We start from the raw sequence: 56922 nt of genomic DNA, 5'->3' as shown, positions 1-56922 counted from the left end.
GTTCGCGGGCTCCCGCTGCCTCTCGGTGGACGTCACCCACGCCGCCCACCCGAACTACCTGGGCCACCACGACCCGACCCACCGCTCGCTGCCCAACGGCGGCCCGGCGCTGAAGGTCAACGCCAACCAGCGCTACGCCACCGACGCCCCCGGGGCCGCGGCCTGGCAGCGGGCGTGCCGGGAGGCGGGCGTGCCCACGCAGCTGTTCGTCGGGAAGAACACGGTGCCCTGCGGCACCACGGTCGGCCCGATCATCGCCACGCGCCTGGGCATCCGGACCGTCGACGTCGGCATCCCGGTGCTGTCGATGCACTCGGCGCGCGAGCTCTGCGGCGTCCGGGATCCCGGGCACCTGGCCGCGGCAGCGACGGCGTTCCTGACCGACCCCGTCTGACGGACGGCGTCGGCTCGTACTGCGGCGGTGGATCGGGCTGGGCGCTACGTGATCGGTCCGAGTCGCACGTCTGGGTCGTCGCGGCCGCGCTCACGTACTTCTCGCGCCCCGGCTCCCCGGGGTGATCGCCAGGAGTGGTGTGAGGGCGGCAGATCTGCGGCTCTGACACCACTTCTGCTGATCATGGCCGGTCGGGTTCCAATGAACGCGCCCGTTGCATGATCAGGTCGGCCTCAGCGCTGTTCGGGCGGTCCGGCAGCGCTGGTGTCGATGTGAGCATGGAAACCTCCTGTGGGCGCGCCGTTCCCGGCTCGCGACGGCCTGCCTCGCGCCCCGGGCCGGGGTCTTCGACGCGATCCCGCCGGTCCCCTCCACCTCTTCCGTCGGCGGGTGGTCGGGTTGGGGTAACTACCGGGTGACCTGGCCGGGTGGACGGCCGTCCCCGACCTCCGGGCACGCCCGTTCGCGACGAGACCGTCCCTGCCGGGTGCCCGCGCACCTTGCGGTGGTCCCGTCCCAACCCCTGACCTGTGATCACCCGGCCGGTCCGAGGCCGCATCCGGCCCTTGATCAGCGGGAACGGGACATGCGCTGCACCGGTGCAGGTCATGCCCCCGGTTCGCCGATCATGGCCGTCGCAGAGGTCCCGGAACGGCACCACAGCAAGGTGCGTGGCACCCGGCAGAGACGTTCTCGTCGTGGACGGGCGTGCCCGGAAGTCGGGGACGGCTGTCAGCGCGACCACGTCACCCGGTAGTTGCGCCAACGCGGCCACCCCGGGCACGCAGGTCGGGCAGGGGACGCAGCCAACTGCGGGGAAGGCCCCAGATGCGGGTGGGGCCGCTCGCCTCGAGCCGGGTACGGCGCGCCCACGGCAACCGGCTCCACGTGCGCGCACGGAGGTCGGGCAGGGACCGGCCCTATGGGGCAGTTCACCTCGAACCGGGAATGACTCGGGGAAGCGGAGGCGCGACCCAGAGGTCACGGGCGGGCCCGCTGGGCGACCTCCTCGCGCGAGAGCCGAGGACGTCCGCCCGTGTGGCCCACCGTCAGCGCCGCCGCCGCGGAGCCGCGGCGGGCGGCGGTCTCCGGGCCCTCGTGCAGGGCCGCGACGATGCCGGCCGTGAAGGCGTCGCCGCCGCCCGTCGTGTCGACCACGTCGGCGTCGCCGAGCGGGATGACGGCCTCGCCGTCCGGCCACACCACCACGTTGCCCTCGGAACCGGCGCCCAGCACGACCATCCACGGGCCGCGGACCAGCAGCGCGCGGGCGACGCGCAGGGCGTCGGAGGCGGCGCCGATCTCCGCGCCGACCTCCGCGCCGGCCCACAGCGCGGCCTCCGAGTCGTCGGCGCGCAGGACGTCGCACCGGGCGAGCAGGTCCGACCGGGCGCCGGGATCGGGCGGGGCGCCGTCCAGCACGACCGTCGCCCCCGCGCGGCGGCCCCGGTCGGCGGCTTCGCAGACGGCGGGCAGCGGTTGCTGCAGCTGCACGACCACCGCGTCCGCGGCGTCGAACGCGGGTGCGGCCGCCTCGACGTCGGCGATCGTGAGCAGGACCCCGTCGGGAAGGTCCTGCAGGTAGCGCCACCGCCCGTCGCCGTCGACGACATCGATGATCAGCCCGGTGCGGGTGCCCGATCGGCGCACGACCGGCGTCGTGTCGATCCCGTCCTCGACGGCGCGGGCGAGCACCTCGTCGGCGTGCCGGTCGTCGCCCACCACGCCGACGAGCGCGGGACGGCACCCCAGCTGGGCCAGCGCGACGGCCTGGTTGGCGCCCTTCCCGCCGAGCACCTCGATCCGCTCCCGGACCGGCGCCGCCGACCCCGGCCCGGGCACCTCGTCCACCCGCACCGCGAGGTCCCGCACGATCTGGCCGATCACCACGACGTCCACGATCCCCCGTTCCCCGGTCGGTCCCGGCGAACACACCCGCGCGCCCTTACCGTGGTCGCGTGCACCCGGAGCCACCCCCGCACCCGAACGGGCCGGACGCCGAGACGCTGCCGGCCCGGAGCGCCGGGGCCGCTCCCGCGCAGGGCGACCAGTCGACGCCGGCCACAGCCGAGTTCCTCGGCCTGCCCGACGTGCTCGAACTGCTGCGGGCCGACCGTGGATGACGAGGAGACGCTCGCGCGCGGCCGCGATGTCTACTGGTTCGTCGGCGGCCCGCTCGACGGTCGCGTCGACACCCGGGAGCCGTCCGACCCCGCCCCCGACACCGTGCGCTACGTCCACCTGCACGGTGGGCCGAAGATCGTGCACCACTACGACCTCCACGAGGTGGCCGGTCACGGCGGCGAGTACCGGCTGCGCGCACCGGGCCCGTGCGAACCGGGCCCGTGCGAACCGGGTTGACCGCGTCGATCTCCGGGTAGAACGGTCGGACCCGACGCCCCGGAGGGTCCGTTGCCACCGACCACGACCGCCGCGCAGTCGCTCTGGCTCGCCGCGATGCCGTCCCGGACCTATCCCCCGCCCGCGCAGGCGCGCACGTTCGACGTCCTCGTGCTGGGCGGCGGCATCACCGGCCTCACCACCGCGCTGCTGCTGAAGCGCCGCGGCGCGCGCGTGGCCGTCGTCGAGGCCGGGCGCGTCGGTGCGGGGGTGAGCGGCAACAACACGGCCAAGGTCACCGCGCTGCAGTCCACGGTGCTGACCTCGATCGCGTCCGTGCGCGGGCCGGCGGTGGCCGACGAGTACGCCGCGCGCAGCCTGGCCGCCGTGGAGCTGGTGGCCGAGCTCGCCGCGGGCGAGGGCATCGAGTGCGACCTGCAGCGCCGCGACGCGTGCACCGTCGCCGTGCAGGACGGGGACCTGGGCGGCGTCGAGCAGGAGTTCGAGGCGGCCCGGCGTGCGGGGCTCCCGGTGGAGATGACGGCCACCACCGACCTGCCCTACCCCGTCGCCGGTGCCGTCCGGCTGTCCGACCAGGTGGAGTTCCACCCCGTGAAGTACGTGGCGGGACTCGCGGCGGCGGTCGACGGCGACGGCTGCCACGTCTTCGAGGACACGCGCGCGCTCGGCGTCACCGACGGCTCCCCGCTGCGGGTCGAGACGACCCGCGGGACCCTCAGCGGAGACCGGGTCGTCGTCGCCACGCACTACCCGGTGTGGGACCGGGGCCTGTACTTCGCGCGGATGCAGGCAGGCCGCTCCTACTGCGTTGCGGGCCGCGTGCGCGGCGAGCCCGCCCGCGCGATGTCGATCACGACCGGCTCGCAGACCTGGTCCTACCGCTCCGCGGGCGAGTTGATGATCGTTCTCGGGCAGAGCCACCCGGCGGGCGCGCGCGGCGTCGACGAGTCGTGCTACCGGGCCGTCGAACGGCACCTGCGCGAGCACTGGGAGGTCGAGGAGGTCACGCACCGCTGGTCCGCCCAGGACCCGATCCCCTACGACCACACGCCCGTCATCGGCACGTACACACCGGGCTCGTCGCGCATGTACGTGGCATCGGGGTTCGCGAAGTGGGGGCTGTCCGGCGGCACGATGGCCGCCGCGCTCCTCGCCGAGCAGCTCGCGGGCGGCCCGGGCTCCGACACGTTCAGCCCGCACCGCTTCTCCCCGCGCGGCCTGCCGCAGCTGGCCCGGATGAACGCGAAGGTCGGCGTGGACATGGTCGGCGACCGGCTGCTGCCCGGCGGGATCTCCTCGGCGGCCGAGCTCGCCCCCGGCTCGGCAGGCGTGGTGCGGTCGGGCACCGACCGCACCGGCGTCTACCGCGACGAGGACGGGGGTCTGCACGCCGTGTCGATGCGCTGCACGCACCTGGGCTGCCTCGTCCGGTTCAACGCCGCCGAGACCAGCTGGGACTGCCCCTGCCACGGCTCGCGCTTCGACGTCGACGGCGCGGTGCTGGAGGGCCCCGCCGTCCACCCGCTGCCCCGTCGGGAGCCGCCTGGTACGTGACCGGCGTCACGCATCCCCGACGGCGCGGGCGCTCTCCTCGCCGTGCGGGTAGCGGCCACCGGGGGCGCCGCTACCCGCACCCGGGCGGGTGCGCAGCAGCACCGGCAGGACCCCGGCGACGAGCAGCCCGCACGCGGCCAGGAACGGCGCCCCGCCACCGGCCCACGCCGCGTACAGGCCGAACGTCGCGAGCTCGGTGCCGAGCGAGGCCACCGACGTCACCGTCGCCCGGGAGCGGCCCTCGATCCGCTCCTGCAACCGTGCGTCGACGACCACGAGCACCGCCCGGTAGCCGCCGTAGAACAGGGCCACCGCCGCGATGCCCGCCGGGTGCGCGGCCAGGCCGGCCCCGCCGAGCAGGAGCATCGCCACGGTGAGCACGGCGCCGAGCGCCCAGGGCGGCAGGCGGGCGGCCGCTCCCCCGAGCGCGGCGCCCGCGACGCCGGCCAGGACGGCCGGCAGGTCCGCGAGCGGGACGAGCGCGGTCGGGACGCCCCAGCCGGCGAGCAGCAGCGGGAAGTACTCCTCGACGGTGTCGAACGCGCCGAGGACCGCCGCGGCCACGAGCACGGCGCGCACGGCCGGGGCGCGAGCGGCCTCCGCGACGCCGGCACGCAGCGTCTCGAGGTAGCCGGGCTCCGCGGCGTCGGTGTCGGTGCCGGTGTCGGTGCCGGTGTCGGTGCCGGTGCGCGCCGGCTCGGGCAGCCGCGCCGCCAGCACCGCCGCGAGCAGGCAGGTGCCGACACTCACCCAGCCCGCCAGCGGGAAGCCGCCCGCGGCGAACAGCAGCGTGGCGGCGGCCGCCGCCGGGAACTGCGCCACCAGCTCCATGGCCGTGACCCACCCGTAGACCCGCGCGTACTGGTCCTGCGCTCCTGCCGCGACCAGCCCGTCGTAGAGCAGGGCCTCGAGCGCACCGGTGACCAGTGATCCGCCGCAGCCCCACAGCACGAAGCCCAGCGCGAAGCCGGGGAAGCCCGGCAGCAGCACCCACGCGACGTAGCCGGCGGCCTGCAGCACGCCGGCGGCGACGAGGCAGCCGCGCCGCGAGAACCGGTCGGCCAGCGCCCCGGAGGGCACCTCGGCCAGCACGGCCACCGCCGACCAGATCGCGAACAACGCGGAGACCTGCGCGACGGACAGGCCGGTGGAGGTGAACAGCAGCGCGTAGAGCGGGTAGAGCGGCACGACGTCCGCGACCAGCGCCCACGCGACGGTGCGGCGGGCCAGCGGGCGTGCACGGGGCGGCAACGGGCGTCAACCGGGCATGGCGGGACGGTAGCCCGGGCGCGTCGTCGGGCACAGCGATTTCCCGCCGACCTGTGTGCCAGTGACTGTCCTACATCGGCCGTAGCGTCCTCCCGGCGACGAACGAGGAGGACGGATGATCCACGAAGCCACGGTGTTCCGGCTGGCGGACGAGGCGGCGCAGCAGGCGTTCGGGCTGATCGGGGCCCAGGACATGGACAGCGTGCTCCCGCCCCTGTTCGACATGCCCGGCGCGGACGAGGCCGTGCCCCTTCGCGGGGTGCTCGCCCACGCCGCCTACGACGAGGCGTGGATCCCGGACATGCTCGCCGGCCGGGCCATGGACGAGGTCGGGCGCGACGCCTACGACGGCGACCTGCTCGGCGACGACCCGCACGCCGGCTACGCCCGCATCGCCGAGCGGGCCCGCGCCGCCGCGGCACGGGTGACCGACCGCGACGCCGTCGTCCACTGCGGGTACGGCGACGTCCCGATGTGGGACTACTTCTGGCAGCTCAACGTGGCGCGCAGCCTCGCGGCGCACGACGTCGCACGCCACCTCGGCGCCGAGTCGCCGCTCACCGAGGAACTGGCGCAGGCGATGTGGGAGGGCACCGCGCCGTCGGCCGACATGTGGCGGTCCTTCGGGATCTTCCGCGCGGAGGTCCGGGTCGCCGACGACGCTCCGTGGCGCGCGCGCTACCTCGGACTGACCGGCCGGCGGTACTGACGCGCCGACGCAGACCCCATCGGGATCACCCTCCCGGCGTCCGCGCCGCCCCCGTCGCTGCTCAGCGGCACCAGGCGCCCCGGAAAGCACCTGATGCGCGGACCGCCGATCCGGTGGACGTCCCCGGCGGGCGCAGCGCACCTCCCGATCGCCACGCAGAGTGGCGGCCGTGACCGGACCTGCGACCGCCGCGGAGCGCGCCTCGGTGCGCGACCGCGTCGTCGTGCTGGGCCTGGGCACGGCCGTCGCCTACGGCGCGCTCACGCGGGGCGCGTTCTACGGGGCCGGGACCGTGCTGCTGCTCCTGGGGGCCGCGGCGGCGGCGCGGGCGACCGTGCGCGGACGCCGACCCCCGCCGGGGATCACCACCGCGTGCGCGTGCCTGGGCGGGTTCGGGCTCTGGGCGCTGGTCAGCGGCCATCTCGCCGGGGACGTCGCCGCCGCGGCACCCACTGCCGTGCTGGCCGTGGCGGCCGCCGCCGTGGCGGTGTCCGCATCGGGCCTTCCGGAACGACCGCGACGCGTGCTCGTCGGCATCGTCGTCGCGGTGGCCGTCGTCGTCGCGGTCTCGGGCTGGCTGGGTGTGGCGCTGCACCTCGACCCGCTCGCGCTCCCGTCGTCCGGCATCTGGCGTGCCGCCTCCACGCTCACCTACGCCAACGCCACGGCCGCACTGCTCGTGGTGGGGCTGGTCCTCGTCGCGGCCCGGCCGCGGACCGCTCGGCCGCTGCCCGACCCGGTCACCGCGGTGCTGCTCGTCGGGCTCGTCGCCACGATGAGCCGGGCCGGCCTCCTGGCGCTGCTCGTCGCGTGCGGCGTCCACGTGGCGGTCACCCGGCGCGCCGACCTGCCGCTCCGGATCGCCGTGGTGCTGCCGGCAGCCGCGCCCGCGCTCGCCGGGCTGCTGCCGTCCCTGCCCGCCGGCGCCCCGCCGCACCCGCTCGCCGCGCTCGCCGGTGCCGCCGCCGGGCTCGGCGTCCTCGTGCTGTCGCGCCGCGGCACGGCGACCGGCATCGTCGCCGCCACCGCCGTCACGACGGCGTTCGTCGCGGTGGCGCTGCTCGCCGCGACCCCCGTCGCCGACGCCGGGCGCGCCGTCCGGGCCGACCGGATCTCCGCGAGCTCCGCCGAGCGTGCCGACCTCGCGCGCGCCACCGCGGCGGAGTTCGGCACCGCGCCGCTCACCGGGGTCGGCCCCGGACAGCTGGACCTGCACTACGTCGACCACGCCGGGGTGCCCGTGCGGGCCCGCTACACCCACGACGAGTTCCTGCAGACCGCCGCCGAGACCGGCATCGTCGGCCTCGCGGCCGTGTTGGCCGCACTGCTCGCGCTCGCCCTCGCCGCGCTGCGGGGCCGGAGCCGGGACGGCGCGGCCGCCGCCGCGCTGCTCGCCGCCTTCGCCGTGCACAGCGCCTTCGACTTCCTCTGGCACGTCCCGGTGCTGCCGCTGCTGGTGGTGCTGGTCGTCGCCGTCCTCATCCCGCAACACCCGTCCGGAAGGAGCATCCGTGAACACCCAACGCAAGATCACCCTCGAGGCCGGTCTCGTGGTCGTGCTGAGCGCGGCACTGGCGTGGTCGGGCGGCGCCGCGAGCGCGGCGCCGGACCTCGGCCGGCAGAGCCCGCCCGTGGGTGAGCAGAGCGCGCCCGCCGGAACCTCCGACGACCCGCCCGACGACAGCAGCTCCGGCGGCGAGGAGCCGGACGACTCCGGGGACTCGGGATCCGGCGACTCCGGGGACTCCGGCGACTCCGGGGACTCCGGCGACTCCGGCGGGGACTCCGGTTCCGGGGACTCCGGCGGCTCCGACGAGGCCATCGGGCTCTGACCCCGAACCCGCTCGACGCGGACCCGCCGAGGCGGGCTTCACCGTGGTCGCCCAGGACGTCGTGCTCGGCGAGGAGCTCACCGGCCTCGTCGCGGCGATCCGCAGCCGGCCGCTGCACGTGGTCGTCCTCGCGCCGACCCCCGACGCGGTCGCGGCGCGCGAGGAGGCGCGGGGCAAGCAGGCCTACGACCGGTGGACCGTCGACGCGCTCGACCACGCATTGCGCGAGGAGACACCGCGGCTGGGGCTGTGGCTGGACAGCTCGCGCCTGTCGGTCGAGGAGACCGTCGAGGAGATCCTGCGCCGCGGGGACGAGGCCCGGATCGGCTGAACGCGTGTCGCGTTCGTCCAATGCGGTCCGGTCGCCGGCCGCGAGGATGGCGGCATGTACGGCTACATCGGCAGCATGCGCGCCCGACCCGGCATGCGCGACGACGTCATCGCCCTGTTGCTCGACGGGGTCGACGGGCTGCGCGCGGCGGGCTGCCACTCCTACGTCGTGAGCGCCTGCGCCACCGACGACGACCGCATCTGGGTCACCGAGGTGTGGGAGAGCGCCACGCACCACGCCGCGTCCCTCCAGCTCCCCGCGACCCGCGCCGCGATCGCCGCGGCCATGCCGATGCTCACCGGGGAGTTCACGAGCCAGGAGTCGCAGGTGGTCGGCGGGCTGGGCCTCGGTCGGGCGGCGAGCCCCGGCGGCAGGGAGGACGCCGCCGGCGGGAGGTAGGCACCCGGGAACGCCCGCGCCCGGACGTGCTGCGGGCCCGGCGCACGCGCCCTCAGACCCATCCCCCCGCGCTGTGCAGCGGCCCCACCACGCGCCCGATCCGGTCCGCGACCTGGCGCAGCGCCTCGACGACCTCGAGCTGGCGCTGCTCGTCCAGCCGCGCGATCGGGATGGACGCGCTGATCGCGTCCGTGGGCACGTCCGCGTAGTACAGCGCGACGGCGAAGCAGCGCAGGCCGAGGCTGTTCTCCTCGTTGTCCACGGCGTAGCCGCGTTCGCGGGTGGCGGCCAGGTCGGCGTCGAGCAGGGCGCGGTCGGTGAGCGTGTGCGGCGTGAGCCGGGCGAGCTCGGCGGGGATGTGCGCGTCCCGCTCGGCGCCGTCCCGGGCCGCCAGCAGCACCTTGCCCAGCGACGTGCTGTACGCGGGCAACCGGCGGCCGACGCGGCTGTAGGGCCGCAGGTACTTGCTGGACTCCTTGGTGGCCAGGTAGACGACGTCCGTGCCGTCGAGCCGGCCGAAGTGGAAGGTCTCGTCCAGCTGCTCGCGCAGCTCGTCGAGGTGCGGCGCGATCAGCGGCAGGTACGGGTCCGAGTCCAGGTAGCTGGTGCCGGCGAGCAGTGCGCGGATCCCGATGCCGTACAGCGTGCCGGTGGTGTCCGCGCGCACCCAGCCGTACTTGGCGAGCGTGCGCAGGAGTGCGTGCAGGCTGCTGCGCGGCACGCCGAGGGCCTCGCTGAGCTCCCGCAGCCGCACCGGCCGGTTCTGCCGCGCGGCCAGGAACTCCAGGACCTCGACGGTGCGCGCCGCGGACTTGACCTCGCGCACCCCGGTCGTGGAGCCCTCGAGCGCGGATGCCGGTCGTGGCGTCATGGCTCGCCCCCTCTCTCGCGCTCAGGTTAGCCAGCGCGGGGGACGGCAGTCCGCACAGGCATGCGGCCTACCGAAGTGCTGGCCGGTCGTCTGCATATGAGGACGCCGCCGTGCGGCCCGCGGTCACACCAGCTGCTGGGCGATGAGGACGACCGCCCCGAGCGCCGACACCGCGATGGCGGTGAGCCGCAGCCTGCGCCGGTCCAACACCCGGTTGACCAGCCGGGAGAGCACGTAGCCCGCCACCACGGCCGGGGCGAGCCACGCCGTGCGGGTGAGGACGTGCGCGTCGATCGCGCCGGCCAGCGTCAGGCCCACGACCGACAGCCCGGAGCCGACCAGGAAGAACCCGCCCATGGTCCCGCGCAGCCGCGCGCCGGAGGACCGTTGCCAGACCAGGGCCATCGGCGGTCCGCCGATCGCGGTCGCGGTGCCGAACACACCGGAGGCCGCGCCGGCCACGACGAGCGCCGGCCTGCGTGGCTCGGGTGCCCAGCCGAGCGAGGTCAGCACCACCCCGAGCAGCACCACCCCGGCGAGCATGAGCGCCAGCCCCCGCTCGGGCAGGAACGCCACGAGCACGCTCCCGACCACCGTGCCCGGGACCCGCCCGGCCAGCGCCCAGCCGGTGCCGCGCAGGTCGATGCTCGCGCGCTCGCGCACCGTCACCAGGAGCGTGACGAGCGTGCCCAGCAGGACGATGACGCCCGGTACGAGCGTCGGGTCCACCAGGGCGACGACCGGGGCGGCGAGCATGCCCATCCCGAACCCGATCGAGGCCTGCAGGCAGGCGGCGAGCAGCACCGCCACCACGACGAGTGTGAACGCGGGGATGCTCACCGGGCTTCGGCCAGCGCCTCCGGTTCGGCCACGAGCGGGTGGTGGCACTCCGCGCCGTGCCCGCTCCCGTCGCGGTGAAGCGGCGGCGCCTCCACGGCGCAGACGTCCGTCGCCTTCCAGCAGCGCGACCGGAACCGGCAGCCCGACGGCGGTTCGAGCGGCGAGGGGATCTCCCCCTCGAGCACGACCCGGTTCGCTCGGGCCGACCGGTCCAGGGACGGCGCGGCCGACAGCAGGGCCGCCGTGTAGGGGTGCCGGGGCCGGTCGAAGACCTGCTCCGTGGTCCCGGACTCCACGATCCGCCCCAGGTACATGACCGCGACCCGGTCGGCGACGTGCCGGACCACGGACAGGTCGTGGGAGATGAAGACGTAGGAGACGCCGAGCTCGCGCTGCAGCTCGGCGAGCAGGTTGAGCACCTGGGCCTGCACGGACAGGTCCAGCGCGGACACCGGCTCGTCGCACACCACGACGTCCGGGGCCAGTGCCAGCGCACGGGCGATGCCGATCCGCTGCCGCTGACCGCCGGAGAACTCCTGCGGGTGCCGCTCGGCGTCGGAGGGGCGCAGGCCGACCAGGTGCAGCAGCTCGCGCACGCGGGCGGCGCGGTCGCGGGAGGTGGCGTACATGCCCCGGTGCGTGCGCCACGGCTCGGCGATGATCTCGCCTGCGGTCATGCGGGCGTTCAGGGAGTCGTAGGGGTCCTGGAACACCATCTGCACGCGGCGCCGGAAGTCCAGCAGCTCCTTGCCGCGCAGCGCGAACGGGTCGGTGCCGTCGAAGCGGACGGTGCCGCCGTCGGGGCGTTCCAGCATCAGCAGGGTGCGCGCGAGCGTCGACTTGCCGCAGCCGGACTCGCCGACCAGGCCGAGCGTCTCGCCGCGGCGCAGCGCGAAGCCGACGCCGTCCAGGGCGCGCAGCTGCCTGGTCCGCCGCCCGGAGCGGACGGTGAACCGCTTGGTGAGGCCCTCGACCTGCACCAGCGGCGCGGACGCGTCAGGCATTCTCGACCTCCGACGAGTGGAAGCAGGCGGCCGCCCGGTCGGCGGTGGGCGCGCCGACGGGGACGAGCGGCGGGCGCGCGGCCCGGCAGTCGTCGCGCACGAGCGGGCACCGGTCCTGGTAGACGCAGCCGGCCGGGACGGCGGCGAGCTCGGGCGGGGCGCCGCCGATCGAGCGCAGCTCCTCCCCGGGGGCGACGTGCTCGGGGACCGAGTCGAGCAGGCCCTTCGTGTACGGGTGCCGGGGTGCGGCGAACACGTCCTGGACCGGCCCGGTCTCCACCACCACACCCGCGTACATGATCGCGACCCGGTCCGCCTCCTCGGCGACGAGCGCGAGGTCGTGCGTGATGAGCACGACGGCCATGCGGTGCTCGGTGCGCAGGTCGCGCAGCAACGCCATGATCTGCGCCTGCACGGTGACGTCGAGCGCGGTCGTCGGCTCGTCGGCCAGCAGGACGCTGGGCGACAGGGCCACCGCCATCGCGATGAGCAGTCGCTGGCGCATGCCGCCGGAGAACTGGTGCGGGTAGGAGTCCACGCGGGTCTGGGGCTCCGGGATGCCGACGCGCCTCATCAGGTCGACCGCCATGGAGCGCGCCTGCTTGCGGTTCATGCCGCGGTGGATCCGGAACGGCTCCGCGAGCTGCGTCCCCACCGGGTAGACGGGGTTGAGCGCGGTCAGGGCGTCCTGGAAGACGATCGCGATCTCCGGACCCGCCATCGCCCTGCGGGTCCGCTCGTCCGCGGTGACGAGGTCGACGCGGCCGGCGTCGGCGTCGACGCGCACGGCCCCCGCGGTGACCTCGGCGACGGGGTCGAGCAGGCCGACGACCGCGCGGGCGGTCATCGACTTGCCGCACCCGGACTCGCCGAGCAGCGCCAGCGTCTCGCCGCGGCGCGCCGTGAAGCCCACGTCGTCGACGGCGCGGACCGTGCCCTCGGGGGTGCGGATGTCGACGGTCAGGCCCTCGACCTCGAGGACGACCCCGGAGCCGCGCCCGGTCGCGTTCTCGGCGACGGCGGTCATGCCACCCCTCCCTCGATCGTCGGCGTGTGCTTCGTCGCGCCGGCCGTCGTGAGCCGCCAGCGCTGCGCCGGGTCGGTCGCCAGGCGCACCCAGGCCGACAGGACGGTGGCCGACACCGTCGTCAGCACGATGGCGAGGCCGGGGAAGAACGACAGCCACCACGCCGTGCGCAGGTACGTGCGCCCCTCCGCGACCATGAGACCCCAGCTGACCTGCGGCGGCTGGATGCCGATGCCCAGGAACGACAGCGACGACTCGGCCAGCGTGACGTAGCAGAAGTCGAGCGTGGCGACCGTCAGCAGGGTCGGCAGGATGACCGGGAGGACGTGGCGGCGGATGATCTGGCTGCTCGGGGTGCCGAAGGTGCGCGCGGCGTCGACGAACCCGCGCCGCTGCAGCTCGGCCGACTCGGCGCGGGCGGTGCGCAGGAAGACCGGGATGCGCGTGATCGTCAGCACCGCGACGATCGTCGCGACGCCCGGGTCGAACACGTACAGCACGACCACGGCGAGCAGCAGCGACGGGAAGCTCATGATGACGTCGGCGACGCGCATCGCGACCGTCTCGCGGCGCCCGCGGTGGAAGCCCGCCCACATCCCGACCGCGGCCCCGATCAGCATCGCGAGCAGCACCGTCGGCAGTGCGACGGAGAACGTGGTGGCGCTGGCGACGACCAGCCGCGCCAGCACGCTGCGGCCCAGCGGGTCGGTGCCCAGCAGGCCGAGGAGGCCCAGCTGGTCGAACGACAACGGGGGCAGCCGGGACAGGCCGAGGTCCTGGCGCTGTGCGGCATCACCCAGCAGCAGCGGCCCGACGGCGGCGCACAGCGCGGCGAGGACCAGCACGACGGCCGCGACGACGGCGACCCGGTCGGCCAGCAGCAGCCGCGACAGCGTGGGCGTGCGGCGCCTCGGCGCTGCGGCGACCACCTCGGGCGGGTTCTCGGTGCTCGTGGACATGAGCGGCTCCTAGACGGTCGCGGCGTCGCGGACGCGGGCGTCGAGCAGGGCGTAGCCGACGTCGATCAGGATGTTCATCACGAAGATCGTCACGGCGGTGAGCAGGACGGCGGCCTGCAGGACGGCGAAGTCGCGCTGCAGGATCGAGTCGATCATCAACTTGCCGATGCCGGGCCACCCGAAGATCGTCTCGACGATGACGGCACCGTTGACCAGCGACACCGCCAGGTCCCCGGCCACCGTCAGCGCGGGCGCGGCGGCGTTGCGCAGGGCGTGGTGGGTGACGACTCGGCGGCTGTCGGCGCCCTTGCTGCGGGCCAGGCGGACGTAGGGGGCGGACAGCGCCGAGACCATCGCGCCGCGGACCACCTGGGTGAGCACGCCCAGCGGCCGGACCATCAGCACGACGATCGGCAGGACCCAGGACAGGACCCCGTTGTCGGTGCCGGAGGTCGGCAGGATGCCGAGCACGACGGCGAACAGCCACACGCCGGTGACCGCGAGCCAGAAGTCCGGCACGCTCGCGCCCGTCATGGACAGGAACGAGGACACGCGGTCGGCGACCGAGTTGGGGCGGTAGGCCGCCCAGCTGCCGACGACGACCGCGCCGACCACGGCGAGCAGCATCGTGACGGCCGCCAGCTGCAGCGTGTACGGGTAGGCCCGCAGCACCATCTCCGCGGCCGGCTCCTCGGTGCGCAGCGACGTGCCGAAGTCCAGCTGCGCGACTCCGGCGAGGTAGTCGAGCAGCTGCTGCCACACCGGCAGGTCGAGCCCGTTGGCCTGTGCGAACGCTTCGCGCTGGGCGGGCGTGGCGGCCTCGGGCAGGTAGAGCGAGGTGGGGTCGCCCGTCAGCCGGGCGAGCAGGAACACACCCAGGAGCACGACCAGCAGCGGCAGCGCGCTGCTGAGCGCCCGCTTGCGCAGGAACGTCGTCACGGCCGGCCTCCGGGGATCGGCGCCATCTCCGCCAGCCGCATCTCGTCGCCGGTGGCGGAGTTCGGCTCGTAGTCCAGCCGCGGCGAGCGGGCGAGGATGCCGCGCATGTGTGCGATGTAGGCGTACTGGTGGATGGACTCGGGCTCCTGCGCGAACAGCTGCCCGAGCGCCTCCTGGCGGGCGTCCCCGGCCTGCGCCTCGGCCCGGTCGATCAGCGCGTCGAACTCGGGCGTGCCCCAGCTGCTCTGGTAGCCCTCGCTGCGCAGGTACTGGTCGACGCTGTTGGAGGCGTCGCCCGACTGGTTGCCGTGCTGGATCATCAGCAGGTACGGGCCCGCGCCCTCGGGGAAGGGCCGCTGCTGGTAGCTGTTCTGCTCGGCGGTGTCCATCATCTCGATGCCGGTCGTGAGCCCGGCCTCCCCGAGCTGGTAGGCGATGGCCTGCACGACCTGCTCGATGCGCGGGAACATCCCGGTGCGCGCGATGAACCGGAGCGGGGTGTCGACGGGCACGCCGTCGGCGCGGGCCTCGTCGACGAGCCGGCGCGCCTGGTCGACGTCGAACGGCAGCGGGTCGAGCGCGGGGTTGAAGCCGACGACGCCGTCGGGCACGAGCTGCGCGGCGGGCTGGGCGTCGCCGTTGAACAGCGCCCGGATGATCCCGTTGCGGTCGATGCACAGCGAGATCGCCCGCCGGATGCGCATGTCGTCCAGCGGGGGCTGGTCGGCCTGGATGCGCAGCGCCGTGGTCTCGTTGTTCGGGAACGAGACGCCCAGCTCGTCGGCGCCGTCCTCGGGACCGAGGCCGGTGGCGAGATCGGCCTCGCCGTTGACGACCATGGCCGCGCGCACCGTGGGGTCGTCGCGCCACTGGTAGTCGGCGCGGGCGAACGCGGGCGCCTCGCCCCAGTAGGTGGGGTTGCGCTCCAGCACCAGCCGCGTGCCCGCGTCCCAGGTGCCGACGGTGTAGGGCCCGGTGCCGACCGGTTCGCGGACCTTCTCCGTCGGGCTGGTCGAGGGCGCCACCATCTCCACGAAGGACAGCTTCAGCGGCAGGATCGGGTCCGGTTCCGGCGTGCTGACCTGCAGCGTCAGCGGGCCGGGCGTGGCGAGCTGCAGGTCCGTGTCGCCGAAGACGTAGCCCTCGACGTCGCAGCCGATCGTGCCGTTCACGGCCCGGTCCACGGCGAACGCGGCGGCGGCCGCGTCGAACGGCGTGCCGTCGGAGAAGGTCACCCCGGGTCGCAGCTCGAAGGTCCAGGTGGTGGGCGCGGTCTGCGCCCATGAGGTGGCGAGAAGGGGCTCGAGGTCACCCGTCTCCGGGTCGCGCTCGGCCAGCGGCTCGGTGATGTTGGAGCGCACCACGACGCCGGTCGAGGTCAGCGAGGCGTCGCACGGTTCCAGGGTGGGCGGCTCGTCGGTGATCACGAGCCGGACGGTGTCCGGCGCGGCGCTCGCGGCCGCGCCGCCGCAGGCGGCAGTGGCGAGAGCAAGCAGCGCGGCCAGGGCCACGACGGCGAGCGGGCGCCGACGCGTGGACCGGGTTCTCGGGCGGGAGGGCACCGCTCTCCCTTCGGCAGAAGTCATCGTTGGTCCTCCGCGTACGGGGGCGGGGCATCCCAGAGCGTTCACGTATGCAGACAGCGTTTCGATCCGTGGATAACCTAGGAGCGAGCACGGGAGGCGTCAACCCGTTCCGCGTCCTCATATGAAGACGACGTTCACCATTCTGGCTGACCGCTGCTAGCCTGACATCGTCCCCGGCGGGCCCGTGGCCGCGGACGCCGACGTCCACCGACCAGGAGACGCCCGTCATGACCAGCGCGAAGTCCCGTTTCTCCCCCGCAGATCTCCGCGCGGCGCTCGGCGCCGGGCTGCTGTCGTTCCCCGTCACGCACGCGACGGCCGACCTGCAGTTCGACGAGGCCGCCTACCGCGAGCACGTCGCGTGGCAGAGCGGGTTCGGGGCCTCCGGCCTGTTCGCCGCCGGTGGCACGGGCGAGTTCTTCAGCCTCACCACCGACGAGGTCGCCCGCGTCGTCTCGGCCGCGCGCGCCGCCGCCCCCGCCGAGCTGCCGATCGTCGCCCCCGCGGGCTACGGCACCGCCACCGCCGTCGCCATGGCCCGCAGCGCCGAGGAGCGGGGCGCCGACGGGGTGTTCCTGCTGCCGCCGTACCTGACCGAGGTCGACCAGGAGGGTCTCCACCGGCACGTCGCCGCCGTGTGCCGGGCCACCTCGCTGGGCGTGGTCGTCTACCACCGGGCCAATGCCCGGTTCACCGCAGCCACCGTCGACCGGCTCGTCGCCGACCACGCGAACCTCATCGGGTTCAAGGACGGCGTCTGCGACATCGACCTGCTCACCCGGCTGCACGCCACGCACGGCGAGCGGCTCGTGTACGTCGGGGGCCTGCCCACCGCCGAGACCTACGCGCTCCCCTACCTGGAACTGGGCGTCACGACCTACTCCTCGGCGATCCACAACTTCGCCCCCGCGTGGGCGGCGCAGTTCTACCGGTCGGTGCGGGAGCGCGACCGGGCCGACGTCCACGCCCGCCTGGCCGAGTTCGTGCTGCCCTACCTGGAGATCCGCAACCGGCGCGCGGGCTACGCGGTCTCGATCGTCAAAGCCGGGCTCACCGCGGTCGGCCGTCCCGCGGGCCCCGTCCGCCCGCCGTTGACCGACCTGACCGAGGCCGAGCAGGCCGACCTGGCCGACCTCGTCAAGAAGGTGGCGTGAGCAGGGGGCCGGCACCTCACCAGCGCGGCTTCACCAGCTCGTAGCCCGGGTCGATGCGTTTCATGTAGCCGGTGTCGTCGCGGCGGCGGATGCCGCTGCGCAGGTACTGCTCGTGCAGCGCGCCCAGCTTGTCCCGGTCCAGCTCGACGCCGAGCCCGGGCGTCGTCGGAACGGCGACCGCCCCCTCGGCGAACGTCAGCACCCCGGGCCGCACGACGTCCTCCTCCGGGTCCTTCCACGGCCAGTGCGTGTCGCAGGCGTAGGTGAGGTCGGGCGTGGCCGCGGCCAGGTGCGTCATCGCCGCCAGGCTGACGCCGAGGTGGCTGTTGGAGTGCATCGACAGGCTCATCCCGAAGGTCTCGCAGATGCCGGCGAGCAGCCTCGAGCGGTGCAGCCCGCCCCAGAAGTGGTGGTCGGAGAGCACCACCCGCACCGCGTCCTGCCGGATCCCCGGTTCCAGATCGGCGAAGCCGACGACGCACATGTTGGTGGCCAACGGCATCGGCACCGCGCGGGCCACCTCCGCCATGCCCGCGATGCCGCTGGTCGGGTCCTCCAGGTACTCGAGGATCCCGTCCAGCCTCCGCCCGACCCGGATGGACGTCCGAGGAGTCCAGGCCCCGTTCGGGTCCAGCCGCAGCGGATGGCCGGGGAACGCCTCGGCCAGCGCCTCGACCGCGGCGATCTCGGCGTCCGGCTCGAACACCCCGCCCTTGAGCTTGATCGCCGAGAAGCCGAAGTCGGCGATCATCCGCTTCGCCTGGGTGACGATCCCGTCCGGGTCCAGGGCGGCACCCCAGGCGTCCGGCTCGGCGCCGGGGTGGCCCGCCCACTTGTAGAACAGGTATGCCGAGTACTCGACCCGGTCCCGCACCGCGCCGCCCAGCAGGCTGCTGACCGGGAGCCCGGTCGCCTTCCCCTGGATGTCCAGGCACGCGACCTCGAAGGGCGAGAGGACGGTGTCGGCGGTGCTGGAGCTGGTGACCATGCCGGCCATCCCGTGCCCGCCGCTGCCCGTGTCGCCCTCGAGCGAGGTCCGGACCCGGCGGGCGAGGCCGTTGAGGTCCCACACGTCCGCGCCGGCCACCAGCTCGGCGGCTCGGCGGAGCCGGTCGAGGTGCAGGCTGTCGCCGTAGGTCTCACCGAGGCCGGTCAGGCCCTCGTCGGTGCGGACCTCGACGATCGCGCGGATCGCGAACGGCTCGTGCACGCCGACGGAGTTGAGCAGGGGGAGGTCCCGGAAGGCCACCGGGGTGACCTCGACGGCGGAGATGCGCTGGCTCGCGGGCACTGGACCCTCCAATGTCTACACATGTGAACCGCTGTTGCTTATGCAGACGACCTTAGCCCGTCACGTACGTCCGGGCCGGTGCCGAGCGGGGTCTGGCCGCGCCCGAGCGGAGCGTCTACCCTCCTCATCGCGCCCCCATGGGCCTACCGGGAAGGAGTGGCCGTACCGGCCGGCACCGACGTCACGCGTCGGGTCGAGCACCTCCCGCACGGGCCCGCGGCGCGCATCTCCCCCGGTTCTCGCGGCACGAGGCGTGCTCACCGGTCCGGGAAGGCCCTCCTGCTCGGTGCACGCCACGACCGAGAGGACACCATGCCCGTCACGTTCAACCACACCATCGTCGCCGCGCGGGACCGCGCGGAGTCCGCCCGCTTCTTCCGCGAGATCTTCGAGGCCGCGGAGGCGCCCTCGTGGGGCCCGTTCACGAACGTGCTGCTCGACGGCGGGGTGTTGATCCAGTTCGCCGACCTCCCGGTCGACGCGTTCCCCGAGATCCAGAACCAGCACTACGCGTTCCTCGTCGACGACGAGCTCTTCGACCGCGCCTACCGGCGACTGCGCGAGCGCGGCGTCGAGCACTGGGCCGACCCGCAGATGTCCCGTCCCGGGCAGACCAACACCGAGCACGGCGGCCGCGGCGTCTACTTCCGGGATCCCGCGGGCCACTTCCTCGAGATGATCACCCGCCCCTACCTGTGACGGGTCCGGTCACGCGGCGTCGACGCCGCCAGGGCCGTGGTCTCCCGGCGCCTGGCGTGGAACGCGCGCGTCCCGCCGTGCCGTCCGCGCGCGCCGCGAGGTGAGGAGCACCGCCATGGCATTGGCCGTGACGACGAGCGCGATGCCGAGCCAGTCGAGCACGGCGAGCGCCTGGCCGAGCACGATCGCGCCGACGGTCGCCGCGTACACCGGGCTGCCGCTCATGAAGATCCCGAAGAGGTGGGCGGGGACGCGACGCAGGGCCAGCAGGTCGGCCAGGAACGGCACGACCGACGCCAGCACGCCCGCGGTGGCGGCGTAGGCGAGCGCGGCGGCGGTGGGCGGGTGCGCGAGGAGGACCGCGATGCCGACCGGCACGTACACCAGCCCGGACACCACACCCGCGGCGGCCGAGCCGCTCACCCCGGGCGTCCGCCTGCCGACCGTGCGGTTGAGCAGGATGTAGCAGGCCCAGCACAGGGCGGCGAGCAGCGCCAGCCCGATGCCGAGCGCGTCGGTGGCCGGCTGCGGCCGGGTGAGCACCACGACGCCGGCCGCGGCCAGCGCCGCGCAGCCGAGCGTGGCGCGGTGCCGGGCGCCGGCCAGCGCGACGGCCAGGGGGCCGAGGAACTCGAGGGTGACGGCCAGGCCGAGCCCGATGCGGTCGATCGCGCTGTAGAGCGACACGTTCATGACGGCGAACACCGCGGCCAGCCCGAGCACCGGCCACCACTGCTCCCGGGTGAACGACCGCAGCCGCGGCCGCCCGACCGCCAGCAGCACCACCGCTGCCACCCACTGGCGCACCGCCACCACGCCGACCGGCCCGATCGCGTCGAACGCGAGCGCCCCGGCCGCCGCCCCCGACTGGCTCGCCAGACCGCTGCCCACCATGAGCGCCACCCCCGACGCGCGGAGGCGCTCGGGGGCTGGGGTCGAGGTGCCGGTGTCCACACCGCCAGGATGAGCCGCCGCAAAGCATTCGCAAAATGCAATGCGCGATCCAGCGATACGCTGGACGTATGGATGTCGAGCTGCGGCACCTGCGCTGCCTGGTGGCGATCGCCGACGCCGGCGGGTTCACCGGTGCGGCCGCGGAGCTCGGCCGCACCCAGCCGTCGGTCTCCCGCACGCTCGCGGCGCTGGAGGAGGCGCTCGGGGCGCGACTGCTGCGGCGCACCAGCCGGGAGGTCCTGCTCACCGCCGCGGGAGAGCGGGCCGTGAGCCGGGCGAGGCGGGTCCTCGCCGAGGTCGAGGACCTGGCGAGGGAGGTGCGCGGCGGCGCGGGCCGGCTGCGCCTCGGCCACGCGTGGGCGGCCGTGGGGAAGCACACGCTCGCCCTGCAGCGGCGGTGGGCCGCGCAGCACCCGGACGTGACGCTGCAGCTCGTCCGCACCAACTCGCCGACCGGCGGCCTGGCCGAGGGCGCCTGCGACGTCGCCGTCGTGCGCTCCGCGTCCGCCGTGCTCGACCCCGAGCGCATCGACCCCCGCCGGTTCGCCGGCGCCGTCGTCGGCCTGGAGCCGCGCTACGCCGCGCTCGCCGCGGACGACCCGCTCGCCCGCCGCAGCCGGCTTCGGCCCGCCGACCTGGCGAGCCGGGTCCTCGCGGTCGACCCGCGCACCGGCACCGGCACCGTCGAGCTCTGGCCGCCGGACGCCCGCCCCGAGGTGGAGGAGACCCGCGACGTCGACGACTGGCTCGCCGTCATCGCCACCGGGCGCTGCATCGGGGTCACCGCGGAGAGCACCCTCACCCAGTACCGGCGCCAGGGCGTCGTGTTCCGCCGCCTGCACGGCGCACCCCCCGTCCCGGTGCGGGTGGTGTGGTGGCGCGACGACCGGCACCCGGCCACGGACGACGTGGTCGCGCTGCTCGCGGAGCTCTACGGCGGGTACGGGCGTTGAGGACGGCGGTCAGGCGATCCCCTGCCGGTCCCGGTAGTGCTGCGGGCTCACCTCGTGCAGCCGCTTGAAGGCGGTGCTGAACGCGAACGGCGTCGAGTAGCCGACCCTGCGCGCCACCGCCGAGACGGTCATCCCCGGCTCGGTGAGCAGGTCGGCCGCCACGGTGAGCCGCCAGGTGGTCAGGAACGTCATCGGGGGCTCGCCGACGAGCTCGGTGAAGCGCCGCGCGAACGCGGCCCGCGACAGCCCGCTTCTCGCCGCCAGCGACGCGACGGTCCACGGGGCGGCGGGGTCGCCCTGCATGAGGCCGAGCGCGCGGCCGACGACCGGGTCGGCGTGGGCGCGGTACCAGTTGGCCCCGTCACCGGCCTGTTCGGCGAACCACCACCGCAGCACCGCGACGAGGACGAGGTCGAGCAGGCGGTCGAGGACGGCCTCCTGGCCCGGCTCGTCGAGCGCCATCTGCACGCCGAGGTAGTCGACCAGCGCCCCCGGGACGTGCTCGCGCGGGGCGACGACCAGCTCGGGCAGGTTGCGCAGCAGCCGGTGGCCCACGCTCGTCTGCGACTCGTAGGTGCCGTCCAGCAGCAGCGTGTCGCCGTCGGCGGCGTTCCCCCAGGTCCGGACGCCGACCTCGCTCATGGGTGGCGTGTCGCGGCCGGCGAGGTCGATGCACACCTGCCCGGGCCTGATCAGCACCTGCGGCACGCTGTCGACCTCGTCGGCCACCCGGTAGTGCCGCGGCCCCCGGACGACGGCGACGTCGCCGGCGTTCAGCAGTACCGGATCCGCACCATCGGGGCAGATGTGGGCGTGCCCCCGCACGGGGGCGACGACGCTGATCGGCGCCTCGTCCTCGATCCGCATCGCCCACGGCGACCGCAGGGAGCACCGCAGCACGAACGCCCCGTGCGCGCTGAGCCCGCTCAGGAGCTGGGACATCGCGTCCATGGTGCGAACCCTAGGACGGGCGGCAGTCGCCGCGCGCGTGTCGGAGCGGTGCTCTTGACAAGGAGCAGCAGTCTCAGACAGGCTCACGGCGTCGTGAGCACCGCTCTCCCCGGAAGGGCTCGATCATGTCGCACCACCCCGCCCCAGCCGCCGGCACCGCCCTTCGCCGCACCGGGGCCGCCGCGTTCGCCGCGGCGGGCGTCCTCTTCGTCCTCTACCCCGCGGCGCGGCCCTACGGCGACCTCGACCCCGCCACCACCGCGGCCGCGTTCAGCTCGCACTGGTGGCTCACGGCTCACCTGTCCGCCGTGCTCGGCTTCCTGCTGGCGGGGACCGGGCTGCTGGCGCTGTTCCTGCGCCACCGCACCACACCGCTCGCGGCCGCGGTCGCCACGTGGTGGCTCGGCACGGGCCTGACCGCCGTCTACTACGGGGCCGAGACCTTCGCGCTGCACGTCCTCGGCGCCCGGATCGACGATCCCGCACTGCTCGCGCAGCTCGCCGAGGCGATCCGGATGGGACCGGCGCAGGTCACGATCTTCGCCGCCGGACTGGTCCTGCTCGCGGCGGCCGGTGTGTTCACCGCGGTCGGGCTGCGGTCCCTCCACGGCACGGCGCTGCCCTTCGCCGCGGGTGCCGTGCTGTTCCTGCCGCAGTTCTTCGCCGAGCCCGGGTTCCGGGTCGTCCACGGCACGTTGCTCGGCCTCGGCTGCCTGCTGCTCGCCGCGCACCTCGCCCGGCGTCCTGCCGCGGCGTCCGTCGCGGGCGGGCCCGCCGCCCAGCCGGCGCCGAGCGCGGCCTGATCGAGACCTTCATGATCACCAGCTGGGTGCTGATCACGCTTGCCGGAAGTTCGAACTGTCTTGGTCACCGCCCTCGTCGCCGAGCACGATCGCGCCCCGACGACTCTGGAGGATGGATGAACAAGCGCTCGACAACCCGGCTCGGCATCACCGTGACGGCGACCTTCCTGATGGCTCTCGGCTCGGCGATGGTCATCCCCGCTGCCGCCTCGGCGACCCCGGCCACGGCGGTCGAGGTCTCCACCAGCACGGCGCCGCACCCGACGATGTGGATCGACTGCACCCAGCTCAGCTGGTGGGAGCGCATCTGGGACTCGTACTGCTGATGCCGGGACCGCTCTCGCCGGCCGCGCGGTGCAAGCTCTACAGGCGCGTCGCGACCCTGACGAGGCCGGCGACCGCGCGGGATCGGCTGTGCGGGGGCCAGGCGATCACCGTGGTCACCGGCGGCGCGTCCACCACCGGTACGGCGGCGAGGTCGTCGCGCAGGTGGGTGCAGACCGACTCCGGTAGCACTGCGACAGCCCGGCCGAGCGCGATCAGCTGGTAGAGCTGCGCGTTGTCGCGGACCTCGGGTCCCGGGCCGTCCGGGTACTCCCCGCCCGGCCCGGGCCACCGCGGCGTCGGCAGGCCGGACAGCGCGGTGACGTCGGCCATCCGCAGGTGGGCACGCCCCGTCAGGTGGTGCCCGGCCGGCAGGACCGCGACCTGCCCCTCCGTGGCCAGGTCCTCGGTGTCGAACCCGGCGGTGGAGTCGTGCGGCCGGTGCAGCAGCGCGACGTCGGCCCGCCCGTCGCGCAGCAGCCGCTCCTGCTCGGCGAACCCGCAGAGCAGCACGTCGACGGCCACCGCGTCGGGCTCCGCGGCGTACGCGTCGAGCAGCTTCGCGAGCAGGTCACCCGACGCCCCGGCCTTGGTGACGAGGACGAGGGCCGGGCGGCCCGTCGTGGCCAGACCGGCTCGCCGGGTCCGCCGGTCGGCTGCCGCCACCGCATCGAGCGCCGCTCGCCCCTCGCGCAGCAGGACGCGCCCGGCCTCGGTCAGCGCGACCGACCGGCTGGTGCGTTCCAGGAGGGCGACGCCGAGGCGCCGCTCGAGCTGCCGGATCGCCCGCGACAACGGCGGCTGCGCCATCCCGAGCCGTTGCGCGGCCCGGCCGAAGTGCAGCTCCTCGGCGACCGCGACGAAGTACCGCAGCTCCCGCGTCTCCACACGGGAACGCTACCGCCGGGCGCAGCGGATCGAGACCGCTGCGGTATCGGTGCGCACCCGATCGGTGTTGGAGTCCCGGAGCCGGCGCGGCCACCGTGGAGGACGTGAGCGAACGACGAGTTGCGCTGGTCACCGGCGCGAACAAGGGCATCGGGTACGAGATCGCGGCCGGTCTGGGCGCGCTGGGCGACACCGTCGGCGTCGGGGCCCGCGACGCCGAGCGCCGGGAGGCCGCCGTGACGACGTTGCGCGCAGCCGGCGTCGACGCGTTCGGCGTACCGCTGGACGTGACCGACGACGAGAGCGTGGCCGCCGCGGCCCGGCTGATCGAGGAGCGGACCGGCCGGCTCGACGTCCTCGTCAACAATGCGGGCGTGATCGGCGGCTTCCCGCAGGAACCCACGAAGATCGGCCTCGATGTCATCCGGACGGCGGTCGAGGTCAACGTGATCGGCGTCGTCCGCGTCACCAACGCGATGCTGCCGCTGCTGCGCCGCGCGGCGGCACCGCGGATCGTGAACATGTCCAGCAGCGGCGGCTCCCTCACCCGCCAGACCACGTTCGGCGACAACGCGGGCCGGCCGATCTCCGCGGGCTACTCGCCGTCGAAGTCCATGCTCAACAACATCACCGTGCAGTACGCCAAGGAGCTGTACGACACGACGATCCTGGTCAACGCGGCCTGCCCCGGCTTCACCGCGACCGACCTCAACGGCTCGCGCGGCTTCCGCACCCCGCGGCAGGGCGCGGCGATCGCCATCCGGCTCGCGACCCTGCCGAACGGCGGACCGACCGGCGGCTTCTTCGACGACGACGGCCCGGTGCCCTGGTGAACGCGCCGCCGTGATCGCCCCGAGCCGCACGCCACAGCTGCGTCCTCGGCACTGAGGTGCTGCTCGGACCGATCAACCACCCATGATCGGTCCGAGCGGTGCGCCGTGACGGTCACAGCGGCCGCGGAGTACAGATCGGGTGGATCACGGGACCGACAGGTTCAGGCTCCTGACCAGCTCGGCCGGGGTCCGGCCCGCCCGGCCGTCGTGATCACCACCAGGCCGTCCGCGGTGCGCTCCACCGTGCACGCGGTCAGGTCCGGGACCACGGCGTCGGCCGCCGCCAGCTCCACGGCGGGGTGCGACGTCGCCACCGCCAGCGTGTGCGCACCCGCCGCGCGGCCCGCCCCGATCCCGGCCGGGGCGTCCTCGACCACCAGGCACCGGGTGATCTCGTACCCGAGCGCGGCGGCGGCCTTCAGGTACCCCTCCGGGTCGGGCTTGCCCGCGCTGACATCGCCCGCCGAGACGAGCACCTCGGGAACGGGCAGGCCCGCAGCGGCCAGGCGGGCCCGCATCAACACCCGCGAGCCCGACGTCACGGCGGCCCAGCGATCAGCGGGGAGGTCGCGCAGCAGCGCCCGCGTCGCGGGCAGCGCGACCACGTCGTCCAGGTCGGCCAGCTCCAGCTCCGCCAACGCCGCGACGCCCGCCGCCTGCTCCCCGACCGGCAGGAACCCGGCGATCGTGTCCTCGCTGCGCCGGCCGTGGCACACGCGGAGGATCTCCTCGGCGTCGAGGCCGTACCGCGCCGCCCATGCGGTCCAGCTGCGCACGACCGCGGCGGTGGAGTCCACCAGGGTGCCGTCGATGTCGAACAGCACGGCATCGACGTGGAAACGCACGATCACACGCTACGTCACCGTGGAGAGATCCGTTCGGGGAGCGGCGGTCAGTCCGGACGCTTCCGCAGCGCTCGGAGCTGCTCCCGCAGCTCGTCGAGGTCCCACCGGTACTGGTTCCCGGGTGTGACGACCGTCGGCATCAGCCGACCCTCCTTCGCCCACCGCGACAGGCTCCGCTCCGACAGGCCGAGAGCCGCAGCGGCCTCAGGGGTGGTGAGCAGTCGGTCCGGCGACACGCTCGGACCCTAAGCCGCTGGTGCGGCCGGGTCAGCCGTGATGGCGAGCACGGCGAGCAGGGCGAAGACGACGAGCAAGGCGAAAATGGCGAGAATGACGTAGGCTCCCCGCTGTGGCGTTCTGGATGACGACAACGGGCGAGGGGTTCGCGATGGGTGAGGCAGCAGACGAGGCCGAGGCACGTCGCATGATCGAGTCACAGCAGCGCGGCTCGGTGACGTTCGACGAAACGACCGGCCGGTACCGCTGGACCGTGGTACTCGACGGCGGCAAGACGTCGCACGGGTACGCGGAGACCCGGGACGAGGCCTGGTGGTTCGTGGAGGAGGCCCTGAACCGGCCGTACCGCGGGACCCGCTACCGGGGGCCGCGAGGACGGTTCTCCCTACCTCCTCAGCCACGCCCCTGAGGTCGGCGCTCGAGCCGTCCACCGACACCACGGCCCTGTCCGGTGCCGGTTGCCCGAGCCCGACCAGCGCCGGCCGCAGGCGATCGCCCTCACTCTGCGAGGGCCCCCCGCGCACGCGCCGCACCGCCGACGAGGACCGCAACCGCCACGGCGGTGAGCGCAGCCGCCGAGGCGAGGAACGCTCCGGCGTAGCCCAGGCGCCCGAGCACCCCGCCCAGCGCGAAGGCACCCATCCCCAGACCGCCGTCGTAGGCGATGTTCCAGATCGTGCTCGCCGTGCCGCTGCGAGTTGGGCCCAGTCGTTGCACCGTGGCGACGAACGAGTCGTTCTGGCAGGCGCCGAACCCCGCGCCGAGCAGTACGGCTCCCACGAGCAGCAGCCATGCGGGCCCGTGCAGGGCCACCGCCATCAGCACGCATCCGAGCGCGGTGGTGAACGCCGCGCCGAGGAGCATCCGGCCCGCGCCGTGGTGGTCCCCCACGAGCCCGGCCGCCAGCCGTGCGGCGACCAGCGCGGCGGAGGCAGCGAGGAGGGCGGTGGCGGCGAGCCCGGCGTCCGGACCGGACAACGGCAGGAACGCGGTCACCGCTCCGAACACGCCCGCCGTCATCAGGAACACCACGACGGGCGCGGCGATGCCGCGGGCATCTGCGGTCGATGCCGGCTGGAAGCGCCCGCGGGCCCGTCCCGGGAGCCTCCAGGACACGACGGCCCCGGCGAGGGCGGCCAGCCCGGCCGAGAGGAACACCACGGAGAAGCCGATGGTCTCGGCGATCCAGACCCCGCCCGCCAGCGCACCCAGGTTCGGCAGGGCCGCGGCGGCACCGAAGTAGGAGGCCGATGCGGACAGCCGCCGCGGCGGCGCCACCTCGGTGACCAGCGTCGCCCCCGCGGTGACGGCCAGCCCGAACCCGACCCCTCGGACCGCGGTGAGCAGCAGGATCGGAGCGACGTCCGCGGAGAGCGGGTAGAAGAGCGCCGGGACTCCCATCAGGACGCTCCCGGCGATCACCATCGCGCGCAGTGACATCAGCCGGAACAGCCGGCGCATCGTCAGCTGGGTGGCCACGGTGGCGGCCATCATCACGCCGGTCGTCCCGCCCACGGCGAGATCGGCCGCACCACCCCGGGACGCCCACATCGGCACGACCGACAGCAGCGCCGCGTAGTTGGTGAACACGAAGAAGGTCGCGAGCAGCAGCACGGGCAGGCCGCTCGCTGCGCGCGCCCCCGGGCCCGCCGAGATCGCGTCCGGCCGTTGCAGGCACCGCTCACCCATACGACGAGGGTCGATCGGCGGGAGCTATCGCGTCAAACGATGATGTTCGATGGCAGCTATCGTGCTAGGCGATAGCGATCCCAGGCGCTGACACCGACGCGGCGGGAGGAGCCATGGACACCAGGCTGCTGCGGAGCTTCCTCGCGGTAGCGCGCTCGGGCAGCTTCACCAGCGCCGCCGGGGAGCTGGGGTACACCCAGTCCACGGTGACGAGCCACGTGCAGAAGCTCGAGCAACAGCTCCGGAGCCGGCTCCTGGACCGGCTGCCCGGCGGCGTGGTCACCACCGAAGCGGGCGCCCGGCTGGTCGTCCCGGCCGAGGAGGTGCTCGACGCCGAGGACCGACTGCGCGCTGCCGTCTCCGCCGGGGACGAGCGACCGTCCGGGACGGTCCGGGTCATGGCGCCTGAGACGCTGTGCACCTACTGGCTCCCCCGGGTCATCCGGACGGTGATCGACGAGGAGCCGGACGTCCGGATCTGGCTCGCGCCCGGGAGCTTCGTCGACGCGGTCGACGCCGTTCGCCGGGGCGCGATCGACGTCGCCGTCGTGATGGAGCCGCGCACGCCGCAGACGGACATGACGTTGACCCCGATCGGGCGCCAGGCACTGGTCTTCCTCGACCGGGCCGACCCCACCGCGGGGAGCGGCCCCGCGGCGACGTGGGCCGAACTGGCGCAACGCGACGTCCTCCTGATCGAGGAAGGCTGCGGCTTCAGCGACCACGTGACCGAGCAACTCGATCTGACCGGGTGCTCACGCGGGCGGCGGTCCCGGTTCGGCAGCGTGGAGGCCGTCAAGCGGTGCGTCGGTGCGGGGTTGGGGTGGACGGTCCTGCCCACCATCGCCGTCGGATCCGAGATCGACGCGGGCACGCTCACCGTCCTCGCCGGCCCGGCCCTCGTCGACTGCGCGGTCCAGGCGGTCACCCACCCGCGCCGCTACCGGAGCCCCGCCACTCGGGTCGTCCTCGACGAGCTCCGCAGATCGTGGTCGGCCACCGCCGGGTGAGGCCCCCGCCACCACTGATCAAGGCTGCGGAAGCGGAGGGTTTCGAACCCCGACGGTGCCCCTCCTTGCTTTCGAGGCGCGGGATACCGGCCCACCGTCGCTCGCCGGGAGGGCGGCGGACCAATGACTTTCGGCTCACGCACCCCTCTTCCTGACTCGCAACCATTCACCCGGTAGGGTTCACAGCCTTATGCGTATTGGTGTCTACGTGGATGCGTTCAACCTCTACTACGGTGGACGCGCTCACGCCGGACGCAGCGGTGTCGCAGGTTGGCGCTGGCTCGACATCAGAGCCCTTGCCTCGACCCTCGCCGGCGAGCATTCGACACTTTGGCCGCTGGCTCGAGTCGATCTAGTCACGTACTGCACCGCGCGGATCAGCTCTCGGGACAACGCCGCGGGCCATCGTGATCAAGACGTCTACCTCAAGGCTCTGGTCGCGACCAACTCGGTCGATCACATCGAGTACGGCTACTACACGAGCAAGGTCAAGACGCGGCCCATGGCTGTGCCGGACCGCAAGAAGCGTCCCGTGCTGATCCATCCCGCATGGCCGGTGATGGTCAAGAACGGAGCCCAGGTCAACGACCCCGACGCGACATTCATGGTCTCGGTCGCCGACCGGGAGGAGAAGGGCTCTGACGTCAACGTCGCCACCCACCTCTTGATCGATGTGTTCGACCGGAAGATCGATGCAGCGATCGTGATCTCCAACGACAGCGATCTCGCCCTGCCGATCAGGCAGGCTCGACTACGCGTTCCGGTGGGGACCGTTCATCCCGGAACGAACTACGTCGCCGGCGCCCTCAGCGGCGATGCGAGCGATGGCGTGGGCAACCACTGGTGGCGACAGCTCACCAGCCAGGACTACCAGGCTCACCAGCTTCCTGACCCAGCAGGGGGATACCGGCGTCCGTCCGGTTGGTGAAGGATCGGGCGAGAAGACCAGTGCTCGTTTGACCCGGACTCGACTCCGAGATATCGTGGACCCATACCCGCCCGGCCCCTCGTGGGCCGGGTTTTTCTCTTTGTGCCGAAGGCTGTTGGCCAGGTCGCCGTACCGGAAGACGGCGACCTGCAGGCCGATCTCGGTACTGCTGCCCAGCGAGTCGAGGCCGTCCTGGACCTGCCGCTGGAGCGGGCTCACTGGAGCCCGTTGGCGAGGGTGATCGAGGCCTCGTCCGAGACGAGGTACAGCACCGCGTTCGCCACGTCCTGCGGCTCCATGAGTCCGGGGTCGCGGCCGTCCCTGCGCGAACATCGGCTCGACGTCGTCCCGGGCCGGCTCCTCCAGGTCTGGCCGGATCACCCGGTACGTCTCCGGGTTGTGGATCACCGCCGGTTCACCGCGGCGGGCAGGACCGCGTTGACGACGATCCCGTCCCCGGCGACCTCGTACGCCGCGGGCGAGCTCGACCGCGCCGGCCGCAACGAGCTGCCCGCCGAGATGACCGGCGAGGTCGCCCGGCTGGCGCTCGCCGACAACCGGGCCCAGAACACCGAACCGGGCCTCGCCCGCACGTGCGCGCCGGAGATGCACCAAGCTCGACCTCAAGGCGGCGATCCTGCGCACGACCTGCCGGACCGACCCGAGTTCGCGGGACACGTGGCCGACCCGTTCCCTCCGGTGCTGGTCGAGCGGTTCCTGCTGTCGCTGCTCCGTGAGCGGGACGCCGAGGCCGCCGGCACGCGGGCCGATCGAGGAGGTCGCAGGCCTCTTCTTCGCACTGTCCAGCCGGGTCGGTCCGCGTTGACGTCCGGCCGGCAGACCAGGGCGACTTCGCGCTGATCGCGTGTGCGCTCTAGGGCTTTCGGCCTATGCCGCCTACCAGCATCGCGTGGGCCGGGTTGCCCGGGTCCGGGAAATCGGCGTTCGGCCGCCACGTGTTGACGGCCACGAAACCGGGCTCGATCAGGTCGAGGCCGTCGAAGTACACGCGCTGCTCCGCAACGGGGCGGAAGCAGCGGGAACCCATGCTGGTCTCCATGAAGATGCGGTTGAGCTCCTTCGCCCGGGGGTCGCCGGGGTCGGCACAGCCGCAGTGCACCAGGTACCCCCCCGAAGGGAGCTGGGCGCGGAGGCGGGCCGCGACCCCCTCGGGGTCCTCGTGGTCCTCGAGGTGCATCATCACGCCACCCAGCAGCACCGCGAACGGCTCGCTCGTGTCGATTAGCCGGCGGACCTCGGGATCCGCGAAGATCCCGTCAGGGTCCCGGAGGTCCGCGGTGATCACCGTGGTGTTGTCGTCGGTGCTGAGCAGCGCTCGGCCGTAGGCGAGCACGATCGGGTCCTTGTCCACGTAGACGACGCGGACGGACGGCTCGATCGCCTGGGCGATCTCGTGCACGTTGCCGGCGGTGGGCAGGCCCGACCCGATGTCGACGATCTGCTTGATCCCGGCCTCGCCCACCAGGTATTCCACGGCCCGGCGCACGAAGCTGCGGTTCGCCCTGGCCAGCAGCGGTGTCTCGGCGACAGCGTCGATCATCGCCTGACAGGCTTCGCGATCGACGTCGTAGTTGTTCTTGCCGCCGAGCAGGTAATCGTACACACGGGAGATCGCCGGTGTATTCGTGTCGATCTCGGCCGCAACCGGCTCCTGCGCCGCGGTGGATCTGAGCTGTTCGGCCGATTCCGTCACTGCCGCTCCCCCTGCACGTCTGATGAATGACTGATCGAGTCACGGTACCGCAATAATCGGATCGCCCCGAGCCGCATCGTGAGCGAAACGCCCACCTCGGTCGGGCCGGGTGTCATAGCGTGTCGCGTACGGACGCGATGAGCTCGCTGGACGTCCGCGGCGTCAACGCACCGGCGGACAGCCGGTCGATGATCTTGAGGTAGATCTCCACGTCGGCGCCCCTGTTCAGGTAGAGGGCGCTGTTGAGCTGTTCGAGGTAGACGATGTCGGGCAGGTCGGGCTCGGCGAAACGCAGCAGGGTGAACGGGCCGCCGACCGCCGCGGCGTCACTGCGGTCGAAGGGCACGACCTGCACCGTGATGTTCGGCCGCTTGCCGGCCTCGAGGATGTGGTCGAGCTGGTCGCGCATGACCTGCCGTCCACCCATGTTCCGGCGCAGCACCGCTTCGTCGATCACGGCCCAGTAGTCGGGAGGTTGGCGCATGTGCAGCAGCTGCTGGCGGTGAATCCGCAGCTCGACGCGCTGCCTGATCTCGTCGGTCCGGACGGCCTGGCCGAGGTCGATCACGGCATGGGCATAGCCCTCGGTCTGCAGCAGGCCCGGCACGTACTGGGCCTCGTAGGTGCGGATGATCGTGGCCGCCTGCTCGAGGCCGACGTAGGTGGAGAACCAGTCCGGCATGGCGTCGGTGTAGCCGTGCCACCACCCTGGCTCGTTGGCCTGCTCGGCCATGCTCAGCACGACGTCGCGGGCCGCCCCCTCCACGACGCCGTACGCGGTGAGCAGGTCGGCGACATCCCGCCGTCTGAACCCGACCCGGCCCGCCTCGAGCCGGCTCATCTTGGCTTCGGAGCCGCGGATGACCTCGGACGCGGCCTGACGGGTGACGCCGCTCGCCTCACGCAGCCGGCGCAGCTGTGCGCCGACCAGGATGCGCAGGACCGTGGGACCGCCCCTGGCCTCGGCGACCGCAGCGTCGGGCGGGTTGCCCTCCCGACCATCGGCCATGATCACCCCCGGAAGACGCGGATCTCGCGCATCGGGTCACAGTACTGCGAGTCTCGGGCCGGCGGGGAAACCCCGTCCTACCGGTTAGTCACCGTCGATCAGATAGTCGAACTCGCCGTCCTTGACACCGAGCAGAAATGCCCGGAACTCCGCGGCGGCGTGAACCAGCACTTCTCCGTCAGGGTGACGCGAATTGCGCATCGCGACGCGCCCGTCGTACATCGGCGCGAGCTCGACGCAAGAGCCGTTCGGGTTACTGTGCCCGCTCTTGCGCCACTGGAGCGGCACGACACCCGCCGGCGACTCTCTCGACTCCTCGGACGACCCACCGAAATCCTGCATGCCTAGTCACCCTCCGGGCGCACTGGCCGGTCCTGGCGACCGCGAGCCGGCCGCAATTGCATATGAAACTACACCCGATCTTGCATCTGCAACTTGCAGGTGCAAGACCGCACATGGTCCCGCATCGCAACCCCGCCCCTGCTCGAGTCGCAATTCCATTGCCTCCTCCAGACGGCCGGCGGCGGACGATCATGCCGGTCGGCGTCATGCGGAGCCGGTCGATCGTGCGGACGGTCAGCGATGCTCCGCCGACCGTGGCGGTCAGGCGAGAGCTCTCGCCCGTCGATCCCGAGGACGTGGCCACCGTCCTGTGGGCGTCCGGGAACGGAGTCATCTGCCTGCACTGGCGCCCCGACACCCTGCGTCGCGACGAGGCCCAGCTGCGCCGGCTGCTGAACACCGCGACCCACGTGATCGCGACCGGGCTGCTCTCCCGATCACGGGCCGACACCGACGACCGAGGGAGCCGGCGGCCCGACCTCACAACCGCCGGCCGAGTTCCCCGGGTGAGGGCGCGGCGTGCCCGCGGTCGGAGTCCCCGGACCAGCGGGCGGAGACCCCGGAGCGGTCCGGCAAGAGCCGTAGGCGAGTGCACACAACTGGCCCATCTGGCTTGGGCCAGTGCTCAGGCACCGCGCTGAGGCCAGGACCGGAGACGGCTTCTGACCAGCACAGATACTGGTTCTGGCGGAAGCGGAGGGATTCGAACCCCCGAACCCTTGCGGGTCTCTCGCTTTCAAGGCGAGTGCATTCGGCCGCTCTGCCACGCTTCCGCCGGGCAGCCTAACCAGCGGGCCGATCTCAGCGCATCTGCAGGTCCACCCACGTCGCGTGGTGGTCGGAGGCGTCGTTCAGCCGGGCCAGCGGGTCGGCGGCCACCGGCCAGAACACGCCGCTGCCCACCACAGCGAGCGGGCGGGAGGGCAGCACGTAGTCGACCCGCAGGTTGCCCGGCTCGGGCTCGGCGAAGTCGGCGGTGTCGACGCGCGGGTCGCCCTCGTGGCCCGCGTTCGCGGCCTCGGCCGCGCCGTCGGAGCCGGGCGCGGGGTCCTGCACGCGGTGCGCGGTGAGCAGCTGCTGGGCCGCGCCGGGGAGCGAGTCGCCGTCGAACGGGTCGGAGTTGTGGTCGCCGAGGACCACGAACCGCTCGCCGCCGCCGAGCCCGCCGCGGCGGCCCGCGTCGTCGTAGAGCGCGTCGGCGTGGCGCCCGGGCTGGACGTAGTGGCGCCAGAACGCGATCTCGTCGGCGTTGCGCAGGCCGTTGCGGTCCTCCGGGCCGTCGAACGTCGGCGGCGTCGGGTGGGCGGCCAGCACGTGCAGGGTGCGCGCGCCGATCCGCACGGGAACGTCCCAGTGCGACTTCGAGGACAGCGGCAGCGCGTCCAGCTCCTCGGGCGTGTAGAAGCCCGCGGGCAGCCGGGCGCCGGGCAGGTCCTCCCACCGGAAGTGCTGGAACGTGCGGACGGCGGTCGTGTCGATCGGGAAGCGGGAGAGCACGAGCATCCCGTACTGCCCCGGGAACTCCCCGAACCCGAGCGCGTCGTTGCCGCCGCCGACGGTGCCGTCGTTGTCCAGGTCGAACCCGCTCGGCACCCCGGTGTTCACGGGCGCCGTGAACGCGTGCGGGAACTCGATCGGCTCGGCGCCGTTCTGGCCGCGCTCGAGGTAGTTGTCCCTGAAGAGGTCGACGGCCGCGGGGTCGTGGTCGAACTCGTTCACCAGCAGCACGTCCGGGCGCACCCGCTGCACCACCTCGGCCACCTCCCGGGCCTGCGGGTCGTCCGGCGTCGACAGGTCGGCCACCAGCTCACCCTCGGCGGCGCGGTTCAGCGAGGCGTTGAAGGTCGCGACGCGGACCGGCTCGGGCGGGGCGGCGGCCGCAGGCCCGGCCGCCAGCACGGGGACGGCCAACGCGAGGAGCGCGGGGAGCACGCGGGGCAGCGACATGCGCGTCACCCTGACAGGCGAGCGTGAACGCCCGATGACGGCGGACATGCCGCGCGGTGTGGTGGGATCTGCACGGAGTGCGGGAGGCGGCATGCGGTTCGACGAGAACGCCCGGCTGGACACGTCGCAGATCGACGACCTGCGCGGTGGTGGCGGGCGCGGTGGTGGCGGGGGCCTCGGTGGGCGCGTCGCCGTGGGCGGCGGCGGGCTCGGCGTCGTCGGCCTGATCCTCTACTTCCTGCTGACGCAGCTGGGTGGCGTCGGTGCTGGGGGCGGGTACGCGCTGCCCGGTGGGCTCAGCGGGCTGCCCGAGGGCCAGACGACCGACACCTCGCAGGCCGCGCAGAACTGCCGATCCGGCGCCGACGCCAACTCCGAGCTGGACTGCGAGGTCGTCGCCGTCGTCAACTCGCTCGACGGCTACTGGAGCGACGCGCTCGCGCGTTCCGGGATCACCTACCAGCCGCCGCGCACCAACTTCTTCAGCGGCTCGGTGCGCACCGGGTGCGGCAGCGCGTCCTCGGCCGTCGGGCCGTTCTACTGCCCCGGCGACAACGAGATCTACATCGACCTCAGCTTCTACCAGGAGCTGGAGACCCGGTTCGGCGCCCAGGGCGGGCCGTTCGCCCGCGCCTACGTGATGGCGCACGAGTTCGGGCACCACATCCAGGCGCTGCTCGGCACGAACTCGCGCGTGCGGCCGGGCGAGACCGGGCCGACGTCGGGCTCCGTGCGCCTCGAGCTGCAGGCCGACTGCTACGCCGGCGTCTGGGCGGCCCACGCGGAGTCGACGCCCACCGCGTCCGGGCAGCCGCTGATCAGCGACATCACGCAGGACGACATCGCCGCCGCCCTGGACACCGCGGCCCGGATCGGCGACGACTACATCCAGAGCGAGCTCGGTGGCGGCCGGGTCGACGAGAGCCAGTTCAGCCACGGCAGCTCGGCGCAGCGCGAGCGCTGGTTCACCACCGGCTACGAGACGGGCGACCCGGCGCGCTGCGACACGTTCGCCCGCGGCGTCGACCTCGGATGACCGCTCGCACACACCGTGGCGACCCCGCACCCACGCCCGGACGTGCGTGCCGGGTGCCGGAGGTGTGTGCGAGCGTCCGGGTCAGCCGTCGAGGCCGAGCATGCGGCGGCAGGCGTCCAGGCCCTCGACCTGCAGCGTCCAGGGCGGGCGGACGAACGCCTCGGGCGTGAGCAGCAGCCGCACCTGCTCCGCGCGCTGCTCGCGGCGCGCCACCCACAGGGACCCGTCGGGGCGGTAGCCCAGCTTCTCCGAGACCCGGCGCGAGGCGGTGTTGTCGGTGAACGCCCCCGAGCGGGCGCGCAGCGCACCGAGGTGGTCGAACGCGAAGGCGAGGACGGCGGCACGCATCTCCGTGCCGATGCCGCGGCCCTGGTGGCGCAGGCCGATCCAGGAACCCGTCTCCACCTCGCGCAGGATCGGGAAGTTCCGGGCGGTCAGGCCCTGCGTGCCCACCACCCGACCGTCGAGCCGGACGAGGAAGTTGAGCGGCCAGTCCTCCGGGGCGAGCTGGGCGCGCTGGCGCCAGAAGAACTGCAGCGCGCCGCGGCCGAGGTCGCGCGGGTCCGCGTCGGTCCACGGCACGGAGAAGGGCATCTCCTCCGGCGGGTGCACGCCGTGGTGGGCCTCCTCCGCGAGCTCGAGCAGCCCCGCGTCGTCGTCGGGGCGCAGCTCCAGGCGCGGGGTGCGCAGCACGAGGTGGCGCAGGGGCCATGGCTCCGGGTGCGTCATGACGCCACCCTGCCGGAGCGGCGGGATCCGCCTCGACCGAATAGCGTCACGGCCATGCGTGCGATCACGGTGCAGAAGCCGGGCGGACCGGAGGCCCTCGAGTGGACCGAGGTCCCCGATCCGGTCGCGGGGCCCGGCGAGGTCGTGCTCGACGTCGCGGCGAGCGCGGTGAACCGGGCGGACCTGCTGCAGCGCCAGGGCAACTACCCGCCGCCGCCCGGCGCGTCGGAGATCATCGGGTTGGAGTGCTCCGGCCGGGTCGCGGAGCTCGGCGAGGGGGTCACCGGCTGGAACGTCGGCGACGAGGTGTGCGCCCTGCTCGCCGGCGGCGGCTACGCGGAGAAGGTCGCGGTGCCGGCCGCGCAGCTGCTCCCCCTGCCCTCCGGCGTCGACCTCGTGACCGCGGGCGGCCTACCCGAGATCGCCTGCACGGTGTGGTCGAACATCGTGGCCGCCGGCCGGCTGGCGGCCGGCGAGACCTTCCTCGTGCAGGGCGGGAGCAGCGGCATCGGGACGCACGCGATCCAGGTGGCCAAGGCCCTCGGCGCGCGGGTGGCGGCCACGGCGGGCGCGCCCGACCGCCTCGAGCGCTGCCGCGAGCTGGGCGCCGACATCGTGATCGACTACCACGGCGACGTGCCCGCCGCGCTCAAGGAGGCCACCGACGGGCGGGGCGCCGACGTGATCCTCGACAACATGGGCGCGAAGGGTCTCGCCGCCAACATCGACTGCCTCGCCCCCGACGGCCGGCTGCTGATCATCGGCATGCAGGGCGGGACCAAGGCCGAACTGGACATCGGCAAGCTGCTGCGCAAGCGCGCCAGCGTCACGGCGATGGGGCTGCGCGGGCGGCCGGTGGACGGGCCGAACGGCAAGGGCGCGGTGGTCGCGGGCGTGCGCGAGCAGGTGTGGCCGATGCTCGCCGACGGCCGGGTGCGGCCGATCGTGCACGCCACCGTCCCGATGCCGGACGCCGCGAAGGGCCACGCCCAGCTGGAGGCGGGCGGGGTCGTCGGGAAGATCCTTCTGACCCTCGCCTGACGACATCGGTACCGTGGCCCGGTGAGCCAGCCAACCGAGCACAACAGCGGCGACAACGGCGAGCAGCAGGTCGTGGTCATCGGTCCCGACGGGCGGCCGGTCGGCATGGCCCGGGTGCCGCAGGGCGGTGAGGACGCCGAGGAGCAGGGTGTGAGCGCGATGGTCGAGCAACCGGGCAAGGTCATGCGGATCGGCACCATGATCAAGCAGCTGCTCGAGGAGGTGCGTGCCGCGCCGCTGGACGAAGCGTCGCGCAACCGGCTCCGCGAGATCCACGAGAACTCGATAAAGGAGCTCGAGGACGGCCTCGCGCCCGAGCTGCGCGACGAGCTGCACCGCCTCAGCCTCCCCTTCACCGACGACTCCACGCCGTCCGACGCCGAGCTGCGCATCGCGCAGGCGCAGCTCGTGGGCTGGCTGGAGGGCCTGTTCCACGGCATCCAGACCGCCCTGTTCGCCCAGCAGATGGCCGCGCGCCAGCAGCTGGAGCAGATGCGGCGCGGCCTGCCTCCCGGCGCGGCGCCGCAGCAGGGCCAGGAGGGCGGCGCCCTCGGTCGCGGCACCGGCCAGTACCTCTGATCCCGTCGACGACACCGCTCGGCGGCGCGGGGCGGCGGTCGCGGACGGTCGCGACCGCACCGCCCGGCACCCCGCCGGCCGCCGCCGGTACCCTCGCCGGGTGGCCCAGACGATGACCACTGGCGACGACCGGGCCGAGGGCTCCACCTCGGCCCGCCCCGTCGTGGTCGATGTCCCCGGCTCCCGGAGCTGGCGACGCGCGTTCGGCGACCTCGGGCAGGGCTGGCGACAGCGACCGCTGTGGGGCTACCTGGGGTGGCAGGACATCAAGCAGCGGTACCGCCGCTCGGTGCTCGGACCGTTGTGGATCAGCATCAGCATGGCGGTGGTCGCCACCGCGATGGGAATCCTCTACGGCGCCCTGTTCGGCGAGGACATCGCCACGTTCCTGCCCTACGTCGCCACCGGGCTGCTGATCTGGTACTTCGTCGACGGCTGCATCCGCGAGGGCAGCGAGGTCTTCATCGCCAACGAAGGCCTGATCAAGTTCCTGCCCGCGCCGCTGAGCCTGCACGTCTACCGGCTCATCTGGCGGCAGACGCTGTTCTTCCTGCACAACCTGGTCATCTGGGCCGTGCTGATGATCGTCTTCCCGCATCCGCTGGGCTGGTCGCTGCTGCTCGCGATCCCGGCCTTCGCGGTGCTGGTGCTCAACGGGGCATGGATCTCCGTGCTCGCCGGCATCGTCGCCACGCGGTTCCGGGACATCCCCCCGATCATCGCGAGCCTCACGCAGCTGCTGTTCTTCATGACGCCGATCGTGTGGAAGTACGACACGCTCCTGGCGAACCCCGCCGTCGCCGAACGGGCCCGGCTCGCCGAGCTCAACCCGGTCATGCACTTCGTCGAGATCCTGCGCCAGCCGCTGCTGGGCCAGCCCATCGCCTGGCGGCACTGGTACATCGTCGGCGCCATCACCGTCACCGGGTGCATCGCCGCACTGGTCTTCCTCCGCAACTACCGCTCCCGCGTCGCGTACTGGGTCTGAGGAACGCATGGTCAGCATCGACATCGAGGGCGCCGCGGTCGATTTCCCGATCTTCGACGCCAAGACCCGCTCGCTGAAGAAGGCCGTGCTCGGCCGCGCGGGCGGGCGGATCGGCACCGACTCCAAGGTCCCGATCATCGAGGCGCTCCGCGACATCACGGTGTCCCTGCGCCGCGGCGACCGCGTCGCGCTGGTCGGGCACAACGGAGCCGGGAAGTCCACCCTGCTGCGGCTGATGTCGGGCATCTACGAGCCCACCAGGGGCCGGGCCAGCGTCGTCGGCAAGGTCGCGCCGGTGTTCGACCTCGCGGTCGGCATGGACCCGGAGATCTCGGGTCTGGAGAACATCCTGATCCGCGGGCTGTTCCTCGGGATGACGCGCAAGCAGATGGAGTCGCGCGTCGACGACATCGCGGCGTTCACCGAGCTCGGTGACTACCTGTCGATGCCGCTGCGCACCTACTCCACGGGCATGCGGGTGCGCCTCGCGCTCGGCGTCGTCACCAGCATCGACCCGGAGATCCTGCTGCTCGACGAGGGCATCGGCGCCGTCGACGCCGAGTTCCTCGCCAAGGCGCGCGACCGGCTCAACGAGCTGGTGGAGCGTTCCGGCATCCTGGTCTTCGCCTCGCACTCCGACGAGTTCCTCGCCGACCTGTGCGACACCGCGATCTGGATGGACCAGGGCACCATCCGCGAGCACGGCCCGCTGCGCGACGTGCTGCACCACTACAAGGGACGTGACGTGCTGGCCGAGATCGACGCCCGGTGAACGCAGCTCCACTCCCGCCCGGATCGGTCGTCGCGGTGGTCGTCACCCGGCACCGCACCGAGCTGCTCACCGAGTCGCTGGCCGCGCTGACGAAGCAGAGCCACCCGATCGCCCACCTGATCGTCGTCGACAACGGCCCGGACCAGCCGGCGCAGGCCGTGGTCGAGGGCTGCGGGCTGCCGTCCACGTGGATCCCGTCGTGGACCAACCTCGGCGGCGCCGGCGGGTTCGCGCTCGGCATGCTGCACGCGCTCGCCATGGGTGCGGAGTGGATCTGGATCGGCGACGACGACGGCTATCCCGCCGACGAGTCCACGCTCTCCACGCTCCTCGACCTCGCCGAGCGGCGCGGGCTCGCCGCCGTCTCCCCCACCGTCGCCGACAAGGACCACCCGGACCGGCTCGCGTTCCCCGTCCGGCGGGGGCTCACCTGGCACCGCTCGCGCGCCGAACTCGCCGCCGACGTCCAGCACGGGGCCGACGAGGAGCTGCTGCCCGGGATCGCGGCGCTGATGAACGGCGCCCTGTTCCGCGCGTCCACGCTCGACGTGGTCGGCGTGCCGGACCTGCGGCTGTTCGTCCGGGGCGACGAGGTGGAGGTGCACCGGCGGCTCGTGCGCTCCGGGCTGCCGTTCGGCACCTCGCTGCACGCGGCCTACCTGCACCCGACGGGCTCGGACGACGACAAGCCGATGCTCGGCGGCCGGCTGCACGCCCGCGACCCCGACGACCCGGTCAAGCGCTACTACACCTACCGCAACCGCGGCTTCCTCGTCTCCCAGCCAGGGATGCGCAAGGTGGGCCTGCTGGAGGTGCCGCGGTTCGCCTGGTACTTCCTGGTGACGAAACGCAGCCCGCGCGAGTTCGCGCAGTGGCTGCGCCTGGTGCGCCAGGGCCGCGCCGAACGCTTCGGACGCCCGTAGGCGCAGGCCGCGTCAGCGGCGGAAGACGACCGTCCGGAGCATCACGAAGTTGATGACGGTGGCCGTGCCCTGGGCGATCACGAAGGCGACCGTCATGCGCAACGGCAGCTCCGGCAGCACCGTGAGCATGAGGCCGTTCATGCCGACGTTGATCGCGAAGGTCGTGCCGTAGAGGAGCAGGAAGCCGGCGAAGCGGGCCGTGCCACCGTCGGACGAGAACGTGAACCGCCGGTTGAGCAGGTAGGCGGTGGTGGTGCCCACGATGAAGCCGATGGCCTTGGCCCCGTGCACCCACATCCCGAAGGTGAACAGCGACAGGTAGACGCTCAGGTCGACGAGCGCGGAGAACGCGCCGATCGCCACGAACCGGCTCAGCTGCGCGACCAGGCCGAGCGGCACCGGGGTGGGGCGGGTCGCGGTCACGCGCTCCAGGGTATCCGGACCCGGCAGGACCGCAGCGCAGCCCGGCATGATCGGGCCGTGACGACATCGATCGACCCGAACACGCCCACCGGCGTGCGGGCCCTCGCCGACGACCACGTCCGCCGCCTCGCCGACCTCGACACGCGCGTGGCCACGGGGCTGGGCACCCACCCCGGCGACGACCGGGTGCCCGACCTCTCCCCCGACGGGCAGCAGGCGCTGGACGCGCTGGCCCGCCGGACCCTGGCCGCCCTCCCCGGCGCCGCCGTGGCCGACGAGGACGACCGGCGCTGCGCCCGCCTGCTGCGCGAACGGCTCGAGGCCGAGCTCGCGGTGAGCGAGTCGGGCGAGAACCTGCGCACGGTCCGCAACATCTTCGGCCCGCACGACCAGGTGCGCCGGCTGTTCGAGCTGATGCCGACGGCCACGCCCGACGACTGGGCCGTCGTCGCCCGCCGGATGGCCCGGGTTCCCGACGCCTACCGCGGGTGGACCGCCACGCTCACCGAAGGGGCGGCGCGCGGCCTGTTCGCGGCACCGCGGCAGGTCGCGACGGTGGTGGGGCAGCTCGACGAGTGGCTCACCGGCGAGGGCGGCTCGTGGTTCCACGCGTTCGCGGCGAAGGCGCCGGACGGCACCGGCGCGGGCGTCCGGTCCGATCTCGCCGCGGCCGCCACCGCGGCCGCCGAGTCCGTCACCGCCCTGCGCGAGCACCTCGCCGGCACCTACCTCCCCGCGGCCGAGGGCACCCCGGACGCGGTCGGGGAGCAGCGGTACCGCATCGGTGCGCGGATGAGCACCGGCGCCGACCTCGACCTGGCCGAGGCGTACGCGTGGGGCTGGGAGGAGTACCGCCGCCTCGACGCCGAGATGCGCCGCGAGGCCGACACCGTGCTGCCCGGCGCCGACCCTGTCACCGCCATGCGTCACCTCGACGGGAACGGCGACGCCGTCGAGGGCGTCGAGGAGGTGCGCGCCTGGCTGCAGCAGATGATGGACACGGCGATGGTCGAGCTGGACGGCACGCACTTCGACATCGCGCCGCCGGTGCGGGCCGTCGAGGCCATGATCGCGCCGCCGGGCAGCGCGGCCGCGCCGTACTACACGCGCCCGTCGCTGGACTTCGCCCGCCCCGGCCGCACCTGGCTGCCGCCGATGGGCGCCACCCGCTTCCCCCTGTGGAACCTGATCAGCACCTGGTACCACGAGGGCGTGCCGGGCCACCACCTGCAGCTGGCCCAGTGGACCCACCTCGCCGACCGGCTCTCGACCTACCAGACCTCGCTCGGCGCGGTCTCGGGCAACATCGAGGGCTGGGCGTTGTACGCCGAGCGCCTGATGGACGAGCTGGGCTACCTGACGCTGCCCGGCGCCCGGATGGGCTACCTCGACGCGCAGCAGATGCGCGCGGTCCGCGTGGTCATCGACATCGGCATGCACCTGGAGCTGCAGGTGCCCGCGGACTCGCCGCTGCACGCCGGGGAGCGGTGGACGCCCGAGATCGCGCGCGCGTTCTTCGGAGCGCACTCCGGGCGGCCGGGGGTGTTCCTCGACAGCGAGATCGTCCGCTACTTGGGCTGGCCGGGCCAGGCGATCAGCTACAAGCTCGGGGAACGCGCGTGGCTCGCCGGGCGGGACGCGGCGCGCGCGGCCCGCGGCGCGGACTTCGACCTGAAATCCTGGCACGCCGCGGCGCTGTCGCTGGGCAGCCTCGGCCTGGACGACCTCACCGACGAGCTCGCGCGACTCTGAGCCACGACCGCTCCTCCCCGGGGCCGCCCGCGCGGGGCGGGTTGCGTGGGCGCGCCGTGTCGGCTCGGGACGAGCCGGCTGCACCCGCGCCTGGGCCTCGTCGGCAGGTTGGCCCGGATCTCTGCCCGACCTCCGTGCCTGTGGCGGGTTGCCGTTGGCGCGCCGTTCCCGCAGTGGGTCCGGTCCCCTGCCCGACCTCCATGCGCGCGGGCGGGGCGGTTGCCGTTGGCACGCCATACCCGCAGTGAGCCCGCCCCCCTGCCCGACCTCCATGCGCGCGGGTGGGGCGGTTGCCGTTGGCACGCCATACCCGCAGTGAGCCCGCCCCCCTGCCCGACCTCCATGCGCGCGGGTGGGGCCGGTTGCCGTGGGCGCGCCGTACCCGGCTCGAGGCGAGCTGCCCCACCCATGGTCTGGGCGTCCCCCGCAGTTGGACCGGCCCCTGCACAACCTCCGTGCCCCGGTGGACCTGTTGGCACAACTACCGGGTGACGTGGGCGCGCTGACAGCCGTCCCCGACTTCCCGGCACGCCCGTCCACGACGAGACCGCCCCCGCCAGGTGCCACGCAACTTGCTGTGGTGCCGTTCCGGGACCTCTACGACGGCCATGATCAGCGAACCCGGGACCTGACCTGCAGCGCTGCAGCGCCTGACCTGCAGCGCTGCAGCGCATGTCCCATCCCCGCTGATCAAGGGCCGGATGTGGCCTCGGACCGGCCGGATGATCACAGGTCAGGGGTTGGGACGGGACCACCGCAAGGTGCGCGGGCACCCGACAGGCACGGTCTCGTCGTCAACGGGCGTGCCCGGAGGTCGGGGACGGCCGCCCACCCGACCACGTCACCCGGTAGTTACCCCAACCCGACCACCCGCCCACGAAAGGGGCGACGGGGACCGGGGGGATCGCGCCGAAGACCCCGAGCCCGGACGCGCGGCAGCGGTCGCGAGCCGGGAACGGCGCGCCCACCGGAGGTTTCATGGTCACATCGACACCAGCGCTGCCGGACCGCCCGAAAACAGCGCTGAGGCCGACCTGATCATGCAACGGGCGCGTTCATTGGAACCCGACCCGGCCATGATCAGCAGGAGTGGTGTCGGAGCGGCAGATCTGCCGCTCTCACACCATTCCTGGCGATCACCCCGGGGAGCCGGGGCGCGAGAGGTACGTGAGCGCGGCCGCGACGACCCGGACGTGCGACTCGGACCGATCACGCAGCACCCAGCACGATCCACCGCTCCGGGAACCCCAGCTGCAGCAGAACCCGCAGGACCCGCAGCGAGTGGGCAGATGTGTCAGAAGTAGTGGCCCGCGAGGCGGTAGCGCCGGCGCACCGTCACCGAGCCCATCCCGGCCCGGCCGTGCACCACGAAGTGCGGCGCGCCGGGCCGGCGGACCGACGGCACACTGCTCTTGACCGTGCCCATGCTCGCGACGACGTCGTCGACGTTCGCGGTGGCATCGTCGGGCACGAGGAGCTTCGCCGACCCCGCGCCGAGGTCGACCTCGATGTCGACGACCGGGTGCGGGAGCGGCGTGTCGCAGAAGTCGAGCACCACCGAGCCCATCGCGCTCTGCAGCCGCAGGCGCGCGGGCACGTCCCACGCGCCGCTGCGCTTGATCGTGGACATCCCGGCGCGGAGCACGACCGGCGGCGCGTCGGACGGCACGTCCGGCACGGCGGCGGCGCCGACGGCCGGGTCGGCGCCCGGCAGGTCGGCCAGCGGCGGGCGCAGGTCGGCCTCGTAACGGGCGGCGTAGACGACGGCGAGCCGCTCCTCCAGCTCGCTCAGCGTGATCCGGCCCTCGGCGAGCGCCTGGTGCAGCCGCTGGGCCGCCTGCTCGCGGTCGGCGTCGGAGATGCGGATCCCGCGGGGCTCGGGCGACGACAGCGACTCGCTCACGGGCGAAGCGTAACGGCGCCCGCCCGCGGCGCGCGGGGCATGCAGGAGCCGCCCCCGGTGGAGGCGCGAGCACGATTCCCCCGAGCGCTACCCTGGCCCGCGATGCCCGAGACCACGAGCCTGCGCGGCTGGGGACGCACCGCGCCCACCCTGGCGACCGTCCTGCACCCCCGCTCGGCCGAGGAGGTGGCGGCGGCGGTCACCGCCGCGGGGCCGCGCGGGATCATCGCCCGCGGGCTCGGGCGCTCCTACGGTGACCCGGCCCAGAACGCGGGCGGCGCCGTGCTGGACATGACCGGCATCGCCAGGATCCACTCGATCGACCCCGACACCGGCCTGGCGGACCTCGACGCGGGCGTCAGCCTCGACACCCTGATGCGCGCCGCGCTGCCGCACGGGCTGTGGGTGCCGGTGCTGCCCGGCACCCGGCAGGTCACGATCGGCGGCGCGATCGGCAGCGACATCCACGGCAAGAACCACCACACCAAGGGCAGCTTCGGCAACCACGTCCGCTCCCTGGACCTGGTGACGGCCGACGGGACGGTCCGCACGCTGACGCCCGACGGCCCGGAGTCCGAGCTGTTCTGGGCCACCGTCGGCGGCATGGGCCTCACCGGGGTGGTCGTGCGGGCCACCGTGGCGCTGCACCGCACCGAGTCGGCGTACTTCGTGGTGGACACCGACCGCACCGCCGACCTCGACGAGCTGATGGCGCTGCTCACCGACGGCTCGGACGACACGTACGGCTACTCGGCCGCCTGGTTCGACACCACCACGACGGGCGCCCAGCTGGGCCGCGCGGTGCTCACCCGCGGCTCGCTCGCCACCGTGGACCAGCTGCCGCCGAAGCTGCGCGGCGAACCCCTGAAGTTCGACGCGCCGCAGCTGCTGGCGCTCCCGGACGTCTTCCCGAACGGGCTGGCCAACCGCTACACGCTGCGCGCGTTCAGCGAGCTCTGGTACCGCAAGGCGCCGAAGCGGCAGCGGGGCTCGATCCAGAACATCACCGCCTTCTACCAGGTGCTCGACCTGTTCGGGGACTGGAACCGGGTCTACGGCTCGCGCGGCTTCCTGCAGTACCAGTTCCTGGTGCCGTTCGGCGAGGAGCCGACGTTCCGCCGGGTCGTCGAGAAGATCGCCGCGTCGCCGCACGCGTCCGGGCTCAACGTCCTCAAGCGCTTCGGTGAGGCCAACCCGGCGCCGCTGTCGTTCCCCCGGCCGGGCTGGACCATCACGGTCGACTTCCCGGTCGAGCGCGGGCTGCACCGCTTCTGCGACGAGCTGGACGAGCTCGTGCTCGGCGCGGGCGGCCGGTTGTACCTGGCGAAGGAGTCGCGCACCAGCGCGGCCGCCTTCCGCCGCGGCTACCCGCGCTTCGACGAGTGGCGCAAGGTTCGCGACGCCGCCGACCCCGAGGGCGTCTTCACCTCCGACATGGCCCGAAGGCTGGAGCTCAACTGATGATCGACGCCGTGGGCAACCCGCAGAGCATCCTGCTGCTGGGCGGCACCTCCGAGATCGGCCTCGCCGTCGTCGAGGCGTTCGCGAACGACCGGCCCCTGCGCGTGGTGCTCGCCGCCCGCCCGTCGGAGCGCCTCGACGCCGCGCGCGCCCGGCTGGAGGCACGCGGCTGCGCCGTGGAGACCGTCGCGTTCGACGCCTCGGAGCTCGACACGCACACCGACGTCATCCGCAAGGCGTTCACCGGCGGCGACATCGACGTGGCGCTCGTGGCGTTCGGCCTGCTCGGCGACAACGAGCAGGCGTGGACCGACGTGTCCACCGCCGTCGAGCTGGCGCAGGTCAACTACACCGCCGCGGTGTCGGTGGGCGTGGCGCTCGCGGACAAGCTGCGTGAGCAGGGCCACGGCGCGCTGGTGGCGTTCTCGTCCGTGGCGGGCGAACGCGCCCGGCGCTCGAACTTCGTCTACGGCTCCACCAAGGCGGGGCTGGACGCGTTCTACACCGGGCTCACCGAGGCGCTGCGCCCGTACGGCGTCGGCGTCACGATCGTGCGGCCCGGTTTCGTGCACACGAGGATGACCGAAGGACTGCGGCCCGCGCCGCTGTCCACCACGCCGGAGGCCGTCGCCGCGGTCACCGTCGACGCCGTGCGCAAGCACCGCGAGCTGGTCTGGGCCCCCGCGCCGCTGCGCCTGGTGATGAGCGTGCTGCGGCACCTGCCGCGCGCGGTGTTCCGCCGGCTGCCGGTCTGAGCCCCGGCCGGACACCAGGACCATCGCCTGCCCGTTCGCGGGACTCGCCGTGCTCGAACGGGAGACTCGCCGTGCTTCAACGGGAGACTCGCCGACGATCCGGCGAGTCTCCCGTTCTGACCGGGCGAGTCCCCCGTTCTGACCGACGCTGCCACCGCCCTCCCGCCACATGGGTGCAGTCCAGCGGCGGGAGGGCGGCGCTCCCCGGCGCTCGCGTGGCTCGTCAGCTGCCCGCGTGCAGGTACCCGCCGCGGATGTACTCGGCGCGGTCGTAGTCGGCCCACATGTCCATCTCGCTGCGGTGCGCCGCGCGCCTGCGCTGCGCGTTGGACAGCGCCGTCGCCAGCGTGGCCGGCCGGAACGGGGTCGCGGCGTGTCGGGGCTCGGGGAGGAACGGCTCCTGCGTGACCCCCGCCTCCGCGAGCGCCCGCCGCCGAGCGGCGAACCGGGCCGCGGCGGTGGCCAGCGCGTCGTCCGCGGTGGCGGCGACGGGCGGCAGCGTGACGGGGCGGGCGCGCAGGCGTCCGAGCGTGCGGGCGGCGCGCACCGGCAGCCGCGCCAGGGCGGGGCCGATCGCGCGCAGCCGGCGCCGCGACGGCTCCTCCACCAGGTGGTGGGCCAGCGCCGCCGCCCCCACCGTGGCCAGCAGCACGAGCCCGCCGACGACGTGGGCGAGCACGGTGTGCGACGCCAGCACGGTGAAGCGCGCCAGCGCGAGCCAGTACACCTCGAACAGCGGGATGTGCACGAGGTAGAGGCAGTAGGACAGGCGCCCGCCGTAGACCAGCCACGGCGTGGACAGGACGGTCGCGGGCCCGCGGTCGGCCACCGCGAGTGCCGCCACGAGCAGCGGGAACAGCAGCAGGACCGCACCGCCCCGGCCCGGCGCGACGAGCTCGCCGGCCAGCAGGCCCGCGGCGACCACCACCGGCAGCACCGCCGCGACGACGGAGGCGCGGCGGCGCGCGGCCGGCGTCCACGACGTCCGGCGGACGGCCAGGTGGACGAGCGCCCCGGCGCCGAACCCGCAGAGGATCCGCACCAGCCAGCTCCACGGAAAGTACGGCGTGCCCGCGCTCAGGTAGGCCCACGCCATCGGGGCCATCAGCACCACGGCACCACCGGCGAGGACGACCGCCGGGAGCCGCCGCATCCGGAACAGTACGAGCGCGGCCACCGGGAACAGCAGGTACGCGAGCCACTCCGCGCTGATCGACCACGTGGAGCCCACCCACGAGGCGCCGTCGAAGCGGGCGTCGTCCCACAGCTGCACCATGAACAGCTGCTGGACGTACTGGCCCGCGTCGAGCACCGGCTGCACGGCCTGGAACGCGATGTCGCCGTCGTCGCCGACCGTCGCCCGCACCACGAGCCAGACGCCGAACACGTGCAGCACCAGCGCGTACGCGGGCCACAGCCGGCAGGCCCGTGCCCATACGAACCGCGCGGTGGCGCGGGCCCGCAGTGCGGGGCCGAGCTCGTCGAGGTAGGTGTAGGCGATCACGAACCCGCTGAGGACGAAGAACAGGTCGACGCCGAGCGCACCCGCCGTGACCAGCGGCCCCAGCACCCCGACGACCTCCGCGACGCCGGGCAGCGGGGTGAAGTGGAAGTGGAACAGCACCACCCACGCCGCCGCCACGGCTCGCAGCCCGGTGAGCCCTCGCAGCTCCCCCGCGAGGGAGGCTTGAGTACCGGATGGGGTGGCCGTGGGGCTCGCGGTCGTCACGTTCGGGGAAACGAAACCCGTCAGACCAGCGGTGCGAGTGACACCCGGAACGTACCGTCTTGGAGGGTGGCGTCACGCACCGCTTCCACTCTGCTCGGCCGTTCGGGTGGACCGGCACCGGCGTGTCCGGCGCGGGTTACACGCCTGTAAGCCACGCTGAGCTACCAGCGGTCGAGGTGCAGGACCGTGTCGAGGGGCTCGCGGGGCGCCGGCCGGAAGGTCTCACCGGTGAAGTACGCGGTGGGCAGCAGCACACCCTGGCGCACCTGCGGCGGGATGCCGAGCAGCTCGCCGACCTCCTTCTCGTAGGGCAGGTGCAGCGTCGTCCACGCGCTGCCCAGCCCGCGCGCCCGCGCGGCGAGCTGGTAGCTCCACGCGGCGGGGAGCAATGATCCCCACAGGCCCGCCTGGTTGCCGGCCGGCAGCTCGTCGCCCACGGTGATGCAGGCGATGACGTGCACCGGCACGTCGCCCATCACCTCGGCGAGGTGGTCGGCGGAGCTGGCGACGCGCGTGCCGACCGCCTGCCGTTCCTGGCTCAGGTGCGCGTTGCGCTTTTCCCGACCGACGCTGTAGCGCTCGTAGGAGCGCCGGTAGTAGTCACCGATCTGCCGGCGCAGCCCGGCGTCGGTGACCACCATCCAGTGCCAGCCCTGCTGGTTGCTGCCGGTCGGGGCCTGCAGGGCGATCTCGATGCTCTCGCGGACGAGCTCGAGCGGCACCGGGCGCTCCAGGTCGAGCCGCTTGCGGACCGACCGCGTCGTGGTGAGCAGTTCGTCGGGGCCGAGTGGGAGCGTCATGTCCACAGATCATGCCGCCGCTCGTCGCGGCCCGCCATGCGCCGGACACGGTCGGTGCCACCCGCACCCCCCGCCCGTGAGCCCGTGCGGGTCACGCTCACGGCGGCGTCACGGCCCGTGTCTAAGCTGCCCACCGTGCTCTCGCCCGCGCGGACCGATGCGCCGGGCAGCCGACAGGACCCCCACCGCGGAGACCGCTCCACCACCCCCACCGTTCCGGCGCGCGGCCCGCGGAGGGTCGCCGGGCTGCTCGGCCTGCTCGCCGTGCTCGCCGCCGTCGCGTTCCCGCTCGCCCCGGTGCAGCAGCCCGTCGTCACCTACTCCTGGACCGCGGCCGACGGCCCCACCGCGATCCCGCTGCTGCCCTACCAGCCCGTCGAGCTGACCGCGGGCACGAGCTGCGCCACCGTCCGCGACGCGCCCGCCGGGCAGGTCCTGCTGTCCACGGTCCCGCTGCGCGCCGACCCGGCGGCCGAGCCGCTGCACGGCCTGCGGCTCACCGCGGACGGCACCGGCCTGCGCGTCGCGAGCGCGGGCGTCGAGCTGGGCACGGTCGAGGTGCCGGCCGGCGACTGCACGCTGTCGCTGGAGTCCGGCACCGCACGCACCAGCATCCTGGTCGACGGTGCTCCCGCGCTCGTCCGCGACGGGGACGTGCGACCCGACGTCGCGGGAGCGTTCTCCGAGGCGTCGGCGGGGGTGGACGTGGAACTGCGGGCCGACACCCGCTTCGCCACCAGCATCTCGCCGCTGAAGGCGGCCATCGGCGCCGTCGGCGTGCTCGCGCTGCTCGGCACGCTACTGGCGCTCCGCGCGGCCGACCGCGCCGTCACCCGGCCGGTGCGGGTGCTGCCGCGGGGATGGTGGCGGCCGCGACCGGTCGACGCGGTCGTGACGGCCGGGCTCGTCGTGTGGTGGGCCGTCGGGGCGATCACGGTGGACGACGGCTACATCGCAGGCATCGTGCGCAGCGCCGGGAGCAACGGGTTCATCGGCAACGCCTACCGCTGGCTGAACGCCCCCGAAGCACCCTTCAGCTGGTTCTACGAGCTGTACCACCTGTGGTCGCTCGTCTCGGCGTCGGCGCCGTGGATGCGCGTGCCCTCCACGGTGCTGGGCCTGCTGTGCTGGTGGCTGTTGTCGCGGCTGGTGCTCCCCCGGCTCGGGCGGTTCGCGGCGCGACCGTCCACCCCGTGGCTGGCCGCGCTGGCCTTCGCCACCTGGTGGGTCCCCTTCGGCCTGGGGCTGCGGCCGGAGCCGTGGGTGGTTGTCGGGGCGCTCGCCGTGTTCCTCGCGGTCGAGCGCGCCGTGGCCACCTCGCGGGTGCTGCCGCTGGCCGTGGGCCTCGTCCTCGCCGGTGCCACCACCGCCGTGACGCCCGCCGGGCTGCTCGCGTTCACCCCCTTCCTCGCGGCGGCCCTGCCGCTGCTGCGGCTGCTGCGCAGGCGCCGGGACCTGCACGTGCTGCCGCTGGTGGCCGCGCTCGTGGCCGCGCCCGCGTCCGCGGTGTGGCTCATGGTGCCCGACCAGAGCCTCGCCGGGACGCTGGAGTCCGTGCGGGTGCGCACCGCCATCGGCGGTGACGAGCCGTGGTACGCGGAGTTCGAGCGGTACGCGCTCCTGCTCGAGCCCGAGTCGTTCCAGGGTGCGATCGGGCGCCGCGCCGCGGTGCTCGCCACGCTGCTCGCGGCGGCCGGCGTGCTGTGGGCCCTGCCGCGCGTCCGCGCCGGCATCGCGACCGGGCCCGCCCGGCGCCTGGTCGTGGGCCTGCTGCTGAGCGTCGCCACGTTGACGCTGTCGCCCACCAAGTGGACGCAGCACTTCGGCGACCTCGGCGGCTACGGCGCCGCGGTGCTCGTGCTCGGCGCCGTCGCCTGGTCGGCGCTGGGGGCACCGCGGACGGTCGCGGCCGGCTGGGCGGGCACCACGGCGGTGGCGGCCGTGGTGGTGGCGGGCTACAACACCTGGCCGACGGTCGGTGCCTGGTTCGACCCGACGTTCAGCACGGTCGTGCCCCAGGTCGCCGGCGTGCCGATGGCCACCATCGTGCTGGTGGCGGGCGGTGTCGTCGTGGCCGTGCTGCTCGCCCGGTCGCTGTGGCGGCGCGCAGGCAGCGGGCCCGACGCCACCGTGCCCCGATGGCTGCCCCCGCCGGCCGCGCTCGTCGCCACGCTGCTCGTCTGCGTGCTGGTGCTGCAGGTGGGCGGCCTCGTCCGGGTCGCGGTCGAGCACCGGGACAGCCACACCCCGGCCACCGACACCGTCGCCACGCTCGCCGGTGAGCGCTGCGGGCTGCAGGAGGAGCTGTCGGTCGAGACCGACCCGGCCGCCGGTCTCCTGCCACTCGCTCCGGGCGAGGCCGCCGGGCACGTCCTGCCCGTGGACGTGGGTGGGCACACGCTGCCCGGGGTGGCGGTCGCCGGACGCACGACCACCCCGTGGTTCCTGCTCGACGCCGAGCAGCGCGCGCAGGCCCTGCCCGTTGTCGTCACGACCTCCGGGTCGACCCGCCCCGGTGACGAGCTCCTCCTCGAGTTCGGCGACGGCGACCGGGTGCTCGAGCGGAGGCGCATCGAGGCCGCGTCCGACGACCCGCGCGATGTCCGCGAGCTCGCGCCCGCGGACGCCGAGACCGTGCGGCTGGTGGTCGACGCGCCCGTGACCGCCGCCCGCCCGGCCGCCGTGGCGGCGCTGCCGCGCGTCCCGCGGTTGACGCCGATGTCGCAGCTGCTGCCGCCCGGCAGCACCGCGATCCTCGACTGGCCCGTCGCGTTCCTGTTCCCCTGCCTCACCCCGGCGCCGCTGCCGCCCGGGTCGGCGACGCTCCCGGCCTGGCGGGTGGGCCCGCCCGCCGAGGACGCAGGCGCCGCGATCACCTACCAGCCACGGATCGGTGGACCCTTCGCCGCACCGCGACAACTGATCACCGAACAGCGGATGGCGACCTACCTCGCGGGCGATCCGGTCCGCGACCCCGCTCAGCTCTACCGGTGGGCCCCGATCGGACCGCTCGCCGCGGCCCGGCCCACCGTCGGCGCGCAGACGGTGCCCGGATGGCACCGCGACGGGCACGCACGCGTGCCGGACGTGGACCCGGTCGGCTGACCCCGGCCCGGCCGGGACGGCGTCCGGACCGCACAATGAGCGCAGCCGAACGCAGACCGCACCGACCGGAGGACGGCCGCCCCGCATGCTTCGCACACCGGACAGCACCGACCGGGCGCAGAACCCGCCCGCCGCCCAGGAGCACCCGCAGGCGCAGGACGGCGGCACCCCTGCCCGGTTGCTCGCCCAGCGCGGCCTGTTCTTCGGCCCCACCGCGCTCGTTCCCGAGGACCTCTACTCCGCGGTCGAGAAGGGCACCGCTCGGCGCGAGCGCGACCGGGTGACGCTCGCCCCTGGGGCCCGGGTCAGCACCAACAGCTACTTCGGGCGGTTCCACGCCACCTACTGGCAGCGCTGGACCGACGTCGGCGAGGTCGAGGTGTCGGCCGTGGCCGCCGGCACCGGCCGCGTGCGGCTGATGGCGTCGGACACCAACAAGGTGTGGCGCATCGTGGCCTCCTGCGACCTGCGGGACGCGGACGCCACCCCCGTGCGCCTGGTCGGCGCGATCGACCGCTTCGTCGACGGCGGCGGCATGTGGCTCGAGATCACCACCGAGACCGGCGAGCTCACCGTGTCCGACGTGCGCTGGACGGTGGCCGCCACCCGCCCGGTGCCGGCCACGGACGTCGCCATCTGCACGCACAACCGCGTCGACGACTGCCTGAACACGCTGCAGGCGCTGGCCGACGACCCCGGCGCGCAGGAGCGCGTGCGCACCGTCCACGTGGTCGACCAGGGCAGCGACCCGGTCGAGTCGCGCGAGCGGTTCAGCGGCATCGCCGCGGCGCTCGGCGAGCGCCTGCACTACGTGCGCCAGCGCAACCTCGGCGGTGCCGGCGGCTTCACCCGCGGCATGTTCCACGCCACCGAGGGCGCGCCCGACGAGCACGCCGACGTCCTGTTCATGGACGACGACGTGCTGCTGGAGCCGGAGATCCTCGTGCGGCTCACCGCGTTCGCCGCGAGCACGCGTCAGCCGACCATCGTCGGCGGGCAGATGCTCAACCTGCTCCATCCCGGCCACCTGCACATCTCGGCCGAGTACGCCGACCCCGAACAGCTCCAGATGGGGCTGAAGGTCCCCGGCGCCCTGCGCGAGGCCTACCTGCTCGGCGAGGACGAGCGGCGGTTGCCCGTCAACCAGGAGCGCCGCGTCGACACCGAGTACAACGGCTGGTGGTCCTGCCTGATCCCGGCGGCCGTCGTCCGCGAGATCGGCTACCCGCTGCCGCTGTTCCTGCAGTGGGACGACATCGAGTACGGCTACCGGGCCCGCGCCCACGGCTTCCCCACCGTCTCCCTCCCCGGCGCCGGCGTCTGGCACGCCGACTTCGGGTGGAAGGACGGCGACGAGTGGCAGCGCTACTTCACCATCCGCAACGGGCTGATCATGGCCGCGCTGCACAGCGGCTTCTCGATCCCCAGGATCACCCGACGGCTCGGCCAGCTGCTGTCGCAGCAGCTCGTGGGCATGCAGTACGGGTTGTCTGCCACCCTGCTGAAGGCCGTCGAGGACTTCCTGAACGGCCCCGAGACCCTCTGGGACGGCTCGGCAGGCGCGCTCGCCGAGGTCCGGAAGATCCGGGCGGAGTACCCGGAGACGGTCATGCACCCGATGTCCGAGGCCACGGGCGACTTCCGGGAGCGCCAGGTGGTCCGCGCCGCCAACGAACCGGGCTCCGAGACCCTCACCTGGCTCAAGCGCGCCGCGTACCACCTCACCGGGCGCGCGGTGCACCGCACCGGCTCCGTCCCGGCAGGTGACGCGCACTGGTGGCACGTCTCCACGTTCGAACGCGCGATCGTCACGGACATGTCCGAGCAGGGCTTCCGGGTGCGCACCCGCGACAAGCAGACCGCGCTCGAGCTCACCCGGCGCGCGGCCCACACGCTGCGCCGCTTCGTGCGCGAGGGGCCCGCGGTCGCGGCCCGCTACCGCGCGGAGATGGGCCGGCTCTCCAGCCGGGAGAACTGGGCGCGGCTGTACGGGATGGACGACTGAGCGAGGTCCCACTGACGAACGGCACTCTCGTCGGTACCTAGCCGACGAGAGTGCCGTTCGTCAGCCGGGGTTCCGGTCGAACACCTCGCGCGCCCACGCCTCCCGGCTGGAGAGCTCCGGCAGCGCGTCGCGGTAGCGCCTGCGCAGCTCCGGCCACGCCTTCGCGATATCCCGGCACTGGCCGACCGCGGTCTTGAGCATGGCGCGGAACATCGCCGGGTCGCGCCGGCGGAACGTCACGCCGCGCCCGTCGGGCGTCGAGACGGTCGCCGAGTCGAGCCGGGACAGCACGAACCACTGCGCGTTGCGGGCGGGCACGTTGCGCTGCGGCACGGCCTGGTGCGCCGGGTCGGGAGCGCGCAGGTTGTGCAGCACGCTCTGCGCGAGGCCCTTCACCGTGCCGACCTTGCCCTTCGGCGGCTGCGGGAACAGCTGGGCGGACAGGGCGTCCAGGTCGGACAGCGGCACCTGGGTGGCGGAGTCCAGCGGGCGGCCGTCGTCGTACTCGGCGCGCTTCGCGCGGATCTCCCCGAGCACCGTGGGCAGCGTGGGGAACAGCCGCTCCGGTCCGGCGAGGAAGTCGCGCAGGGCCATCTCCTGCAGCGCCACCGCCGAGTACTCCAGCAGCAGCAGGTGGCGCAGCGTGCGCTTGAGCGTGTCGCGCAGCAGCGCCGTGGGGTTCTCCGGGCCGTGCAGCGTGGCCGCGACGAACCGGTTGCGGTAGTGGAAGTAGGCCTGCCAGTCGCTCGTGTCGTCCTTCTCCAGGAACGACATGTGCCAGATCGCGATGCCGGGCACCGTGGCGGTGCGGTAGCCCTTCGCGCGGGCACGCAGGCCGTACTCGGTGTCGTCGCACTTGATGAACAGCGGCAGCGGCATGCCCACGTCCTCGGCGACCGCGCGCGGGATCAGGCACATCCACCAGGCGTTGTAGTCGACGTCGGTGCGCCGGTGCAGCCACGGCGTCTGGCGCAGCGTCTGGTCGGCCAGGTCGTGGTGCGGCTCGGTGCCGGGGGCGTTGCGCCACAGCAGCGTGCCGCGGTCGACGACCTCGCCCATCGTCGAGAGCTGCGAGCGCGCCTGCAGCGACAGCATCTGCCCGCCGACCAGCATCGGCTCGCGGGAGTAGCGGGAGAACGCGACGGCCCGCAGCACCGAGTCCGGCTCGAGGAGGATGTCGTCGTCCATGTAGAGGATCTGCTCGCAGTCGGTGTGCTCGAGCGCCTCGTACATGATCCGCGCGTAGCCACCGGACCCGCCGAGGTTCGGCTGGTCGATGATCCGCAGCTTGTCGCCCAGCAGGGCGGCGGCCTGCTCGAAGCCCGGCTCGTCGCGCACCTTCTTCGTGCCCTGGTCGGGCACGATCACCGCGGTGAGCGCCTCGCGCACCAGCGGGTCCTCGCCGAGCGCGGTGAGCGTGGCCACGCAGTCGGCGGGCCGGTTGAACGTCGGCGTACCGACGGTGACCGCGGCCCGGCCCGTCGGCTCCTCGGCCGCGTACCAGCCGCCGGCGTGCAGCGTGAGGTCGCCCTCGGCCGTGGTGACGTCGAACCAGTACCAGCCGCCGTCCTCGAAGGGGCGCAGGTCCAGCGCCATGTCCAGCTCGTGCCGGCCCGGCCCCTGCAGCACGGCCCCGCGCTCGAAGATCGGCGAGCCGTCGGACTTGGTGCGGTAGACGTCGATCCGGCCCGTGCCCTCCAGCGAGAGCTTCAGGTGCACCTCGGTGAGCCGGCTCCAGCGCCGCCAGTAGGACGCCGCGAACGCGTTGAAGTAGGCGCCGAAGGACACCTCGCTCTGCTCGGGCACCACGGCCGAGGTCCGCGACGTGGCCCGCAGCCGCCGCGCGCTGACGGCCGAGCCCACGAGGCCGATCTTCGCCGTGGACGGGGGCGCGTCCGGGGTGGGCACGGTGGTGAGCCGGATCCCGGTCCGCTCGTCCAGGTACAGCGAGCGCACGCTCATGGGATCGCCGGTGCGCGGCAGGATCACCCGCTGCAGCAGGTTGCCGCCGTGCGCCGGCGGCACCGCCCCCGGTCGGGGCGACGGGGACGGGCGGGTCGGCGTCTCGGAGATCGTCATCGAGGAGGGGTCCTGTGTCGTCGAGGGCCGGGTCGGCAGGGCACGGGCGTGCGCGCCCGATGTCCGAGAGTAGCGACGCCGCGCGGGGCCCGGTCCCGGTGGGGCATCGGCGTGCCGTGACCACCCGTGATCGTTCCGAGATCGGGCTCCTGCGTCCTTCTCGGGCCGACGCGGTCGATCTCGAACCGATCACGGC

General features: G+C 73.7%; 56 protein-coding genes and 1 tRNA gene (1 of these 57 running past the window's edge). 30 read left to right on the top strand and 27 right to left on the bottom strand.

The window, feature by feature from the left end:
- Positions 1–394: the 3' portion of a M18 family aminopeptidase gene (locus tag FB558_RS15455; protein ID WP_142053288.1), read on the top strand. It extends 866 nt beyond the left edge of the window; only the last 394 of its 1260 coding nucleotides appear in the window; its start codon lies off the left edge, out of view; the stop codon is at positions 392–394.
- Positions 395–1375: 981 nt separating this feature from the next.
- On the opposite strand, the gene FB558_RS15450 is transcribed toward FB558_RS15455, so the two are convergent.
- On the bottom strand, positions 1376–2293 hold the full coding sequence (locus FB558_RS15450; protein ID WP_142053286.1) for a PfkB family carbohydrate kinase: 918 nt from the start codon (positions 2291–2293) through the stop codon (positions 1376–1378).
- 59 nt (positions 2294–2352) lie between these two features.
- Between FB558_RS15450 and FB558_RS43260 the strand changes: the two genes are divergently transcribed.
- From FB558_RS43260 to FB558_RS15440, 3 genes are read left to right on the top strand one after another with little or no spacing between them, the layout of a single operon-like run.
- The gene (locus FB558_RS43260) at positions 2353–2517 is read left to right on the top strand and encodes a hypothetical protein (protein WP_170231310.1); all 165 of its coding nucleotides are present in this window, start codon (positions 2353–2355) and stop codon (positions 2515–2517) included.
- On the top strand, positions 2510–2755 hold the full coding sequence (locus tag FB558_RS15445; RefSeq protein ID WP_142053284.1) for a hypothetical protein: 246 nt from the start codon (positions 2510–2512) through the stop codon (positions 2753–2755). Before FB558_RS43260 ends, FB558_RS15445 begins: the two co-directional genes overlap by 8 nt.
- A gap of 51 nt (positions 2756–2806) precedes the next feature.
- On the top strand, positions 2807–4309 hold the full coding sequence (locus FB558_RS15440) for an FAD-dependent oxidoreductase (RefSeq protein WP_142053282.1): 1503 nt from the start codon (positions 2807–2809) through the stop codon (positions 4307–4309).
- 6 nt (positions 4310–4315) lie between these two features.
- Here the strand turns inward: FB558_RS15440 and FB558_RS15435 are convergent, their stop codons facing one another.
- Positions 4316–5560, bottom strand: coding sequence for an MFS transporter (locus FB558_RS15435; RefSeq protein ID WP_246106454.1), 1245 nt, complete (start codon positions 5558–5560; stop codon positions 4316–4318).
- Positions 5561–5693: 133 nt separating this feature from the next.
- On the opposite strand from FB558_RS15435, the gene FB558_RS15430 reads away from it, so the two are divergent.
- From FB558_RS15430 to FB558_RS15415, 5 genes are all read left to right on the top strand, one after another.
- The gene (locus FB558_RS15430) at positions 5694–6287 is read left to right on the top strand and encodes a DinB family protein (RefSeq protein WP_142053280.1); all 594 of its coding nucleotides are present in this window, start codon (positions 5694–5696) and stop codon (positions 6285–6287) included.
- 169 nt (positions 6288–6456) lie between these two features.
- Complete coding sequence (locus FB558_RS15425) at positions 6457–7926, top strand: O-antigen ligase family protein (protein ID WP_142053278.1); 1470 nt, start codon at positions 6457–6459, stop codon at positions 7924–7926.
- Positions 7919–8119: a hypothetical protein gene (locus FB558_RS43255; protein ID WP_170231309.1), complete on the top strand. Its 201-nt coding sequence runs from the start codon at positions 7919–7921 to the stop codon at positions 8117–8119. The genes FB558_RS15425 and FB558_RS43255 overlap by 8 nt, the downstream gene beginning before the upstream one ends.
- A 43-nt stretch (positions 8120–8162) precedes the next feature.
- The gene (locus tag FB558_RS15420; RefSeq protein ID WP_142053276.1) at positions 8163–8450 is read left to right on the top strand and encodes a hypothetical protein; all 288 of its coding nucleotides are present in this window, start codon (positions 8163–8165) and stop codon (positions 8448–8450) included.
- 54 nt (positions 8451–8504) lie between these two features.
- Positions 8505–8849, top strand: coding sequence for a putative quinol monooxygenase (locus FB558_RS15415; protein WP_142053274.1), 345 nt, complete (start codon positions 8505–8507; stop codon positions 8847–8849).
- Positions 8850–8901: 52 nt separating this feature from the next.
- Here FB558_RS15415 and FB558_RS15410 read toward each other — a convergent pair whose 3' ends face one another.
- From FB558_RS15410 to FB558_RS15380, 7 genes are all read right to left on the bottom strand, one after another.
- Positions 8902–9720: an IclR family transcriptional regulator gene (locus FB558_RS15410; RefSeq protein ID WP_142053272.1), complete on the bottom strand. Its 819-nt coding sequence runs from the start codon at positions 9718–9720 to the stop codon at positions 8902–8904.
- 123 nt (positions 9721–9843) lie between these two features.
- Positions 9844–10560 (bottom strand): sulfite exporter TauE/SafE family protein, encoded by a 717-nt coding sequence (locus FB558_RS15405; protein ID WP_142053270.1) that lies wholly within the window; start codon positions 10558–10560, stop codon positions 9844–9846.
- Positions 10557–11564, bottom strand: coding sequence for an ABC transporter ATP-binding protein (locus FB558_RS15400; RefSeq protein ID WP_142053268.1), 1008 nt, complete (start codon positions 11562–11564; stop codon positions 10557–10559). Before FB558_RS15400 ends, FB558_RS15405 begins: the two co-directional genes overlap by 4 nt.
- Positions 11557–12591 carry an ABC transporter ATP-binding protein gene (locus tag FB558_RS15395; protein ID WP_142053266.1) on the bottom strand — a complete coding sequence of 345 codons (1035 nt, stop codon included), beginning with the start codon at positions 12589–12591 and terminating at the stop codon, positions 11557–11559. The genes FB558_RS15400 and FB558_RS15395 overlap by 8 nt, the downstream gene beginning before the upstream one ends.
- Entirely contained in the window at positions 12588–13550 is a 963-nt protein-coding gene (locus FB558_RS15390) for an ABC transporter permease (RefSeq protein WP_142053264.1), read from the bottom strand. Before FB558_RS15390 ends, FB558_RS15395 begins: the two co-directional genes overlap by 4 nt.
- A 9-nt stretch (positions 13551–13559) precedes the next feature.
- Complete coding sequence (locus FB558_RS15385) at positions 13560–14489, bottom strand: ABC transporter permease (protein WP_142053262.1); 930 nt, start codon at positions 14487–14489, stop codon at positions 13560–13562.
- The gene (locus tag FB558_RS15380; protein ID WP_142053260.1) at positions 14486–16075 is read right to left on the bottom strand and encodes an ABC transporter substrate-binding protein; all 1590 of its coding nucleotides are present in this window, start codon (positions 16073–16075) and stop codon (positions 14486–14488) included. Before FB558_RS15380 ends, FB558_RS15385 begins: the two co-directional genes overlap by 4 nt.
- 227 nt (positions 16076–16302) lie before the next feature.
- Here FB558_RS15380 and kdgD point away from each other — a divergent pair, with 227 nt between their 5' ends.
- Positions 16303–17229 (top strand): 5-dehydro-4-deoxyglucarate dehydratase, encoded by a 927-nt coding sequence (gene kdgD / locus FB558_RS15375; RefSeq protein ID WP_142053258.1) that lies wholly within the window; start codon positions 16303–16305, stop codon positions 17227–17229.
- A gap of 16 nt (positions 17230–17245) precedes the next feature.
- On the opposite strand, the gene FB558_RS15370 is transcribed toward kdgD, so the two are convergent.
- Entirely contained in the window at positions 17246–18520 is a 1275-nt protein-coding gene (locus FB558_RS15370; RefSeq protein ID WP_142053256.1) for a glucarate dehydratase family protein, read from the bottom strand.
- Between the two features lie 312 nt (positions 18521–18832).
- On the opposite strand from FB558_RS15370, the gene FB558_RS15365 reads away from it, so the two are divergent.
- Entirely contained in the window at positions 18833–19219 is a 387-nt protein-coding gene (locus FB558_RS15365; protein ID WP_142053254.1) for a VOC family protein, read from the top strand.
- 9 nt (positions 19220–19228) lie between these two features.
- Here FB558_RS15365 and FB558_RS15360 read toward each other — a convergent pair whose 3' ends face one another.
- Positions 19229–20173, bottom strand: a complete 945-nt coding sequence (locus FB558_RS15360; protein WP_246106453.1) for an EamA family transporter — start codon at positions 20171–20173, stop codon at positions 19229–19231.
- A gap of 68 nt (positions 20174–20241) precedes the next feature.
- On the opposite strand from FB558_RS15360, the gene FB558_RS15355 reads away from it, so the two are divergent.
- The gene (locus FB558_RS15355) at positions 20242–21126 is read left to right on the top strand and encodes a LysR family transcriptional regulator (protein ID WP_142053252.1); all 885 of its coding nucleotides are present in this window, start codon (positions 20242–20244) and stop codon (positions 21124–21126) included.
- 9 nt (positions 21127–21135) lie between these two features.
- On the opposite strand, the gene FB558_RS15350 is transcribed toward FB558_RS15355, so the two are convergent.
- Entirely contained in the window at positions 21136–22077 is a 942-nt protein-coding gene (locus tag FB558_RS15350; RefSeq protein WP_142053250.1) for an AraC family transcriptional regulator, read from the bottom strand.
- Between the two features lie 125 nt (positions 22078–22202).
- On the opposite strand from FB558_RS15350, the gene FB558_RS15345 reads away from it, so the two are divergent.
- Both FB558_RS15345 and FB558_RS45195 read left to right on the top strand, forming a co-directional pair.
- Positions 22203–22880, top strand: coding sequence for a hypothetical protein (locus FB558_RS15345; RefSeq protein WP_211366423.1), 678 nt, complete (start codon positions 22203–22205; stop codon positions 22878–22880).
- 116 nt (positions 22881–22996) lie between these two features.
- Positions 22997–23206, top strand: coding sequence for a hypothetical protein (locus tag FB558_RS45195; protein ID WP_142053248.1), 210 nt, complete (start codon positions 22997–22999; stop codon positions 23204–23206).
- A gap of 37 nt (positions 23207–23243) precedes the next feature.
- Here FB558_RS45195 and FB558_RS15335 read toward each other — a convergent pair whose 3' ends face one another.
- Positions 23244–24092 carry a LysR family transcriptional regulator gene (locus tag FB558_RS15335; protein ID WP_142053246.1) on the bottom strand — a complete coding sequence of 283 codons (849 nt, stop codon included), beginning with the start codon at positions 24090–24092 and terminating at the stop codon, positions 23244–23246.
- 104 nt (positions 24093–24196) lie between these two features.
- Here FB558_RS15335 and FB558_RS15330 point away from each other — a divergent pair, with 104 nt between their 5' ends.
- Positions 24197–24925: an SDR family oxidoreductase gene (locus FB558_RS15330; protein WP_142053245.1), complete on the top strand. Its 729-nt coding sequence runs from the start codon at positions 24197–24199 to the stop codon at positions 24923–24925.
- A 161-nt stretch (positions 24926–25086) separates the two neighbouring features.
- Here the strand turns inward: FB558_RS15330 and FB558_RS15325 are convergent, their stop codons facing one another.
- Positions 25087–25770 (bottom strand): HAD-IA family hydrolase, encoded by a 684-nt coding sequence (locus tag FB558_RS15325; RefSeq protein ID WP_142053243.1) that lies wholly within the window; start codon positions 25768–25770, stop codon positions 25087–25089.
- Positions 25771–25817: 47 nt separating this feature from the next.
- A complete protein-coding gene (locus FB558_RS15320; protein ID WP_142053241.1) occupies positions 25818–26006 on the bottom strand; it encodes a helix-turn-helix domain-containing protein in 189 nt (62 codons plus the stop codon).
- A gap of 152 nt (positions 26007–26158) precedes the next feature.
- On the opposite strand from FB558_RS15320, the gene FB558_RS15315 reads away from it, so the two are divergent.
- Positions 26159–26416 (top strand): hypothetical protein, encoded by a 258-nt coding sequence (locus tag FB558_RS15315; protein ID WP_142053238.1) that lies wholly within the window; start codon positions 26159–26161, stop codon positions 26414–26416.
- Between the two features lie 89 nt (positions 26417–26505).
- Here FB558_RS15315 and FB558_RS15310 read toward each other — a convergent pair whose 3' ends face one another.
- Positions 26506–27696: an MFS transporter gene (locus FB558_RS15310; protein ID WP_142053236.1), complete on the bottom strand. Its 1191-nt coding sequence runs from the start codon at positions 27694–27696 to the stop codon at positions 26506–26508.
- A 113-nt stretch (positions 27697–27809) separates the two neighbouring features.
- On the opposite strand from FB558_RS15310, the gene FB558_RS15305 reads away from it, so the two are divergent.
- The 3 genes from FB558_RS15305 (at position 27810) to FB558_RS43250 (ending at position 30495) form a co-directional block, all read left to right on the top strand.
- Positions 27810–28706, top strand: a complete 897-nt coding sequence (locus FB558_RS15305; RefSeq protein WP_142053234.1) for a LysR family transcriptional regulator — start codon at positions 27810–27812, stop codon at positions 28704–28706.
- A 208-nt stretch (positions 28707–28914) separates the two neighbouring features.
- The gene (locus FB558_RS15300; protein WP_246106451.1) at positions 28915–29634 is read left to right on the top strand and encodes a PIN domain-containing protein; all 720 of its coding nucleotides are present in this window, start codon (positions 28915–28917) and stop codon (positions 29632–29634) included.
- A gap of 438 nt (positions 29635–30072) precedes the next feature.
- Positions 30073–30495: a hypothetical protein gene (locus FB558_RS43250; protein WP_170231308.1), complete on the top strand. Its 423-nt coding sequence runs from the start codon at positions 30073–30075 to the stop codon at positions 30493–30495.
- A 13-nt stretch (positions 30496–30508) separates the two neighbouring features.
- Here the strand turns inward: FB558_RS43250 and FB558_RS15290 are convergent, their stop codons facing one another.
- The 5 genes from FB558_RS15290 to FB558_RS15270 all read right to left on the bottom strand — a co-directional run bounded on the left by FB558_RS15290 (position 30509) and on the right by FB558_RS15270 (position 34646).
- On the bottom strand, positions 30509–31288 hold the full coding sequence (locus FB558_RS15290) for an SAM-dependent methyltransferase (protein ID WP_281288623.1): 780 nt from the start codon (positions 31286–31288) through the stop codon (positions 30509–30511).
- 172 nt (positions 31289–31460) lie between these two features.
- A complete protein-coding gene (locus FB558_RS15285) occupies positions 31461–32357 on the bottom strand; it encodes a helix-turn-helix domain-containing protein (protein WP_142053228.1) in 897 nt (298 codons plus the stop codon).
- A gap of 84 nt (positions 32358–32441) precedes the next feature.
- A complete protein-coding gene (locus FB558_RS15280; protein ID WP_142053226.1) occupies positions 32442–32699 on the bottom strand; it encodes a DUF397 domain-containing protein in 258 nt (85 codons plus the stop codon).
- A 685-nt stretch (positions 32700–33384) separates the two neighbouring features.
- A tRNA-Ser gene (locus FB558_RS15275) sits at positions 33385–33472 on the bottom strand.
- A 28-nt stretch (positions 33473–33500) separates the two neighbouring features.
- The gene (locus tag FB558_RS15270) at positions 33501–34646 is read right to left on the bottom strand and encodes an endonuclease/exonuclease/phosphatase family protein (RefSeq protein ID WP_142053224.1); all 1146 of its coding nucleotides are present in this window, start codon (positions 34644–34646) and stop codon (positions 33501–33503) included.
- Between the two features lie 91 nt (positions 34647–34737).
- Here FB558_RS15270 and ypfJ point away from each other — a divergent pair, with 91 nt between their 5' ends.
- On the top strand, positions 34738–35682 hold the full coding sequence (ypfJ, locus tag FB558_RS15265; protein ID WP_142053222.1) for a KPN_02809 family neutral zinc metallopeptidase: 945 nt from the start codon (positions 34738–34740) through the stop codon (positions 35680–35682).
- A gap of 81 nt (positions 35683–35763) precedes the next feature.
- Here the strand turns inward: ypfJ and FB558_RS15260 are convergent, their stop codons facing one another.
- A complete protein-coding gene (locus FB558_RS15260) occupies positions 35764–36411 on the bottom strand; it encodes a GNAT family N-acetyltransferase (protein WP_142053220.1) in 648 nt (215 codons plus the stop codon).
- A gap of 54 nt (positions 36412–36465) precedes the next feature.
- On the opposite strand from FB558_RS15260, the gene FB558_RS15255 reads away from it, so the two are divergent.
- The 5 genes from FB558_RS15255 (at position 36466) to glfT1 (ending at position 40714) form a co-directional block, all read left to right on the top strand.
- Complete coding sequence (locus tag FB558_RS15255; RefSeq protein WP_142053218.1) at positions 36466–37452, top strand: NAD(P)H-quinone oxidoreductase; 987 nt, start codon at positions 36466–36468, stop codon at positions 37450–37452.
- Between the two features lie 21 nt (positions 37453–37473).
- Entirely contained in the window at positions 37474–38031 is a 558-nt protein-coding gene (locus tag FB558_RS15250; RefSeq protein ID WP_142053216.1) for a bacterial proteasome activator family protein, read from the top strand.
- Positions 38032–38143: 112 nt separating this feature from the next.
- Positions 38144–39019, top strand: a complete 876-nt coding sequence (gene wzm / locus FB558_RS15245) for a galactan export ABC transporter permease subunit Wzm/RfbD (protein ID WP_142054261.1) — start codon at positions 38144–38146, stop codon at positions 39017–39019.
- A gap of 7 nt (positions 39020–39026) precedes the next feature.
- Positions 39027–39791: a galactan export ABC transporter ATP-binding subunit Wzt/RfbE gene (gene wzt, locus FB558_RS15240; protein ID WP_142053214.1), complete on the top strand. Its 765-nt coding sequence runs from the start codon at positions 39027–39029 to the stop codon at positions 39789–39791.
- The gene (glfT1, locus tag FB558_RS15235) at positions 39788–40714 is read left to right on the top strand and encodes a galactofuranosyltransferase GlfT1 (RefSeq protein ID WP_142053212.1); all 927 of its coding nucleotides are present in this window, start codon (positions 39788–39790) and stop codon (positions 40712–40714) included. Before wzt ends, glfT1 begins: the two co-directional genes overlap by 4 nt.
- 12 nt (positions 40715–40726) lie before the next feature.
- Here glfT1 and FB558_RS15230 read toward each other — a convergent pair whose 3' ends face one another.
- Complete coding sequence (locus FB558_RS15230; RefSeq protein WP_246106448.1) at positions 40727–41137, bottom strand: GtrA family protein; 411 nt, start codon at positions 41135–41137, stop codon at positions 40727–40729.
- A gap of 57 nt (positions 41138–41194) precedes the next feature.
- Between FB558_RS15230 and FB558_RS15225 the strand changes: the two genes are divergently transcribed.
- Complete coding sequence (locus tag FB558_RS15225) at positions 41195–42889, top strand: DUF885 domain-containing protein (RefSeq protein ID WP_142053207.1); 1695 nt, start codon at positions 41195–41197, stop codon at positions 42887–42889.
- Positions 42890–44183: 1294 nt separating this feature from the next.
- Here FB558_RS15225 and FB558_RS15220 read toward each other — a convergent pair.
- Positions 44184–44792, bottom strand: coding sequence for a DUF1707 domain-containing protein (locus FB558_RS15220; protein ID WP_142053205.1), 609 nt, complete (start codon positions 44790–44792; stop codon positions 44184–44186).
- 102 nt (positions 44793–44894) lie between these two features.
- On the opposite strand from FB558_RS15220, the gene dprE1 reads away from it, so the two are divergent.
- Entirely contained in the window at positions 44895–46253 is a 1359-nt protein-coding gene (gene dprE1, locus FB558_RS15215) for a decaprenylphosphoryl-beta-D-ribose oxidase (protein WP_142053203.1), read from the top strand.
- The gene (dprE2, locus tag FB558_RS15210) at positions 46253–47008 is read left to right on the top strand and encodes a decaprenylphospho-beta-D-erythro-pentofuranosid-2-ulose 2-reductase (RefSeq protein ID WP_142053201.1); all 756 of its coding nucleotides are present in this window, start codon (positions 46253–46255) and stop codon (positions 47006–47008) included. Before dprE1 ends, dprE2 begins: the two co-directional genes overlap by 1 nt.
- 223 nt (positions 47009–47231) lie before the next feature.
- Here the strand turns inward: dprE2 and FB558_RS15205 are convergent, their stop codons facing one another.
- Entirely contained in the window at positions 47232–48737 is a 1506-nt protein-coding gene (locus FB558_RS15205) for an acyltransferase family protein (protein WP_142053199.1), read from the bottom strand.
- 161 nt (positions 48738–48898) lie between these two features.
- Complete coding sequence (locus FB558_RS15200) at positions 48899–49537, bottom strand: nitroreductase family protein (RefSeq protein ID WP_142053197.1); 639 nt, start codon at positions 49535–49537, stop codon at positions 48899–48901.
- Positions 49538–49672: 135 nt separating this feature from the next.
- Between FB558_RS15200 and FB558_RS15195 the strand changes: the two genes are divergently transcribed.
- Positions 49673–52642 (top strand): arabinosyltransferase domain-containing protein, encoded by a 2970-nt coding sequence (locus FB558_RS15195; RefSeq protein WP_246106447.1) that lies wholly within the window; start codon positions 49673–49675, stop codon positions 52640–52642.
- An 85-nt stretch (positions 52643–52727) separates the two neighbouring features.
- Positions 52728–54647 carry a glycosyltransferase gene (locus tag FB558_RS15190; RefSeq protein WP_142053193.1) on the top strand — a complete coding sequence of 640 codons (1920 nt, stop codon included), beginning with the start codon at positions 52728–52730 and terminating at the stop codon, positions 54645–54647.
- A gap of 60 nt (positions 54648–54707) precedes the next feature.
- Here the strand turns inward: FB558_RS15190 and FB558_RS15185 are convergent, their stop codons facing one another.
- A complete protein-coding gene (locus FB558_RS15185) occupies positions 54708–56726 on the bottom strand; it encodes a glycosyltransferase (RefSeq protein ID WP_142053191.1) in 2019 nt (672 codons plus the stop codon).
- Positions 56727–56922: the final 196 nt, after the last annotated feature.

The organism is Pseudonocardia kunmingensis (assembly GCF_006716445.1).
GTDB classification, from domain to species: Bacteria; Actinomycetota; Actinomycetes; order Mycobacteriales; family Pseudonocardiaceae; genus Pseudonocardia; species Pseudonocardia kunmingensis.
Note: the sequence above shows the minus strand (reverse complement) of the source record. Positions and strands in the feature narration are given on the sequence as shown.

Coding starts and splice junctions, on each gene's coding strand:
- FB558_RS15410 (WP_142053272.1), bottom strand. CDS start 9,720: ATGACGCCACGACCGGCATCCGCGCTCGAGGGCTCCACGACCGGGGTG.
- FB558_RS15415 (WP_142053274.1), top strand. CDS start 8,505: ATGTACGGCTACATCGGCAGCATGCGCGCCCGACCCGGCATGCGCGAC.
- FB558_RS15305 (WP_142053234.1), top strand. CDS start 27,810: ATGGACACCAGGCTGCTGCGGAGCTTCCTCGCGGTAGCGCGCTCGGGC.
- kdgD (WP_142053258.1), top strand. CDS start 16,303: ATGACCAGCGCGAAGTCCCGTTTCTCCCCCGCAGATCTCCGCGCGGCG.
- ypfJ (WP_142053222.1), top strand. CDS start 34,738: ATGCGGTTCGACGAGAACGCCCGGCTGGACACGTCGCAGATCGACGAC.
- wzm (WP_142054261.1), top strand. CDS start 38,144: ATGACCACTGGCGACGACCGGGCCGAGGGCTCCACCTCGGCCCGCCCC.
- dprE2 (WP_142053201.1), top strand. CDS start 46,253: ATGATCGACGCCGTGGGCAACCCGCAGAGCATCCTGCTGCTGGGCGGC.
- FB558_RS15280 (WP_142053226.1), bottom strand. CDS start 32,699: ATGCAGGATTTCGGTGGGTCGTCCGAGGAGTCGAGAGAGTCGCCGGCG.
- FB558_RS15350 (WP_142053250.1), bottom strand. CDS start 22,077: ATGGACGCGATGTCCCAGCTCCTGAGCGGGCTCAGCGCGCACGGGGCG.
- FB558_RS15430 (WP_142053280.1), top strand. CDS start 5,694: ATGATCCACGAAGCCACGGTGTTCCGGCTGGCGGACGAGGCGGCGCAG.
- FB558_RS15400 (WP_142053268.1), bottom strand. CDS start 11,564: ATGCCTGACGCGTCCGCGCCGCTGGTGCAGGTCGAGGGCCTCACCAAG.
- FB558_RS15315 (WP_142053238.1), top strand. CDS start 26,159: ATGGGTGAGGCAGCAGACGAGGCCGAGGCACGTCGCATGATCGAGTCA.
- FB558_RS45195 (WP_142053248.1), top strand. CDS start 22,997: ATGAACAAGCGCTCGACAACCCGGCTCGGCATCACCGTGACGGCGACC.
- dprE1 (WP_142053203.1), top strand. CDS start 44,895: ATGCCCGAGACCACGAGCCTGCGCGGCTGGGGACGCACCGCGCCCACC.
- FB558_RS15310 (WP_142053236.1), bottom strand. CDS start 27,696: ATGGGTGAGCGGTGCCTGCAACGGCCGGACGCGATCTCGGCGGGCCCG.
- FB558_RS15285 (WP_142053228.1), bottom strand. CDS start 32,357: ATGGCCGATGGTCGGGAGGGCAACCCGCCCGACGCTGCGGTCGCCGAG.
- FB558_RS15345 (WP_211366423.1), top strand. CDS start 22,203: ATGTCGCACCACCCCGCCCCAGCCGCCGGCACCGCCCTTCGCCGCACC.
- FB558_RS15380 (WP_142053260.1), bottom strand. CDS start 16,075: ATGACTTCTGCCGAAGGGAGAGCGGTGCCCTCCCGCCCGAGAACCCGG.
- FB558_RS15390 (WP_142053264.1), bottom strand. CDS start 13,550: ATGTCCACGAGCACCGAGAACCCGCCCGAGGTGGTCGCCGCAGCGCCG.
- FB558_RS15395 (WP_142053266.1), bottom strand. CDS start 12,591: ATGACCGCCGTCGCCGAGAACGCGACCGGGCGCGGCTCCGGGGTCGTC.
- FB558_RS15355 (WP_142053252.1), top strand. CDS start 20,242: ATGGATGTCGAGCTGCGGCACCTGCGCTGCCTGGTGGCGATCGCCGAC.
- FB558_RS15255 (WP_142053218.1), top strand. CDS start 36,466: ATGCGTGCGATCACGGTGCAGAAGCCGGGCGGACCGGAGGCCCTCGAG.
- FB558_RS15365 (WP_142053254.1), top strand. CDS start 18,833: ATGCCCGTCACGTTCAACCACACCATCGTCGCCGCGCGGGACCGCGCG.
- wzt (WP_142053214.1), top strand. CDS start 39,027: ATGGTCAGCATCGACATCGAGGGCGCCGCGGTCGATTTCCCGATCTTC.
- FB558_RS15200 (WP_142053197.1), bottom strand. CDS start 49,537: ATGACGCTCCCACTCGGCCCCGACGAACTGCTCACCACGACGCGGTCG.
- FB558_RS15185 (WP_142053191.1), bottom strand. CDS start 56,726: ATGACGATCTCCGAGACGCCGACCCGCCCGTCCCCGTCGCCCCGACCG.
- FB558_RS15190 (WP_142053193.1), top strand. CDS start 52,728: ATGCTTCGCACACCGGACAGCACCGACCGGGCGCAGAACCCGCCCGCC.
- FB558_RS15270 (WP_142053224.1), bottom strand. CDS start 34,646: ATGTCGCTGCCCCGCGTGCTCCCCGCGCTCCTCGCGTTGGCCGTCCCC.
- FB558_RS15260 (WP_142053220.1), bottom strand. CDS start 36,411: ATGACGCACCCGGAGCCATGGCCCCTGCGCCACCTCGTGCTGCGCACC.